The 57,671-nt window shown below is 60.3% G+C and carries 49 protein-coding genes (2 of these 49 cut by a window edge); 36 read left to right on the top strand and 13 right to left on the bottom strand.

The window, feature by feature from the left end:
- Positions 1-939: the 3' portion of an HlyD family type I secretion periplasmic adaptor subunit gene (locus RBQ93_RS07625; RefSeq protein WP_320371506.1), read on the top strand. Its footprint begins 480 nt before the window's first position; the window shows 939 of its 1,419 coding nt (coding positions 481-1,419); its start codon lies off the left edge, out of view; the stop codon is at positions 937-939.
- A 242-nt stretch (positions 940-1,181) separates the two neighbouring features.
- On the opposite strand, the gene RBQ93_RS07630 is transcribed toward RBQ93_RS07625, so the two are convergent.
- Positions 1,182-1,907 carry a metallophosphoesterase gene (locus RBQ93_RS07630; RefSeq protein WP_320371507.1) on the bottom strand — a complete coding sequence of 242 codons (726 nt, stop codon included), beginning with the start codon at positions 1,905-1,907 and terminating at the stop codon, positions 1,182-1,184.
- Between the two features lie 281 nt (positions 1,908-2,188).
- Here RBQ93_RS07630 and mraZ point away from each other — a divergent pair, with 281 nt between their 5' ends.
- The 16 genes from mraZ to ftsZ all read left to right on the top strand — a co-directional run bounded on the left by mraZ (position 2,189) and on the right by ftsZ (position 20,422).
- Entirely contained in the window at positions 2,189-2,668 is a 480-nt protein-coding gene (gene mraZ / locus RBQ93_RS07635; RefSeq protein WP_320371508.1) for a division/cell wall cluster transcriptional repressor MraZ, read from the top strand.
- Positions 2,669-3,613, top strand: coding sequence for a 16S rRNA (cytosine(1402)-N(4))-methyltransferase RsmH (rsmH, locus tag RBQ93_RS07640; RefSeq protein WP_320371509.1), 945 nt, complete (start codon positions 2,669-2,671; stop codon positions 3,611-3,613).
- A gap of 16 nt (positions 3,614-3,629) precedes the next feature.
- Positions 3,630-3,968, top strand: coding sequence for a cell division protein FtsL (gene ftsL, locus RBQ93_RS07645; RefSeq protein WP_320371510.1), 339 nt, complete (start codon positions 3,630-3,632; stop codon positions 3,966-3,968).
- 31 nt (positions 3,969-3,999) lie between these two features.
- On the top strand, positions 4,000-6,003 hold the full coding sequence (locus tag RBQ93_RS07650; RefSeq protein ID WP_320371511.1) for a penicillin-binding protein: 2,004 nt from the start codon (positions 4,000-4,002) through the stop codon (positions 6,001-6,003).
- 12 nt (positions 6,004-6,015) lie between these two features.
- Positions 6,016-7,536, top strand: coding sequence for a UDP-N-acetylmuramoyl-L-alanyl-D-glutamate--2,6-diaminopimelate ligase (locus tag RBQ93_RS07655; RefSeq protein WP_320371512.1), 1,521 nt, complete (start codon positions 6,016-6,018; stop codon positions 7,534-7,536).
- A gap of 1 nt (position 7,537) precedes the next feature.
- Positions 7,538-8,929: a UDP-N-acetylmuramoyl-tripeptide--D-alanyl-D-alanine ligase gene (locus RBQ93_RS07660; protein ID WP_320371513.1), complete on the top strand. Its 1,392-nt coding sequence runs from the start codon at positions 7,538-7,540 to the stop codon at positions 8,927-8,929.
- 143 nt (positions 8,930-9,072) lie between these two features.
- Complete coding sequence (mraY, locus tag RBQ93_RS07665) at positions 9,073-10,149, top strand: phospho-N-acetylmuramoyl-pentapeptide-transferase (RefSeq protein WP_320371514.1); 1,077 nt, start codon at positions 9,073-9,075, stop codon at positions 10,147-10,149.
- Position 10,150: 1 nt separating this feature from the next.
- Positions 10,151-11,491: a UDP-N-acetylmuramoyl-L-alanine--D-glutamate ligase gene (murD, locus tag RBQ93_RS07670; protein WP_320371515.1), complete on the top strand. Its 1,341-nt coding sequence runs from the start codon at positions 10,151-10,153 to the stop codon at positions 11,489-11,491.
- Positions 11,491-12,633, top strand: a complete 1,143-nt coding sequence (ftsW, locus tag RBQ93_RS07675; RefSeq protein WP_320371516.1) for a putative lipid II flippase FtsW — start codon at positions 11,491-11,493, stop codon at positions 12,631-12,633. The genes murD and ftsW overlap by 1 nt, the downstream gene beginning before the upstream one ends.
- On the top strand, positions 12,630-13,739 hold the full coding sequence (gene murG, locus RBQ93_RS07680; RefSeq protein WP_320371517.1) for an undecaprenyldiphospho-muramoylpentapeptide beta-N-acetylglucosaminyltransferase: 1,110 nt from the start codon (positions 12,630-12,632) through the stop codon (positions 13,737-13,739). The genes ftsW and murG overlap by 4 nt, the downstream gene beginning before the upstream one ends.
- 4 nt (positions 13,740-13,743) lie before the next feature.
- Complete coding sequence (murC, locus tag RBQ93_RS07685) at positions 13,744-15,114, top strand: UDP-N-acetylmuramate--L-alanine ligase (protein ID WP_320371518.1); 1,371 nt, start codon at positions 13,744-13,746, stop codon at positions 15,112-15,114.
- 136 nt (positions 15,115-15,250) lie between these two features.
- Complete coding sequence (gene murB / locus RBQ93_RS07690; protein WP_320371519.1) at positions 15,251-16,153, top strand: UDP-N-acetylmuramate dehydrogenase; 903 nt, start codon at positions 15,251-15,253, stop codon at positions 16,151-16,153.
- The gene (locus RBQ93_RS07695; RefSeq protein ID WP_320371520.1) at positions 16,150-17,079 is read left to right on the top strand and encodes a D-alanine--D-alanine ligase; all 930 of its coding nucleotides are present in this window, start codon (positions 16,150-16,152) and stop codon (positions 17,077-17,079) included. Before murB ends, RBQ93_RS07695 begins: the two co-directional genes overlap by 4 nt.
- Positions 17,076-17,906: a cell division protein FtsQ/DivIB gene (locus tag RBQ93_RS07700; RefSeq protein WP_320371521.1), complete on the top strand. Its 831-nt coding sequence runs from the start codon at positions 17,076-17,078 to the stop codon at positions 17,904-17,906. Before RBQ93_RS07695 ends, RBQ93_RS07700 begins: the two co-directional genes overlap by 4 nt.
- Before the next feature lie 38 nt (positions 17,907-17,944).
- Positions 17,945-19,180 carry a cell division protein FtsA gene (ftsA, locus tag RBQ93_RS07705; protein ID WP_320371522.1) on the top strand — a complete coding sequence of 412 codons (1,236 nt, stop codon included), beginning with the start codon at positions 17,945-17,947 and terminating at the stop codon, positions 19,178-19,180.
- 75 nt (positions 19,181-19,255) lie between these two features.
- On the top strand, positions 19,256-20,422 hold the full coding sequence (gene ftsZ, locus RBQ93_RS07710; RefSeq protein WP_320371523.1) for a cell division protein FtsZ: 1,167 nt from the start codon (positions 19,256-19,258) through the stop codon (positions 20,420-20,422).
- A 155-nt stretch (positions 20,423-20,577) separates the two neighbouring features.
- Here ftsZ and RBQ93_RS07715 read toward each other — a convergent pair whose 3' ends face one another.
- From RBQ93_RS07715 to RBQ93_RS07730, 4 genes are all read right to left on the bottom strand, one after another.
- Entirely contained in the window at positions 20,578-20,760 is a 183-nt protein-coding gene (locus RBQ93_RS07715) for a hypothetical protein (protein WP_320371524.1), read from the bottom strand.
- Entirely contained in the window at positions 20,757-22,388 is a 1,632-nt protein-coding gene (locus tag RBQ93_RS07720; protein ID WP_320371525.1) for a radical SAM protein, read from the bottom strand. The genes RBQ93_RS07715 and RBQ93_RS07720 overlap by 4 nt, the downstream gene beginning before the upstream one ends.
- 73 nt (positions 22,389-22,461) lie before the next feature.
- Positions 22,462-24,897 (bottom strand): molybdopterin-dependent oxidoreductase, encoded by a 2,436-nt coding sequence (locus RBQ93_RS07725; protein WP_320371526.1) that lies wholly within the window; start codon positions 24,895-24,897, stop codon positions 22,462-22,464.
- Between the two features lie 57 nt (positions 24,898-24,954).
- Entirely contained in the window at positions 24,955-26,973 is a 2,019-nt protein-coding gene (locus RBQ93_RS07730; protein ID WP_320371527.1) for an FAD-dependent oxidoreductase, read from the bottom strand.
- Between the two features lie 224 nt (positions 26,974-27,197).
- Between RBQ93_RS07730 and RBQ93_RS07735 the strand changes: the two genes are divergently transcribed.
- From RBQ93_RS07735 to RBQ93_RS07745, 3 genes are read left to right on the top strand one after another with little or no spacing between them, the layout of a single operon-like run.
- Positions 27,198-28,328, top strand: coding sequence for a peptidase (locus RBQ93_RS07735; RefSeq protein ID WP_320371528.1), 1,131 nt, complete (start codon positions 27,198-27,200; stop codon positions 28,326-28,328).
- On the top strand, positions 28,325-29,158 hold the full coding sequence (locus tag RBQ93_RS07740; protein ID WP_320371529.1) for a 1,4-dihydroxy-6-naphthoate synthase: 834 nt from the start codon (positions 28,325-28,327) through the stop codon (positions 29,156-29,158). Before RBQ93_RS07735 ends, RBQ93_RS07740 begins: the two co-directional genes overlap by 4 nt.
- A gap of 26 nt (positions 29,159-29,184) precedes the next feature.
- Complete coding sequence (locus RBQ93_RS07745; RefSeq protein WP_320371530.1) at positions 29,185-29,946, top strand: TerC family protein; 762 nt, start codon at positions 29,185-29,187, stop codon at positions 29,944-29,946.
- 70 nt (positions 29,947-30,016) lie between these two features.
- On the opposite strand, the gene queF is transcribed toward RBQ93_RS07745, so the two are convergent.
- Positions 30,017-30,451, bottom strand: coding sequence for a preQ(1) synthase (gene queF, locus RBQ93_RS07750; RefSeq protein WP_320371531.1), 435 nt, complete (start codon positions 30,449-30,451; stop codon positions 30,017-30,019).
- 90 nt (positions 30,452-30,541) lie between these two features.
- On the opposite strand from queF, the gene RBQ93_RS07755 reads away from it, so the two are divergent.
- The 4 genes from RBQ93_RS07755 (at position 30,542) to RBQ93_RS07770 (ending at position 34,700) form a co-directional block, all read left to right on the top strand.
- Complete coding sequence (locus RBQ93_RS07755) at positions 30,542-31,018, top strand: MaoC family dehydratase (protein ID WP_320371532.1); 477 nt, start codon at positions 30,542-30,544, stop codon at positions 31,016-31,018.
- 90 nt (positions 31,019-31,108) lie between these two features.
- Entirely contained in the window at positions 31,109-32,272 is a 1,164-nt protein-coding gene (locus tag RBQ93_RS07760) for an aminotransferase (protein WP_320371533.1), read from the top strand.
- 12 nt (positions 32,273-32,284) lie between these two features.
- Positions 32,285-34,129, top strand: coding sequence for a FlgO family outer membrane protein (locus RBQ93_RS07765; RefSeq protein WP_320371534.1), 1,845 nt, complete (start codon positions 32,285-32,287; stop codon positions 34,127-34,129).
- A 127-nt stretch (positions 34,130-34,256) separates the two neighbouring features.
- Positions 34,257-34,700, top strand: coding sequence for a hypothetical protein (locus RBQ93_RS07770; protein ID WP_320371535.1), 444 nt, complete (start codon positions 34,257-34,259; stop codon positions 34,698-34,700).
- 85 nt (positions 34,701-34,785) lie between these two features.
- Here RBQ93_RS07770 and hemB read toward each other — a convergent pair whose 3' ends face one another.
- Positions 34,786-35,760 carry a porphobilinogen synthase gene (gene hemB / locus RBQ93_RS07775; protein ID WP_320371536.1) on the bottom strand — a complete coding sequence of 325 codons (975 nt, stop codon included), beginning with the start codon at positions 35,758-35,760 and terminating at the stop codon, positions 34,786-34,788.
- 173 nt (positions 35,761-35,933) lie between these two features.
- Between hemB and RBQ93_RS07780 the strand changes: the two genes are divergently transcribed.
- Positions 35,934-37,241: an outer membrane beta-barrel domain-containing protein gene (locus RBQ93_RS07780; protein WP_320371537.1), complete on the top strand. Its 1,308-nt coding sequence runs from the start codon at positions 35,934-35,936 to the stop codon at positions 37,239-37,241.
- Between the two features lie 87 nt (positions 37,242-37,328).
- On the opposite strand, the gene RBQ93_RS07785 is transcribed toward RBQ93_RS07780, so the two are convergent.
- Together RBQ93_RS07785 and RBQ93_RS07790 are read right to left on the bottom strand one after the other, a co-directional pair.
- Positions 37,329-37,577: a YtxH domain-containing protein gene (locus RBQ93_RS07785; RefSeq protein WP_320371538.1), complete on the bottom strand. Its 249-nt coding sequence runs from the start codon at positions 37,575-37,577 to the stop codon at positions 37,329-37,331.
- A gap of 79 nt (positions 37,578-37,656) precedes the next feature.
- Entirely contained in the window at positions 37,657-40,635 is a 2,979-nt protein-coding gene (locus RBQ93_RS07790; RefSeq protein WP_320371539.1) for an NAD-glutamate dehydrogenase domain-containing protein, read from the bottom strand.
- A 148-nt stretch (positions 40,636-40,783) separates the two neighbouring features.
- Between RBQ93_RS07790 and RBQ93_RS07795 the strand changes: the two genes are divergently transcribed.
- The 8 genes from RBQ93_RS07795 (at position 40,784) to RBQ93_RS07830 (ending at position 46,821) form a co-directional block, all read left to right on the top strand.
- Positions 40,784-41,548, top strand: a complete 765-nt coding sequence (locus tag RBQ93_RS07795; protein WP_320371540.1) for an enoyl-CoA hydratase/isomerase family protein — start codon at positions 40,784-40,786, stop codon at positions 41,546-41,548.
- 3 nt (positions 41,549-41,551) lie between these two features.
- Complete coding sequence (gene cobO, locus RBQ93_RS07800) at positions 41,552-42,079, top strand: cob(I)yrinic acid a,c-diamide adenosyltransferase (protein WP_320371541.1); 528 nt, start codon at positions 41,552-41,554, stop codon at positions 42,077-42,079.
- Positions 42,080-42,110: 31 nt separating this feature from the next.
- Positions 42,111-42,851 (top strand): enoyl-CoA hydratase/isomerase family protein, encoded by a 741-nt coding sequence (locus RBQ93_RS07805; protein WP_320371542.1) that lies wholly within the window; start codon positions 42,111-42,113, stop codon positions 42,849-42,851.
- A 106-nt stretch (positions 42,852-42,957) separates the two neighbouring features.
- Positions 42,958-43,356, top strand: a complete 399-nt coding sequence (locus RBQ93_RS07810; RefSeq protein ID WP_320371543.1) for a DUF948 domain-containing protein — start codon at positions 42,958-42,960, stop codon at positions 43,354-43,356.
- A gap of 3 nt (positions 43,357-43,359) precedes the next feature.
- Positions 43,360-43,671: a YtxH domain-containing protein gene (locus RBQ93_RS07815; protein WP_320371544.1), complete on the top strand. Its 312-nt coding sequence runs from the start codon at positions 43,360-43,362 to the stop codon at positions 43,669-43,671.
- 374 nt (positions 43,672-44,045) lie between these two features.
- Entirely contained in the window at positions 44,046-45,308 is a 1,263-nt protein-coding gene (locus tag RBQ93_RS07820) for a transglycosylase SLT domain-containing protein (protein ID WP_320371545.1), read from the top strand.
- A gap of 35 nt (positions 45,309-45,343) precedes the next feature.
- Positions 45,344-46,081, top strand: a complete 738-nt coding sequence (locus RBQ93_RS07825) for a hypothetical protein (protein WP_320371546.1) — start codon at positions 45,344-45,346, stop codon at positions 46,079-46,081.
- On the top strand, positions 46,078-46,821 hold the full coding sequence (locus RBQ93_RS07830) for a response regulator (protein WP_320371547.1): 744 nt from the start codon (positions 46,078-46,080) through the stop codon (positions 46,819-46,821). The genes RBQ93_RS07825 and RBQ93_RS07830 overlap by 4 nt, the downstream gene beginning before the upstream one ends.
- Before the next feature lie 99 nt (positions 46,822-46,920).
- On the opposite strand, the gene RBQ93_RS07835 is transcribed toward RBQ93_RS07830, so the two are convergent.
- The 4 genes from RBQ93_RS07835 to RBQ93_RS07850 all read right to left on the bottom strand — a co-directional run bounded on the left by RBQ93_RS07835 (position 46,921) and on the right by RBQ93_RS07850 (position 53,121).
- On the bottom strand, positions 46,921-47,991 hold the full coding sequence (locus RBQ93_RS07835) for a peptidylprolyl isomerase (RefSeq protein ID WP_320371548.1): 1,071 nt from the start codon (positions 47,989-47,991) through the stop codon (positions 46,921-46,923).
- A gap of 20 nt (positions 47,992-48,011) precedes the next feature.
- Positions 48,012-48,923 carry a peptidylprolyl isomerase gene (locus RBQ93_RS07840; RefSeq protein WP_320371549.1) on the bottom strand — a complete coding sequence of 304 codons (912 nt, stop codon included), beginning with the start codon at positions 48,921-48,923 and terminating at the stop codon, positions 48,012-48,014.
- 116 nt (positions 48,924-49,039) lie between these two features.
- A complete protein-coding gene (mfd, locus tag RBQ93_RS07845) occupies positions 49,040-52,537 on the bottom strand; it encodes a transcription-repair coupling factor (protein ID WP_320371550.1) in 3,498 nt (1,165 codons plus the stop codon).
- A 14-nt stretch (positions 52,538-52,551) separates the two neighbouring features.
- Positions 52,552-53,121: an MXAN_5187 C-terminal domain-containing protein gene (locus tag RBQ93_RS07850; RefSeq protein ID WP_320371551.1), complete on the bottom strand. Its 570-nt coding sequence runs from the start codon at positions 53,119-53,121 to the stop codon at positions 52,552-52,554.
- A 147-nt stretch (positions 53,122-53,268) separates the two neighbouring features.
- Here RBQ93_RS07850 and glmU point away from each other — a divergent pair, with 147 nt between their 5' ends.
- The 3 genes in view from glmU to RBQ93_RS07865 are tightly spaced (at most 38 nt apart) and all read left to right on the top strand, a layout consistent with a single transcriptional unit that may run on beyond the window.
- Positions 53,269-54,642: a bifunctional UDP-N-acetylglucosamine diphosphorylase/glucosamine-1-phosphate N-acetyltransferase GlmU gene (glmU, locus tag RBQ93_RS07855; protein WP_320371552.1), complete on the top strand. Its 1,374-nt coding sequence runs from the start codon at positions 53,269-53,271 to the stop codon at positions 54,640-54,642.
- A 38-nt stretch (positions 54,643-54,680) separates the two neighbouring features.
- On the top strand, positions 54,681-57,491 hold the full coding sequence (gene uvrA / locus RBQ93_RS07860) for an excinuclease ABC subunit UvrA (RefSeq protein ID WP_320371553.1): 2,811 nt from the start codon (positions 54,681-54,683) through the stop codon (positions 57,489-57,491).
- Positions 57,488-57,671: the start of an NAD(P)/FAD-dependent oxidoreductase gene (locus tag RBQ93_RS07865; RefSeq protein ID WP_320371554.1), read on the top strand. 1,121 nt of this gene lie beyond the right edge of the window; 184 of the gene's 1,305 nt are visible here — the first part of the coding sequence; it begins with the start codon at positions 57,488-57,490; the stop codon falls past the right edge of the window. Before uvrA ends, RBQ93_RS07865 begins: the two co-directional genes overlap by 4 nt.

The raw sequence follows: 57,671 nt of genomic DNA on the forward strand, positions 1-57,671 counted from the left end.
CAGTTTGCCCAGGTTTTTGTCCAGTATCAGACCAATCGTCGTGCCTATGAAAGCGCCTTGGCAGAGCAGCAGAGCGTGCTGGAAAAGGCAACGCAGGAGATGGCATCAGCCCGCGAGGTAAAAAATAAGCTCGAGCAAACCTTGCCCCATTATCGGGAACAGGAGAAGGCTTATGACGACCTTTACAGGGACGGCATGGTGGCCAAACTCCAGGCTGCCGAAAAACAGCGTGAGCGGATTGAAAAGGAACATGATCTGCGTTCCCAGGAGTTCAACATCAAGAGCGCTCAGGCCACCATTAACCAGGCCCAGAAAAAGGCGGCCCAGATCACGGCTGACAATCGTCGTCAACTTCAGATTGAGCGGGTTGAGGCCATGGGGCAGTTTGAAAAGATCAGGCAAGAGCTGGCCAAACAGCAGCACCGCCATGACCTGCTGGAGTTGAAGGCTCCCCAAGATGGCGTGGTGAAGGATCTGGCTACCCATACTGCCGGTACCGTGGTGACACCGGGAACAATTCTGATGACCTTGGTGCCACGCGATGAGCCGCTTCAGGCCGAAGTGTGGGTGTCCACCATGGATATCGGCTTTGTGCGTCCACAACAGCCAGTCAAGCTGAAGCTTTCAGCCTTCACCTTTCAGAAATACGGCATGATCGATGGCATTGTCGATCAGGTCAGCGCTGACGCCAGCGAAAACATGGGCCAGGCCAAGATGGGGGAGCAGGGGATTGTGCCGACCACCAAGGCGAGCACGCAACTGCACTACCGTACCCTGGTGGCCTTGTCAAACCAGCAGCTGATTGCGGATGGCCTAAAACACAAACTTACCCCTGGAATGCAAGTAACAGCCGAAATCAAGCTGGGGACACGTTCGGTGCTGGAATACTTCTTCTCGCCAATCAGCAAGGCGTTTCAGGAGGCAGGAAGGGAGCGGTGAATACTGCCTCTGTACACGTTTAATTGCCAGCTACGTGGCTGAGCAACTGACCTCCAAAACCTCATCAGTTGACTTCAACTGGGCATACACGGCACCCAGTGCTGCCAAGACAGTACTTTATCTGTCAACAAAACCAATGCGGACTCGATCCGATGCTTAAAGATGGCCTGCAATCTGAAATAACTGAACCGCTCCCAGCTGTCCACGCGATCCATTGCTGACCCCAAAAACAACCTTATTCATTAGTTACGATTAAGCAGTACAAAGTCACTTTCCTCAGTGTCGAACACCCAGCATCCACCTTCAATGTTTATGTTGTTCCACGTGTCCCGTCGTAATGGCCCGGCCACATGAGTGTGCCCGAATAGTTGCTTTACTTGTGGATCGGGCTTGGCAAGCTCCCGCTGGTGGTCATACCAGAATATCCCACCGTACTTGTCATCTCCCCCGCGCGCATCGTTGATAGCGAACAGCGGCCCTACGCCATAGTATTGATGCTGACCCGTTTGGGGCCTGGGTAATATTCTCTGCTGCTTGAACTCATTGTTAAGCCAATCCGCGATGCGTACTGGATCGCAACTGCTCATCGGAAGAGCCGGCAAATTTTTGGCAAGCATCGTTGAGACGCCGGCGTGGGTGCAAAGCCATCCGTCTACAGCGTGTGCCACCTTGAATCGACCCATGTGCGGGATGATCATGTCAGATATGGGGTTCAAGGAATCAGGGAGTCGCGAGTACGGTGGCCAGCAGGGTTTGTCGGTATAGGCGAGGTCGTGGTTGCCCCAGAGCAGGATGGAGTTTGATCTGAGAATCAGATCCAGGCACTCGAGCTCTTTCTGGATCGTCGAGCCGAAATTGAAGGAGTCAACAAGGTCGCCGAGAATGACATGCTCGATATCAGGTCTGTATTCCAGGAAGGTCCTGGCCTTTTTTATATCGCCGTGTATGTCAGAAATCACAATTGCCATAGGCTTTGATGTGCTTCCTGGTCAGTTGGATGCACAAAAGATTACGTCACGGGGTGTGTTTGGTCAAGGAGGGCGTTTGTTGAACTTCTGGGCAGCCATTTAACCATAAGCTGTCCACGGCCTATTGAACCATAAAATGACCATTTGGCCATTTTATGGTTCAGGTCACACCCCTCAGTTCAAAAGTAATGCTTTGTTCTTGACAGTCTCTTGACGACTGGTATAGTTTGCCGCAAAGTGGAAAAAAGTGGTAATAGGTGGAAACGAGGGGAAGGGTGGCCATGTTTGGCGGTGAATGCCTGACAACCATAGATACCAAGGGGCGGACCAGTATCCCGGTGCGGTTTCGTGAGGTGCTGTCCCAAGGTTTTGGTGACGAGCGTTTTGTGATCACCAAGGCCTCCCCGGTTGATTTTGGCGACGGCAGCTACGGTCGTGGGCTCTCGGTCTATCCACTTTCAGAATGGCAGGAGCTGGAGAAGAAGATTCAGGCCAATGAAGGCGGGTTGGCGCTGGCGCAGTTGAACAGCCTGAAGCGTCTGGTGCTGGGGCCTGCCCAGGAGTGCTCGGTTGACAAGCTGGGCCGGGTGCTGATCCCGCCGGCCCTGCGGCTGCATGCGGCGCTTGAGCGCGACCTGTATTTTGTCGGCATGGGCAAGCGGTTCGATGTCTGGGGCAAGGAGACCTACAGTCGTGTCAACGCCCAGGATGAGCGCAACTTCCCCCAGGATTCGGCAGCGTTGGCAGAGCTCGGTATTTAGGTGGAATCGTTCTCCCATTACTCGGTCATGGCAGCCGAGGTGTTGCAGTATCTGGCCCCCAGGTCTGGCGGCGTTTATCTGGATGGAACCCTGGGGGCTGGTGGTCATAGCGAGTTGATCCTTGAGGCCAGCGGTCCGGATGGTCTGGTGTACGGCATCGATCGTGATCCGTCGGCCTTGGCGGCGGCAAGCCAGCGCCTGGAGCGCTTTGGCAACCGTTTTCGACCGCTGCGGGGCAGTTTTGGTGATCTGGCCGACCTGCTGGCAAGCCAGGGCGTTGGGGCAATCGATGGGTTGCTGCTGGACCTGGGGGTTTCATCGCCCCAGCTGGACCGTGCCGAGCGTGGTTTCAGCTTCAGGGCCGATGGACCGCTGGATATGCGGATGGATCCAAGCCAAGGCGATACGGCAGCTGATCTGGTGAACAGTCTGTCGGAGCGGGAGCTGGAGCGGGCCATCAAGGAGTATGGCGAGGAACGTTGGGCCCGCAAGATCGCCCAGCGGATCGTGACAGCCCGCCAGGAACGGCCGTTTGAGACCACACTGCAGCTGGCCGAGCTGGTGGAGCGCACCATTCCGCGCAGGTTTCAGGAAGACCGGATCCATCCGGCGACCCGTACCTTTCAGGGGCTGCGGATTCTGGTGAACAGCGAGCTGGAGCAGGTGGAGCAGGGCCTGCAGGCCGGTATTGAGATGGTCAGGCCGGGGGGGAGGCTGGTGGTGATCTCGTTCCACTCCCTTGAGGATCGTATCGTGAAACAGCGTCTGCGAGATGCTGCCAGCGGCTGCCGCTGTCCCCGGCAGCTGCCGCAGTGTGTCTGTGGACAGAAGCCGTTGCTGCGGGTGTTGACCAGTCGGCCGGTGATGGCTGGTGACGCGGAGTTGGCAGAAAATCCCCGTTCGCGCAGCGCCAAGTTGCGGGCAGCGGAACGGTTGGCTGGTTGATGGAAGGAGGTGGCCGATGAGTACGGCAAAATTCAGTTATGACAAGGTGGCGATCCCGGCCCAGATCGGGTTGGATGTCTCGGCTCACCGACTTGATATTGTCAGGTTCCTGATGGTCTGCATGGTGCTGTTGACGATTGTCTCCATCTTCCATGTCTGGTCACGCTTCCGGTTGGTGGAGTTGAATCTGCAGATCAACGAGGCCTCGCGACAGATGAAAGATCTGGAGCAGGAACAGAAACGTCTCAAGCTGGAGGCCGAGTCGTTGAGCACACCGGCCCGGATCGAGGCGATCGCCAAGCGGGACCTGGGGATGACGGTGCCGCTGGAGCAGCAGGTGGTAGTGGTGAAATGAGTAGCGACAGCGAAGAAGCCTGGGGACGGCCATGAAAGATCAGCGGGAAAAATGGACCAGAGTCCGGATTATCATACTCGCCGGTCTGTTTGCCTGCTGTTTTCTCGTTGTTGGTGGCCGGAGCTTCTGTCTGCAGGTGCTAAAGCACGATCAACTGGTCAAGCTGGCGGAGCGTCAGTATAACCGCACCGTGCCACTGGTGCCGGCCAGGGGCGGCATTTACGACCGCACCGGGGCACCTTTGGCGGTCTCGTTGGAGATGGACTCCCTGTATGCCGAACCACGGCAGGTCAAGGATCCCCACGGCACGGCCACGGTGCTGGCACCGCTCTTGGGCGAATCACAGCAGGCGGTGTTCAAGAAGCTAACCCTCGAGAGAGGCTTTGTCTGGCTGGAGCGGCGCATGGCGCCGGATACGGTGCGCCGGATCAAGCAGCTGAGACTGGCCGGAATCGGCTTTGTTAAAGAGAGCAAGCGTTTTTACCCCAACTTTGAGGTGGCCTCCCATGTGCTGGGTTTCACCGGCATCGATCCGGAGGGGCTGGAGGGGCTGGAGCTACGCTACGATGCCACCATTCTGGGCAATACCGGATATCTGGTGACCGAGCGCGATGCCTTGGGCCGTGACGTGGCCCCGCACGAGACGGTGGTCAAGGACGCCTCTCCCGGCAGGAGTCTGGTGCTGACGCTGGATAAGAACATCCAGTATCTGGCTGAAAAGGAACTGGCCAAGGCGGTGCAATCCAGTGGCGCCAAGGCCGGCATGGCGGTGGTGGCAGAGCCGGCCACCGGCAAGGTGCTGGCCCTGGCCAACTATCCGACCTTTAATCCCAACTCGTTTTCACGCTACACCCCGTTTCAGTTGCGTAACCGCAGCGTGGTCGACAGTTTTGAGCCCGGTTCAACCTTTAAGATATTCCTGATGGCGGCAGCCATTGAGGAAAAGCTGGTCCGGCCTCATGATCAGGTTAATTGCGAGAATGGCAGCTATGTGTTCGGCGGCAGGACCATTCGTGACGACCACCCCCAGGGCAGGATTTCGGTCAGCGACGTGTTGCGTTACTCCAGTAACATCGGCTCGGCCAAGATCGGATTCAGGCTGGGCGATGACCGTCTGCACCGCTACCTGAAGGCCTTCGGGTTTGGCGAAAGGACCGGCATTGATCTGCCAGGGGAAACCGGCGGCGGTCTGCGGCCGGTTTCGCGTTGGTACGGCAGCGATCTGGCCACCATCGCCTTCGGGCAGGGGGTTTCTGCGTCGGCGATCCAGCTGGTGAACGCGGTTTCCGCTGTGGCCAACGGCGGTATGCTGATGAAGCCGTATCTCGTGGAGCGGGTGATTGATGATGCCGGCCGTGAACTGAAGCATATACAACCCCAGCCGGTACGCCGGGTGATCTCGGCCGATACGGCAGCCACGGTGACCCGCATGATGGAGACCGTGGTGGCCCCTGGTGGCACCGGTACCAAGGCGGCTATTGAAGGGTTCCGGGTGGCCGGCAAGACCGGCACGGCCCAGAAGGTGGACCCGGTCAGCAGAGGGTATTCAGCCACCAAGCGCACCGCCTCGTTCATCGGTTTTGTGCCGGCCGAAAAGCCGCAGCTAACCATTCTGGTGGTGATCGACGAACCGAGTGCCAGCCCCTATGGCGGCGTGGTGGCGGCACCTGCCTTCCGCGAGATCGCCTTCAACACGTTGTGCTACCTGAAAGGGACCAATGGTGGCGCAACAACGCCAGCCATGCAGGTAAAGGCGGCTCCAGCGCAGCCGGCAGTGCCGCAGGCGGCAGCACTGCGTGAGCTTGAACCGGTCACGGAGGCTGGCGAAGGTGGACGGATCGACGTGGCCGGCGCCGGCACGGTAATGCCGGATTTTCGAGGTATGAGCATGCGGCGGGTGCTGCAGGTGATGGAAAAACGGCAGATCAATATCCAGCTGCGCGGCAGTGGTCGCGTGATCGAGCAGTACCCGCAACCAGGGCAGGTTATCAGGGGTGCCGATGAGATCTGGGTCCGCCTGGTGCCGGCGGCATAAAAAGGAATGACCATGCGCCTACAACAACTGTTGGAGACCATAACGCCGCTCTCGATGAGCGGTGATGTCCAGGTTGAGATCGGCCAGTTGACCTGCGACTCGCGTCACGTGCAGCCAGGAACGCTGTTCTTTGCCCTGCCGGGCGCCACGGTGGATGGCCATCAGTTTATTCAACGTGCCGTGGAGGCCGGGGCCAGCGCCGTGGTGCTAGAAGATGCGACCCAAGCGCCGTCAGCCGTGCCGTGGGTGCAGGTGGCGGATGGCCGCCTGGCCATGGCGTGTATGGCTGCCCGTTTTCATGGTGATCCTACAGCGGAACACCCCTTGGTGGGGATCACCGGCACCAACGGTAAGACCACCACCACCTACCTGATCGAGGCGATCCTGGCCGCTGCCGGGAAGCCGGTCGCTGTGCTGGGCACCATCAGCTACCGTTTCGGCGCCACGGTGATCGACGCCAGCCACACCACGCCGGAATCCACCGAACTGCAGGCCGCCTTTCGTCAACTGGCCGCTGCCGGTGCCCAGGGTTTTGTGATGGAGGTCTCCTCCCATGCCCTGGAACAGAAGCGGGTCGACGGCTGCCACTTCGACGTGGGGGTCTTCACCAACCTGACCCGCGACCACCTGGATTACCACAAGACCATGCAGGCCTATCAGGCAGCTAAACAGCGCCTGTTCAGCGAACTGCTGCGACCGGACGCCGTCAAGCCGCGCCGTCGGGCGGTGATCAATCTGGATGACCCTGTCGGTGCTGATTTCGTGCGGTCAGCCGTCTGCCCGGTCATCAGCTACGGCCTGGCCTCCGATGCCGATGTGACCGTGCGGAGGCTGCGTTCGTCGGTTGATGGTATCCAGGGTATCTTGGTAACCCCGGCCGGTGAGATCGAGTTTAGCTCCGGGCTGGTGGGACGTTACAACCTGTCCAATATCCTGGCTGCCGTTGCTGTCGGCATCGCGCTGGAACTGCCACTCACGAGCATCAGCCAGGGCATCAGCCAGCAGGCCAAGGTGCCGGGGCGGCTGGAGCGGGTGCCTAACCAGCGTGGTGTCACCTGTCTGGTGGATTATGCCCACACCGGTGATGCCCTGGAGAATGTGCTCACCACCCTGCAGGAGCTGGCCACCGGCCGGATCATTACCGTCTTTGGTTGCGGCGGCGACCGCGACCCAGGCAAGCGTCCGGTGATGGGCGAGATAGCCGTCCGGCTCTCGGATTTTGCTGTGGTGACCTCAGACAACCCGCGCACTGAGGATCCCTACACGATCCTGGGTCAGATACGGGAAGGTATCATGCCGCTGGCAGTACGTGAATATAACCTGAGCGAGCTGGAACATGCCGTTACGGGCAAGGGTTTTACCGTGCTTGAGAACCGTCGCGAGGCGATCCGGCTGGCCGCACGGTTGGCCAAGCCGGGGGATATCCTGCTGTTGGCCGGCAAGGGGCATGAGGACTATCAGATCTTGGGCACGACCAAACACCACTTCGACGACCGAGAAGAAGCGGCTGCAGCACTGGGAGAGAGGGCCTAGTATGTTCAGTGTTGCCGAACTGGCTGCCGCGACCCTCGGCCGGATAGTCGGTGACGGCAGTCTTGCGGTCAGCGGCATCAGCACCGATTCCCGCAGCGTCGTGACCGGCGAACTGTTTGTGCCGCTGCGGGGCGAGCATTTTGACGGCCATGACTATCTGGCGCAGGTGGCTGCGGCCGGAGTCAGTGTCTGTCTGGCTGAAGAGCGTTGGTTGAAACAGCACGAGCTGCCGGCCACCCTGACCTGCGTAGCGGTCAAGGACAGTCTGAGGGCCCTGGGAGACCTGGCCGCAGCGTACCGTCAGCGCTTTGAACCGCTGGTGATCGGTGTCACCGGCAGTAACGGCAAGACCACCACCAAGGAGATGCTGGCCAGTATCCTCAGGCTGACTGGTCCTGGATTGGCCACCGAAGGCAACCTGAACAATCTGATCGGCCTGCCGCGGATGGTCTTTCGGCTGCAGGCTGAGCATCGCTGGGCCGTGCTGGAGATGGGGATGAGTGAGCCGGGCGAGATCGACCGGCTGGCGGAGATTGCTCAGCCTAAGGTGGGGATCGTATTGAACGCCTTTCCGGCCCACCTGCAGAGTATGGGCAGTGTGGAAGCGGTGGCTACGGCCAAGGGTGAACTCCTGTTCAGGGTCGGTGATAATGGTCTGGCCGTGGTCAATGGCGATGACCCCCGCGTTGTCTCGTTGCCCCAGAACCCGTCTGCCCGTCGGATCAGCTTCGGTATCCGGCGTGGTGAGGTGCGGGCCGAGAATATCCGTGCCCATGGCGCCGAGGGGCAGAGTTTCACCCTGGTGAGTCCGAAGGGCGAGGCAGAGGTCCGACTGCAGGCCTGCGGCAGCCACAACGTCTATAATGCCTTGGCCGCTGCCGCAGCGCTGCTGGACGAACTGCCGCTGACGACCATTGTTGAGGGGTTGGCCCGTTTCACACCCTACAAGGGGCGCTTCCGGATCGAACAGGCCGGCCCCTTGACCCTGATTGATGACAGCTACAACGCCAATCCGGCCTCCACCGGTGCAGCCTTGGCCACCCTGGCTGAGATCAAGGGCACTGGCCGGGCTTTTGTGGCCCTGGGCGATATGTTGGAGTTGGGTGGTGACGAGGCTGAACTGCACCGGCTGGTAGGGCTGCAGGCCGCCCAGGTGGCGGATCGGTTGTATCTGGTCGGTACACTTACGGCCCACACCGCCGAAGGTGCGCGGGAGGCAGGCATGGCTGCCGATTCGGTCTGTAGCGGCTGCGATCATGCAGCCGTGGCCAATGACATTATCGAACGGGCCCATCCCGGCGACCTGATACTGGTAAAAGGTTCACGCGGCATGCGCATGGAAAAGATCGCAGAACTGATCCGGCAACACTACGCGAAGCAGACTGTTGCATAAACGTTATGAGGAAGCATGGCTACAAGGCGCACGGAGCGTAGCGACTGAGACATAACATGTAGTTAGGCGAAGGAGCGAGTACCGCGCAACGCGGTAGACAGGCTCCGCAGTATGTTTATCAACGGTCTGCCAGGAGAACGAGGATGCTTTATCACCTATTTTATCCGCTGGCCAGCAATCTGAAGATCCTTAACATCTTCAAGTATCTGACCTTCCGGAGTATCTACGCCATGATCACGGCGCTGGTGGTCTGCTTTGTGCTGGGTCCATGGATCATCCGCAAGCTGGAGGGGTTGCAGGCGCGGCAGGTGATCCGCACCGACGGACCTGAATCCCACCTGCAGAAACAGGGCACTCCCACCATGGGCGGGGTGATGATCCTGGCGGCCATCATCCTGCCAACGCTGTTGTGGGCCGACCTGTCAAACCTGTACGTCTGGACCACGCTGTTCATTATTGTCGGCTATGGCCTGATCGGTTTTGTGGATGACTACAAGAAGGTGGTGGAGAAGAACCCCAAGGGACTCTCGGCTCGCCAGAAGATGTTCTGGCAGGTGCTGCTGGCCGGTTGCGTAGCAGTCTTCCTCTATCTGAACCCGGCCTTTAACGAGATGCTGTATGTGCCGTTCTTCAAGAACTTCCACCCCGACCTGGGGCTGCTGTTTATCCCGTTTGTCGTGGTCGTGATTGTGGGGGCCAGCAACGCCGTCAACCTGACCGACGGCCTGGATGGCCTCGCCATTGGCCCGGTGGCGATCAATGCCGCCACCTACCTGTTATTTGCCTACGTGGCGGGCCATGCCACCCTGTCGGCCTACCTGCAGATCCCGCGCGTGGTTGGGGCCGGCGAACTGGCCGTGATCTGCGGCGCCATGGTGGGGGCCGGGCTGGGTTTCCTCTGGTATAACTCCTATCCGGCCGAAGTCTTTATGGGGGATGTGGGTTCACTCTCCCTGGGTGGCACCCTGGGAACCATCGCCGTGCTGACCAAACAGGAGATCTTGCTGGTGATCGTGGGCGGTATCTTCGTGATTGAGGCGCTTTCGGTGATCTTTCAGGTGGGTTCCTACAAATACCGCGGCAAACGGATCTTCCGCATGGCGCCGATCCACCATCACTTTGAGTTGAAGGGAGTGGCGGAACCGAAGATCATTGTCCGCTTCTGGATCATCACCATCATCCTGGCCCTGGTGGCCATATCAACCCTGAAGATGCGCTGAGATGGAACTGAACAATAAACATAGTACTGTCATGGGCCTCGCCAAGACCGGCGTGGCCTGTGCCCGTTTTTTGGCCAGTCGCAGCGCACGGGTGACCGCCACCGACCTGCGGGACGAGCAGGCGCTGACAGGTGTGCTACGGGAACTGGCCGGGCTCGGGATCCGTTTTGTGCTGGGACGTCATGAGGAGGCTGATTTTACCGAAGCCGACCTGGTGGTGGTATCTCCCGGCGTGCCCCAGGAACATCCGCTGTTGGCGGCTGCCAGGGCCAGAGGGGTAGCGATCATCAGCGAGGTGGAACTGGCGGCCCGCTGCATCACGGCGCCCCTGGTGGCGATCACCGGCACCAACGGCAAGACCACCACCACCACCCTGGTTGGCGAACTGTTTAAGGCCAGCGGCTTTGCCACCTACGTGGGCGGCAACATCGGTGATCCGCTGATTGATCTGCCGGCCAGTGGTGAGCGGGTGGACGTGGTGGTGGCCGAGATCAGCTCCTTCCAGCTGGAATGGATCGAACAGTTTCGACCCACGGTGGCGGCCCTGCTGAACCTGAGCGAGGACCACCTGGACCGCTATGACAGTTATCAGGCCTACATCGACGCCAAGCTGCGCATCTTTGAGAACCAGGGTCCTGAGGACTATGCCGTGGTCAACCGTGACGATGAACGGGTCTGGCAGGCTGCTCAGGGACTGACCGCGCGACTGTTTCCCTTTAGTCGCAAACAGATGCTGGATGAGGGTATCAGCTGTCTGGGCAGCGAGATCGTCTATCGTCATCAGGGGCAGGAACTGCGCTTCCCGATTGCCAGCTTCAAGCTGCAGGGGGTCCATAACCTGGAGAATATTATGGCGGCCCTGGCCTGCGGCCTGCTACTGGGCTGCGATCAGGCAAAAAGTCAGGCGCTGCTGGAACGGTTTGAGTCGCTGCACCATCGGATGGAGTTTGTGCGTGAGGTGGCTGGGGTGCGCTACTACGAGGACAGCAAGGCCACCAACGTGGGCAGCGTGGCGCCGGCCCTGGAGAGTTTCGACATCATCACCCTGATCGCCGGCGGCAAGGACAAAGGCGGTTCCTACGGGCCACTGGCCCCGCTGGTCAAAGAGCGGGTGCGGCATCTGCTGCTGATCGGCGAGGCTGCCGAGCGGATGGAGCGGGAACTGGGCAGCCTGACCGACACCCGGCGGGCAGCCACCCTGGAAGAGGCGGTGCGTCTGGCTGCACAGCTGACCCCGCCGGGCGGTGTGGTGCTGCTGTCACCGGCCTGTTCCAGCTTCGATATGTTCAGGGATTACGAGGAGCGGGCGCAGCGTTTCATTGCAGCGGTCAAGGAGCTCTGATGGCAGCCGACAAAGGCCAGTTCAGGCTGGCGGATTATGACCTGGTGTTGCTGCTGATGGTGGTGGCGCTGACCTCCTTCGGGATTGTGATGGTCTATTCCGCCTCGTCGGTGATGGCTGCCAAGAACTTCCACGACGGCGCCTATTTTCTGAAACGCCAAGGGCTGTTCGCCCTGGTGGGGTTTGGCGTGGCGGCGGTGGCCATGCGGATTGATTATCACCACTGGCGCAAGCTGGCGGTGCCGATCTTGCTGGTCAGTCTGGCGCTGCTGGTGCTGGTGTTGATTCCGGGCATCGGCGGTAAGGTAAAGGGGGCCACACGCTGGATCCGGTTACCCGGTTTCAACCTGCAGCCGTCGGAGTTCGCCAAGATTGCGCTGATCATGTACATGGCCTATTCGCTGGAAAAGAAGTCGGACAAGATCAGGTCGCTCTCCTATGGCTTTCTGCCCTACATGGTGGTGCTGGCGGCCATGTTGCTGTTGATCCTGAAACAGCCCGACCTGGGGGCGGCCCTGACCCTGGCGGGCGTCGCCATCCTGATGCTGTTCGCCGCTGGCACACGGCTGGTGTTCATTCTGGGGACGATGCTGATGGCGGCGCCGATTGTGGCCTTTCTGGTCTTTCATTCGGCCTACCGCCTGCGCCGGATCAAGGCCTTTATGAACCCGGAACAGGACCCGACCGGTATCGGCTGGCAGATCATCCAGTCCAAGTACGCCTTTGGCGCCGGTGGCCTGTTCGGTCAGGGGTTGGGGGAAGGCAAGCAGAAGTTGTTCTATCTGCCCGAGGCTCACACTGACTTCATCTTGTCGGTGGTGGGGGAAGAGTTGGGCTTTCTTGGTGTGGTGGTGATTATCGGCATGTTCTTTATCCTGGTGCAGCGGGCCATGCGGATCGCCATGGCGGCCCGCGACCCCTTCGGGCGTTTTCTGGCCTTGGGGATCGCGGTCCTGTTTGCCATCGAGGCCAGTGTCAACATGGGGGTGGTCACCGGTCTGTTGCCCACCAAGGGGCTGGCGCTGCCGTTTCTCAGTTACGGTGGCAGTTCGCTGCTGATCAGCCTGCTGGCGGTGGGCATTCTGTTGAACATCTCGTCCGGCCTGAAGTTAACGCCGTTGACGGAAGGAGCTGCATCATGAGGCTGATCATTGCCGGTGGCGGTACCGGCGGCCATCTCTTTCCCGGCATCGCCGTGGCCGAAGAGTTCCTCAGCCGTGATCCGGCCAACCAGGTGCTGTTTGTCGGCAGCAGCCAGGGGATCGAGGCCCGTACCATCCCACGTCTTGGCTATCAACTGGAATTGATCTCGGCGGCCGGCATCAAGGGCAAGGGCAGCCTGGCCAAGCTGAAAGGGGCCGCCATGCTGCTCTACGGCTATGCTCAGTCACGTAGAATTCTGCGCGATTACCGGCCTGATCTGGTGATGGGGGTTGGCGGCTATGCCTCGCTGCCGATGGTGCTGGCGGCCCGTGGTCTGCAGGTGCCGCGCTTCGTGCATGAGCAGAACGCCCTGCCCGGCATGTCCAATAAGCTGCTGGCCAAGGTGGCCGACCGCGTCTTCATCTCGCTGGACGAGGCAGCCAAGTACTTTCCGGCCGACAAGACGGTGCTGACCGGCAATCCGCTGCGGCGGCAGATACTGGAACAGCTGGCGGGGAACCAGGTGGGCCGCACAGAGCCTATGGAAGGTCAAGGTCAATCCTTTCACTTGTTCGTCTTTGGCGGCAGCCAGGGGGCCCATGCCCTGAATGTGGCACTGCCTCAGGCGCTGGCCACACTGGATGCTGCCTACAAAAGTGGTCTGAGGGTGACCCATCAGACCGGTGAAAAGGACTATGAACAGGTCTGTGCCGCCTACCGCGAGGCCGGCATAGCCGCCGATGTGCGGCCGTTTATCGATGACATGGCCAGCCAGTACCGCTTGGCCGATCTGATCGTCTGCCGGGCCGGGGCCACCACCATCGCCGAGGTAACCGCCCTGGGCAAGGCCTGTCTGTTCATACCGTTTCCCTATGCCACCGACGATCATCAGCGCAAGAACGCCGAAGCGTTGCTGAAAAAGGGGGCCTGCGAGCTGCTGCTGGAACAGGAGATGGGCGGCAATGGTCTGGCAACGGCCATCACGCGTCTGATGGACAATCCGAAAGAGTTGCAGCGGCTCGGCGACAACGCCGCTGGTCTGGCCCGTAAGGATGCTGCCAGGGTGATCGTTGACGAGATGTTGAATGCGCTAGGAGCGAGGTAGCCCCATGTACGGAAAGATCGAAAAGATTCACTTCGTCGGTATTGGCGGTATCGGCATGAGCGGCATCGCCGAGGTGTTGTTGAACCTGGGTTACAAGGTGTCCGGCTCTGACCTGCGAAGTTCCGATATAACCGAACGGCTGGCTGGCTTCGGGGCCGAGATCGGCATCGGTCACCAGGCCGAGAACCTGCAAAACGTCGATGTGGTGGTGATCTCATCGGCGGTGCATGACGACAACCCGGAGGTGGTCGAGGCGCGGCGGCTGCATGTGCCGGTCATCCCGCGGGCCGAGATGCTGGCCGAACTGATGCGGATGAAGTTCGGCATCGCTATTGCCGGTACCCACGGCAAGACCACCACCACCTCCATGGCAGCCTCGATTCTGGGTCATGCCGGCATCGATCCCACCATCGTGATCGGCGGCAAGCTGAACGCCATCGGCAGCAACGCACAACTGGGCCAGGGCAAGTTCCTGGTGGCCGAGGCCGATGAGTCGGACGGCTCGTTCCTGGTGCTGTCGCCGACCATCGCGGTGGTCACCAACATCGACGCTGACCATCTGGATCACTACTCCGGCATTGAAGAGATCAAGGACACCTTTGTGGAGTTTATCAATAAGGTGCCGTTCTACGGGCTGGCGGTGCTTTGTCTGGATGACCAGAACATCCGCGAGATCCTGCCACGGGTCAAGAAGCGCTATATGACCTATGGTCTTTCAGCCCAGGCCGACATCCGCGCCACCCATGTCAGGCATGACGGTTTCAATACCTCCTTTGTGGCCCACTACAAGGGCTATCGGCTGGGCGAAGTGACCTTTCCGATGCCCGGCCCCCACAATGTGCTCAACGCCATGGCCTGCATCGCAGTGGCCATGGAGCTGGATGTGCCCTTTGCAGCCATTCAGGAAGGCTTTGCCAAATTTGGTGGTGTGGGCCGACGCTTCACCGTTAAGGGACAACCCCGGGGGATCATGGTGGTAGACGACTACGGTCATCACCCGGCCGAGATCAAGGCCACGCTGGCGGCGGCCCGACAGGGATGGCCGGAGCGGCGTATTGTGGCGGCCTTCCAGCCCCACCGTTACAGCCGTACCCATGAACTGTTCGACGAGTTCGTGACCGCCTTTTACGATGCCGACGTGCTGGTGCTGACCGATGTCTACGCCGCCGGCGAGCAGCCGATAGAAGGGGCCACGGCCGAGCGGCTGGCCGATGAGGTGAGTCGTCACGGCCAGAAGGATGTGACCTGGATTGGTGACCGGGAGCTGATCCCCCAGCACCTGGCCGGCATCGTCAAGGAAGACGACATTGTCATCACCCTCGGCGCGGGAAACATCTGGCAGCAGGGTGAGGCGCTGGTCAAGCTGCTCTCGTAAACGGCCCTTTTCCGCCCTGGCTTCGTCAGCCTGCGGAATGTCTTGTGCGGCGTACGGCTTGTGTACGCCTCCGCGCCATTCTTTGGCTGCCAAACCCAGAACGAAAAATTGCTCGTTTACCTGATTAGGAAACACTATGGCAGAACAGGCACAGCACATAGGCGAAGGTTTTCGCGGGGAGTTGCGCTACGACGAGCCGATGAGCCGCCATACCTCACTCAAGGTGGGCGGTCCGGCCGACCTGTACGCCGTACCCGAAGACGTTGACGATCTGCAGGCCTTGGTGCGGCAGCTTGCAGAGCAGCAGATACCGTGGCTGGTCATCGGCAGGGGCTACAACCTGCTGGTGCGGGACGGCGGCATCCGTAGTGCGGTGATCTCGCTGGAGCGGTTCAGCCGGATTGAGGCAGTAGGCGATGGACGGATACGGGCCGAGGCCGGTGCCGAAAACCTGGCAGTGGTCCGCTTTGGCCAGCAGCTGGGTCTGGGGGGCATCGGGTTCATCTCCGGCATCCCCGGCACCATCGGCGGCGCCATACGGATGAACGCTGGCGCCTATGGCGAGGGACTCTTGCAGCGTACCGCCTGTATTACGTTGCTGCGTGACGGTGCGGTTTGCGAGTTCTGCATTGACGAACTGGACTACGGCTACCGTCGGCTGGACCTGCAACCAGGCGATCTGGTGCTGGCTGCCACCCTGCAGCTGGTGCCCCGCGACCCGGCTGAGACTGAAGACGAGGTGCGCAAGGATCTTGAACTGCGGCGCAGCAAGCACAACGTCGGTCACCCCAGCGCCGGTTCGTTCTTCAAGAATCCAGCCGGTCAGGCCGCCTGGCGGCTGATCGACGCTGCCGGACTACGCGGTGCCTCAGAAGGTGGCGCACTGGTGTCGCCGGTACACAGCAACTTTCTGGTCAACAGCGGCAACGCCACGGCAGCTGATTTTCTGGGGCTGTCGGAGCGGGTCAAGGCAGCAGTGCTTGAGCAGAGCGGCGTGGTGTTGGAGGAAGAGGTCAGGATCGTGGGGGAAGAACCATGAAGACGAAACGGATCGGCGTGTTGATGGGCGGCCTGTCGGCCGAGCGGGAGGTGTCGCTCAAGAGCGGCATGGCCGTGCACCAGGCACTGCTCAAGCTGGGCTACGACAGCGTTGCCATCGACGTGGGACGTGATCTGGCCGAGGCACTGCGCAAGGAGCGCATCGAGCTGGCCTTCATCGCCCTGCATGGTCGCTACGGCGAAGATGGCTGTGTGCAGGGCTTGCTGGAGCTGATGCAGATTCCGTACACCGGCTCAGGTGTCCTGGCCAGTGCCCTGGCGATGCACAAACTCTATAGCAAGCAGGCCTTTGCTGCGGCTGGTCTGACGATTACACCCTATGTCGCAGTGCGGCGGGGCGAGACCGTGACGGTTGAACAGCTGCCCTTCGGGCTGCCGGTGGTGGTCAAGCCGGTGCAGGAGGGCTCGTCAGTAGGGGTGGCCATCGTCAAGCAGTCGGCCGATCTGCAGGCTGCCCTGGATGACGCCTTCCGCTACGACGACCAGGTGCTGGTGGAGGCCTACGTCAAGGGTCAGGAGGTGCAGGTCGGCATCCTGAACGACCAGCCGATCGGTGCCATCGAGATCATCCCCAAACGTGAATTCTATGACTACGAGGCCAAGTACACCGACGGACTGGCCGAGCATGTCTTCCCGGCCCGATTGAGTCCTGCATTGTACGCCAACGTACAACAGCTGGGGTTAAAGGCCCATCAGGCTCTGGGCTGCTCCGGCTACAGCCGGGTGGATTTTCTGGTGACTGAGGCCGGTGACTGCTACCTGTTGGAGGTCAACACCCTGCCGGGCATGACTGCCCTGTCGCTGCTGCCGGAGATTGCCCAAAAGGGTGCCGGGCTTGATTTTGAGACCCTGGTGGAGCGGATCATCGGCTCAGCCGCCTTGAAAACGGGCCATAACGCACCATGATGACCGACCTGCGGCATATCGGCTCCAAGCCGAACCGCAAGGTGGCGCCTAACCGGACCAAGGTCCGCAAGGAGCCGATCGATCTGCGTAAGTACCTGCTGCCGGCTATCCGGTATGGCAGCAGCGCCGGTCTGATCATCCTGGTGGGGGGGCTGCTGGCAGCAGCCGTCAGGGGGTTGCTGCAGGCGACACCCTTCCCGGTACAGAAGGTTGAGGTGCGCGGTGCGCAACGCTTGAACCGCGAGGAGATTGTGGCCTTGACCGGCGTGGTGCCGGGACAGAACCTGCTGAAGCTGCGGCTGAAGACCGTCGGACAGCAGGTGGGGCGCAACCCCTGGGTGGCCACGGTACGGGTGCAGCGTTTCTTCCCCGGTACGGTGGCGGTCAGCATCACCGAGCGCAAGCCGGTGGCGGTGGTCAATCTGGGGTTGCTCTACTACCTGGACACGACGGGTGAGCCGTTCAAGCCGCTCAGTTTTGGTGATGCCCTTGATCTGCCGGTGGTGACCGGGCTCAGCGAAGAGGGTTTGGCGGCCGATCCGGCCGGCACTCGCGGGGCCCTCAAGTCGGCCTGCGAGCTGCTGGCAGCCCTGCAGCAGCAGGGATCATTTATCCTTGCGGATGTGTCGGAGATTCATTACGATAGGGCCCACGGATTCACCCTGTTTACTACCTCCGGCGCAGTACCGATCAGAATCGGCACTGACGACTTCCCCGGCAAGCTGGCCCGTTTCGCCCGGATTTATCAGACCCTGATGACGCAACAGCCTGGGCTGCACTACATCGATCTGGATTATAGCGACCGGATCGTGGTCAAGAAGAGCTGACGGGCAACCGTCCGGCAAACTCCCAAGGGAGGACTGCAATGTCCGCAAAGAGAGACAACCTGATCGTCGGCCTCGACATCGGCACGACCAAGATCTGTGCCATTGTCGGCAATGTGACCGAGGACGGCATCGAGATCGTCGGTATCGGTTCCAGCCCATCCACCGGCCTGCGCAAGGGTGTGGTGATCAATATCGAGAGTACGGTGGCCTCCATCAAGAAGTCGATAGAAGAGGCGGAGCTGATGGCCGGCTGCGAGATCAAGTCGGTCTACGCCGGCATCGCCGGCGGTCACATCAAGGGGATCAATTCCGATGGGGTGATCGCCATCAAGAACCGTGAGGTCAACCAGGACGACGTGCGGCGAGTGATCGACGCCGCCAAGGCGATCAATATCCCGATGGATCGCGAGGTGATCCATATCCTGCCCCAGGAGTTCATCATCGATGAGCAGGATGGCATCCGTGAACCGCTGGGAATGAGCGGTGTGCGTCTGGAGGCCAAGGTGCATATCGTCACCGGTGCGGTCACCAGCGCCCAGAACATCGTCAAGTCCTGCAACCGGGCCGGACTGGATGTGGCCGACATCGTGCTGGAGCAGCTGGCCTCTGCCGAGGCCGTGCTGTCACCGGACGAGAAGGAACTGGGGGTCTGCCTGGTGGATATCGGCGGCGGCACCACCGACATCGCGCTCTTCGTTGATGGGGCCATCAAGTACACCTCGGTGATCTCACTGGGGGGCAACCATCTGACCAATGACATCGCCGTGGGACTGCGTACCCCGATGGCCGAGGCGGAGAAGATCAAGCGCAACCACGGCTGCTGTCTGGCGGCCCTGGTGGGCAAAGATGAGAAGATTGAGGTGCCCAGCGTGGGGGGACGCAAGCCCCGCGAGCTTTCACGCAGTGTGCTGTGCGAAATTCTGGGGCCACGGGTGGAGGAATTGTTCACTCTCGTCAACCGAGAAATCGTCAAGTCGGGACTTGAAGATGCCATAGCTTCTGGGGTTGTAATTACCGGCGGATCCAGTATACTGGAGGGCATGCCGGAGCTGGCAGAACAGATCTTCAATCTGCCGGTGCGGCGTGGCTTCCCCCAGAAGATCGGGGGCTTGATCGATGTGGTCAACTCACCAGCCTACTCCACGGGGGTCGGTTTGATCATCTACGGCAGTCGCAACATCGGACCACGTGAGTTTCCCGCCACCAAATCGGAAGACAGCATCTTCAGCACCACCACACGGCGCATGAAGAACTGGTTCCGGGAGTTCTTCTAGAATTCTCCGGCGGTTGGCTTGCGTGTAGGCAATCTGTGCATGTAATGACATTCAAATACAGCAAAGGGGGAGCGGATGTTCGAATTTGACGAAACCATCGAGCAAAGCGCAGTCATCAAAGTAGTTGGCGTGGGCGGCGGCGGTGGTAATGCCGTCAACACCATGGTGGCCAGCGGCATCAACAAGGTGGATTTCATTGTTGCCAATACCGATGCCCAGGCCCTGCGCTCTTCCCTGGCGCCGGTCAAGGTGCAACTGGGTGGCCAGCTGACCAAAGGACTGGGAGCAGGCGCCAATCCCAACGTGGGGCGCGATGCGGCCCTGGAAGATCGTGAAAAGCTGGCTGAGCTGCTCAAGGGCGCTGATATGATCTTCATCGCCGCCGGCATGGGTGGCGGCACCGGCACCGGCGCTGCGCCGGTCATCGCCGAGGTGGCCCGTGAAGTGGGCGCGCTGACGGTGGGCATCGTCACCAAGCCGTTTTCCCGTGAAGGCAAGCTGCGCCAGCACAAGGCCGACGAAGGCGTACGGGCACTGAAGGAGCATGTCGATTCGCTGATCATAATCCCCAATGATCGGTTGATCAGCATTGCTCCCCGTTCGCTGGGTATCCTGGACGCCTTCAAGCCTTCCGACGATGTGCTGCGTCAGGCGGTGCAGGGCATCTCCGATTTGATCACCACCTCCGGCTTCATCAACGTCGACTTTGCCGATGTCAAATCAATCATGAGCGAGCGCGGTATGGCCATGATGGGTATCGGCATCTCCAATGGCGAGAACCGTGCCGTCGATGCAGCCACCAAGGCGATCTCCTCGCCGCTGCTGGAAGATATCGATGTCTCCGGCGCCCGTGGCGTACTGGTCAACATCACCGGCTCTTCAAGCATGACCATGGACGACTTTGACGCCGTCAACAAGACCATCCACGAGAAGGTCCACGAGGATGCCAATATCATCGTCGGTGTGGTGATTGACGAGTCACTGGGGGATACGATCAAGGTGACCGCCATTGTGACCGGCTTCGGTGACCGCTTTGAAATGGCCGAGCGCAACCGTGGTTTTGCGCCGCTCGGCGTGGCTGTGGCCAAGCAGCCCAACGTGATCAATATCGAGACCCCGACCTTTATCCGTGATCGCCAGAAGCCGGACAGCCCACGCCCGACACGGCACGTCGGATCGGTCTCCTTTGACGACGAGGACCAGTACGACATCCCCACCTTCCTGCGTAAGTCGGTGGACTAACCTCTATAAACGCTTAAGGAGCGGTGTCTGACGATGTCGCTTCTTCCTGCCCGGCTTCCTCCCCCCCTCCTTGGATGCCGGGCCTTTTTTTATTCCGCTTCTCCGCTTCCAAGGTCACGGCGCTAGCTGCGTTGGCTTTGTCAACGTTCCGCGGGTCAGGTGTTACAGTCGTGGGCGTACATCATCGCCAGGCGGGCCCGGTTCTCCAGACACTGTGGGCAGATCTCGCCGCTATCCTTCCATATCTCTTCCGCCAGCCAGGCCCCGGCCTCAAGAAAGACCGAATCAGCCGGCTGCGTCTCGTCAAACTCCTTGCCGCAGATCGTGCAGTGCTTCACGGCTCCACTCCAATCACCCGCATAGCGGCCCGGTATTCATCTGCCAGTCTAGTGCGGTCCGTGACCTGAAGCACCTCCCAGGGAAGTGTTGCCTCCAGTGATAGTGTGTCAGTTACCGTCTGTTCAGGATCGATATGGCATGCCTTGGCCGCCTTCCGGAGGTTCAGGCCGGCTGCCATCTGCAGGATCAGCGGCATCAGTTCTCGACCGCCACGGGACAGCAGTGCCTGCAGTACACAGCCCTGCAGCTCCTCCACCTTCAGGCGCACATTGGGGATCGGTCGCAGACCTTTTTCCAGCAGGGCCACCTTGCGTTTCAATTCGGCCAGTGGACACATGCCGGCCCACTGCAGTGGGGTAGACGGCTTGGGGATGAACGGATTGACCGACAGCGTGATTTCGCCCAGCCGTTTGTGGGCCCGGGCCTGTTCAACGACGGTCCGCTGGATCGCGGTGGTCAGATCGATCAGCTCCTGCAGGTCCTGGTCAGTTTCGCCGGGTAGACCGATGATGAAGTAGAGCTTCAGGTTGAGGATCCCGGCCTGGGCCACCTGATCGGCGGCAGCTAAGATCTGCTCGGCGGTCAGGTTCTTGCGGATCATGTCCCGCATCCGTTGTGAACCGCCCTCCGGGGCCATGCTGATGGTCCTGTGGCCGCTCTTGACCAGCAGATCCAGCAGGCCGGGGGTCAGTCGGTCAAGGCGTAGCGACGAGAGCGAGGGGGAGCCGCCTTGCTCGACGATGAAGCGGCACAGTTCTTCGATCTGGCGATGGTCTGAGACGGCGGCACCTACCAGGCCGATGGTTGAGCGGTGCTTGAGGCCTTTCAGGCAGGCAGCCTTGAGCGCATCCAGGGGTTGTTGGCGAAACGGCTGCCAGACGAAGCCTGCGGCGCAGAAGCGGCAGCCTCGCGGGCAGCCACGACTCACCTCAATCAGGTACATGTTTCCAAACTCGGTTTCCTCGGTCAGGATCACCGACTGCGAAGGTGGTGAATCGTCAGGAGCACAGATCCGTTCGACCGGTTGCGGTGGCGTTAATGCCGGCACATAAATCCCGGGCAGGGTTGCTGCGTGCCGCAGTAACTCCGCCCGTGGCAGCGCCGTGTGATCAAGCAGGAAGGCGGACAGATCGGGGATCAAGGTCTCACCCTCGCCGACAGCGATCAGGTCGAACAGCTCGGCTGCCGGTTCGGGGTTCATGAAGCAGGCCGCGCCGCCGGCAATGACCAGGGAGTGACGGGCGTCCCGCTCTGCAGCCAGCGCCGGTATGCGGCCCAACTCGAGGATGCGGGGAATGTTGATGAAGTCAGGCTCAAAGGAGATTGAAAAGGCGATCACGTCAAAGTCGGACAGGGGGCGTTCGCCTTCCAGCGAGACCAGGGTGTCACCAGATTTTACATAGGCGGTCAGCTCGTCACGGTCCGGCAGAAAGGCCCGTTCGCAGACGATCTCGGGCTGGTCATTGAACAGTTGATAGACCGCCTGAAACCCCAGGCTGCTCATGGCCGTCTCGTAGCGGTTGGGGTAGACCAGACAGACCGAGAGTGCGCCACCACGCCCTGGCGGGATGGCTCCGGTTTCTGCAGCGCGTCTGCGCCGTAGTATCTGCTGAATCTGCCAGTTCATAAATGTCGTGGAATAGAAAAGGGCGCCGCACATCTGCGGCGCCCTGAAGGTAGCATGGAGTCAGTTCGTCTGGCTAGCCTTTGCTGATGGTCACCGTCAGGCTGGCGGCTGGTTTGGCCTGCAGCGCGTTCAGGCCAGCAGCGGGGAAGTGGCTGGGTGCTATGGCCAGGCCAGCCGGAACGGTTGCCTGAATCTGCACGGTCAGGCTGGCCGAGGCGCCGTTGGCGCTGACCGTTACTTGGTCGCCGTCAGCTACAGCCAGCTTGGCGGCATCAGCAGTGGACAGGCGCAGGGTGGCTGCCGGGGCTACCTGCAGGTTGTTGGCTGACCAGCTGGTGTAGCTGCCATTGTGGCGCAGGAACGGTGCGATCAGCAGGGTCATGGAACCGGTGGCCGGTGCCTGCGGGGTAACCACGGCAAAGGCAGGGCGCTCCAGGCGCTTCTTGGCTGCTACGCTGATCTCTTGCTGCAGGGCAGCCAGGCTGGGGATGGCGCCGACGGTCAGGCGGGCGTACAGGTCGCCCAGGATGACATAATCGGGACGGGCATCGCCGGCTGGTGCGGCTGCGGCACTGAAACGCTGGGTGCGGTTATCGACGGTGGTGAATGAACCGGCCTTTTCGGCCACGCTGGCAGCCGGCAACACCACATTGGCCAATTGTGCGGTGGCGGTGGGGAACAGGTCTAGCACCACCAGACACTCCAGCTTCTTGAGAGCAGCTTCAACCCGGGCACGGTTGGGCAGCAGCTGCAGCAGGTCGCTGCCCATGACGTACAGGGCGCGAATCTCGCCGGCTTCAATGGCGTCGATGATCTGCAGCAGGTCTTTGCCCCCATCTGCCGGGGCAACGCCCATGTCCAGCATCCCCTGGGTGTTGTTTTTCTCATCGATCGGGAACAGTTCGGCGCCGGTCAGCAGGGCCAGGTTGATGGCGCCGGTCACGGCGGCTACGCTATCGGCGCTGCGCATGAATTCATGGCCATAGACCACGGCCACTGAACCGTTGATAAAGGAAACGGCGTCGTTCAGCTCAGCCTCGGACAGGCCGGTGGCGGCCTGGATCTGGTCGTAGCTGGCAGCGGTCAGTGTTTGCTTAAAACCGTCCAGCCCTTCAACGGCACCGGCGTTGAGTTTGTTCTGGCTGAGGGCCGCCTTGGCCAGGCCCAGGGCCACAAATCCTTCGGAACCGGCCTTGTAGCGCAGGCTGCTGTTTGCAAAGCCGTCCAGCGAGGTGGGGCGGGCCGAGGCGATCACCAGTTTGGCATCATGCTTGGTGGCAGCCTTGATCACCCGGTAGCCGAAACCAGCCGACTCGGCCTTCAGGTCGGAACCCAACACGATGATGCAGCCGGCCTGCTCCAGGGTGTCCATCGGCTTGGTGGCGCCGGTCATGCCGATCATGCGGGCCTGGATGGCCTGGGCCGGGGCGTAGCCCAGCCGAGCCTCGGAGTCCAGGTTGGGGGAGCCGATGGCCTGGGTGATCAGTTTGGCGAACAGGAAGTTCTCTTCGTTGGTGGCGCGGGGCGAGCCGATGCCAGCCACGGCCTTAGGGCCGTACTTGCTGACGATCTCTTTGGTGGCGGAGGTGGCAGTTGCCAAGGCGGCATCCCAAGTAGTGGCTTTCAGGTTGCCGGTCACATCTTTGATCAGTGGTGACGACAGACGCTCGGCAGCATTGAAGGCACTATAGCCGAAGCGACCGTTGATGCAGAGGTTGCCGTTGTTGTAGGTGCTGTCGTCGCTGGTGACCCGGGCCACCTTGCCGTCTTTGACGTGGTACTCGGTCTGGCAACCGGAGGAGCAGAAACCGCAGATGCCGCTCTTGACCTCAAAGGCCCAGGGGCGGCCACTGAATTTGAATGGTTTGCTGATCAGGGTGCCGGTGGGGCAGGCGGCGATGCAGTTGCCGCAGAAGTCGCAATCCAGCGGTTGGCCGGATACGGTCTCAACCACGGAGCGGTCGCCGCAGGACTGGGTCTCGATGGCGCCCACGCCGGTGATCTCACGGCAGACCTTGACGCACTTTTCACAGAGGATACAGCGGTTAGGGTCGCTCTCCAACAGTTGCCAGTCATAGCGGATCGGCAGCCGCTCCAGGTCGGCGCTGTACTCCTGCTTGGCCACGCTTAAACCGTAGCAGGTGTCCTGCAGGTCGCACTCGCCTGCGGCGTCGCAGACCGGGCAGTCCAGCGGGTGGTTGACCAGCATCAGCTCCATGGTCTTCTTGCGAATCTGCTCCAGTTCCGGTGACTGGGTGGTAACCTTGATCCCTTCCTTAACCGGGGTGTTGCAGGCGGTCATCGGGCGGGCCACGCCTTCCACATGCACGGCGCAGACCCGGCAGGCGCCGGTGGTGGAGATCTTCTCCAGCCAGCAAAGGGTCGGGATGGTGATCCCCAGGGTGCGGGCCGCCTCCAGGATGGTGGTGCCGGCCGGCACCTGGACATCGGTGCCGTCGATGGTCAGGGTGATGGTCTTGTTGGTGTCACAGGATTCGCAGTGTGCCATTGATATATCCCTATTTACGCTCTTAAATTTTCTATCTACAGAAACAAACCGCGCTAATTACAGCGCCACCATGGCCATGCGGTAGCAGCGCAGACAACGGTCGGCCTCGGCTTGGGCAGTGGAGTCACTGAAGCCCAGCTCAACCTCGCTATAGTTGCCTTTGCAGGCCCGCTCTTTGCCGTGGACCTCTTTCTGGTTGGCGCGGTCTGCCGAATCCAGCCAGGAGACCTGTTCATTCTTGTCATACACGCCCAGGTAGGTCAGCAGGTCTTCGAAGATCTCCTGCTCGGTCAGATAGGCCGTGCCTTCCTCAAGGTAGCGTACGATAACGTTGGCGGCGCGGTGGGCGTTGCCGATGCAGGCCACCACCGTCAACGGGCCGATCTCGGCGTCACCGCCGGCGAACACGCCGTCACAGTCGGTGATCAGGGTGCGGGAGAGCGGGTTGCCCATGCTGTCGTTCAACGCCTTGCCGGCAGCATCCTTGAGCGGCAGATGTTTGGTGACCACGGTGTTCCACTTGGTGATGTCGATCCCCATATCGGGTGGGATGAAGCCCAGGTCCGGGTCCTGGCCGATGGCCGGGATCACGGTGTCACACTCAACCACAAACTCGCTGCCCGGTACCGGCTCGGGACGACGACGGCCGGAGGCATCCGGCTCGCCCAAGGCCATCCGCACACATTCTACGCCGGTCACCTGGTTGTTGTTGTCCACCAGAATCTTGGTGGGTAGTACCTGGAACTCGAACTTGACACCTTCTTCGTCAGCACCGTCCACTTCCCAGACATCGGCCGGCATCTCTTTGCGGGAGCGGCGGTAGAGCAGGGTCGATTCTTCGGCACCTTCACGCAGGGCCACCCGTACGCAGTCGATGGCGGTGTTACCGCCGCCCACCACGCAGACCTTCTTGCCCATGCCGGTGGGGCGGCCCATGTAGGCCTCACGCAGGAAATCGATGCCACCTGGCAGGAAGCCTTTGTACCCTTTGTCCTCGCCCTCAACCCCCATCGGTTTGGAACGGTGGGCGCCCGGTGCCAGGAACACGGCGTCATGCTTTGCTTTAAGCTCAGACAGGGAGATGTCCTGGCCGACGCGGCAGTTGTAGACGATCTCAACACCCATCGACTGGATGATGTCGATATCGCGCTGCAACAGGTGACGCGGCATCCGGTAGGCCGGAATGCCGACGGCAACCATGCCGCCGCCGTAGCCTTCCGGCAGCGCCTCATAGATGGTGCTGCGGTAGCCTTGCAGGGCCAGGTAGTAGGCGGCAGCCAGGCCGGCCGGGCCAGCGCCGACGATACCGATGGTCTTGTTCTTCATCGCGGCGGTATTGGCCGGGTGCTGCAGCTTATGCAGCCACTCGTAATCGGAGGCGGAGCGCTTCAGCACCATGATGTTGATGGCATCGTCCACATTTTTGCGGCGGCAGGCGGTCTCGCAGGGGTGCGGGCAGACCCGGCCGCAGACTGCGGGCAGCGGCATGTTTTCGCGGATGGTGGCCAGTGCGTCGCTGTACTGATAGTTTTTGATCTCTTCGACATACTTGGGAATATCAATGTGGGCAGGGCATTTGTCCATGCAGGGGGCGGTGATCTTGTGCAGGTACTTCTCGCCCTTTGGCGTACGACCACCGTTGCAGTAGGCTGCGAAATCGTCCCGGTAGTGCTGCACCGCATCCAGTATCGGCTGGGTCGAGCTGGGACAGAGGGTGCACTTGCAGTTCTGCAGCAGGGCGTTTAGGTCAGCTACCTGCTCCAGGTCGGTTTCCGTGGCCTGACCGCTGACCACCTTTTTGAGCAGGTCGGCCAGTACCTTGGTCCCTTTTTTGCCGGGGGTGCACTTGCCGCAGCAGTAGAGCGTCTGTACACGCTGCATATACTCGGCTGCCATGGCCGGCACGTCGACGTCCTTGTCAAATACGATCAGTCCGTCCCAGCCCATAAAGGCCCGCAGCGGCTGTTGGCCGTCAAAGGCCACCGGCAGCCGAAAACTGGCTGCTGCCGGCTCGCCGGTTGCGGTTCGGTTGTCAACGACGTTTCTGCCCCACGTGGAAAATACGACCTGTGCCACAGCTACCTCCGCAACACAAAAGCTAAATTATTTTGGTAGCTTAAGTGTTGATAATGACAGACGAAAAGTGTCCGTAGAATTGTATACAGTATGCCTGCTTACCATAACCATTCCGTTGAAATCAAGGGAAAAATATTTGGAATTTCACGATCGTCAGCACCACGGGCGGCTCGTTTTGTGCTATAAAAGCTACCCTGAAATCAGCTGAAGGGGAGCATCTCGCCATGGAACAGTATCAACAGGCATTTGAATCGCTGTTTGCGACAAATATGGGCTATCGACCCGGTGAGCGGATCCTGGTGTTCAGTGACCTGATCCGCAGCGATGAGGCGCTAACTGAGGCCGACCGTAACCGACGCAGCCGGTTGCACGCCACGGCCCGCGAGCTGGCCGATTTCAGTCGTATCCGTTTCGGCAGCGGCGAGTTTTCCGATTTTCCTGCAACCCCGGCCTCGGGGGCCGAACCGCCCTTGACGCTCTGGCAGGCTGTGTTCAGTGAGGCGATCATCGAGCAGTTGGAGATTACCGGCCTGATGGGGCCGCTCTTGGCCAAGTCCATCGATGCCGCAGGGCTGGAGCGGGCACGGGGTATTGTGGCTGCCGGCAAGGCCGCCGTGGCCAACATCATCATTGCCCTTGCCAACAACTCCACCAGCCACACCAACTTTCGCAAGCTGGCCTGCCATGCCGGGGCCCGTTTCGCCTCGCTGCCGCACTTTGATCCGGAGATGTTCGCCACTTCCATGACCGTGGATTGGCACGCCCTGGCCGACCGTACCGCCAAGCTGGTAGAGGCCGTCAATCGCGCCGAGTGGGTCTATGTGGAGTGCCCCAACGGCACCGTGATGCATATCTGTAAAAAAGGGCGCAAGGCCGAGGGTGATGACGGCCTGCTGACCGCCGATGGCGCCTTCGGCAACCTGCCGGCCGGCGAGGCCTACCTGGCCCCGCTGGAGGGGGAGAGCCACGGCACCATGGTGATCGAGTGGGGGCCCACAGCCAAGCTTGCCAGTCCGCTCACGTTGACGGTGGCCGATGGTCGGGTGGTGCGGATTGACGGTGATGACCCCCTCAGGCAGCGTCTTGAGGCCAAGTTTGCCGAGAACTCCAACTGCCGCAACCTGGCCGAACTGGGGATCGGCACCAATGACAAGGCCAGCCGACCGGACAACGTGCTGGAGGCTGAGAAGATCCTGGGCACCATCCATCTGGCCCTGGGGGATAACACCGGCTTTGGCGGCATGGTGGCCGCGCCGTTCCACGAGGATTATGTCTTTTACCAGCCCACCGTGACCTTGGTGATGCCGGATGGCAGTCAGGAGATCATCATTGACAACGGGAGGCTGCAGCTATGAAACAACCACTGACGCTCGGTTTTTCCCCCTGTCCCAACGATACCTTCATGTTCTATCCGTTGGTGCATGGCCTGGTGGATACCGCCGGCCAGCGCTTCAACGAGCGGTTGGAGGATGTGGAGACCCTCAATCGGCTGGCGGTGAAGGGGGTGCTGGACGTGACCAAGGTCTCCTACGCCGCCCTGGGGCATATCCGTGAGGAGTACGCCCTGCTGAAGGCCGGCAGCGCCCTGGGGCGCGGCTGTGGGCCGCTCTTGGTGGCCAGGGAACCGTTTGGCCCGGCCGACCTGGCGGGCAAGACCATCGCCATTCCGGGGCGCTATACCACCGCCCACCTGCTGATGCGGCTCTACAACCCGGGCCTGGAGACCTTCCTGGAGATGCCGTTTCACGAGATCATGGATGCGGTGATGACCGGCCGGGCCGATGCCGGGGTGATTATCCACGAATCGCGCTTTACCTATCAGGGCTTTGGTCTGCACCAGCTGGTGGACCTCGGCGCATGGTGGGAAGGCGAGACCGGCCTGCCGATCCCGTTGGGGGGTATTGTGGCCCGCCGTAGCCTGGGTGCGGAGACGATCCGCAACATTGAGGCTGCCCTGGCTGCCGGGGTGGAGTATGCCCGCGCCAATCCGGACGAGGCGGCCCACTACATCCGTGAACATGCCCAGGAGATGAGCGAGCAGGTCTGCGCCGCCCATATCGGTTTATATGTAAATGATTTTTCCCAGAGCCTGGGTGACGAGGGGGAACGGGCCGTGATTGAGCTGTTGCGTCGGGCCGAGTCGGCAGGTATTATCCCGGCCTCGCAGGCCCCGTTGTTTATCTGATTTTCGTCTGAAAGGAAGCGATAGTTATGGAATGGCTGTTTGACCCGCAGGCCTGGTTGGCCCTGCTGACCCTGACCGCACTGGAGATTGTGCTGGGGATCGACAACATCATCTTCATCAGTATCCTGACCGGCAAACTGCCGGAGCATCAACGGGCCAAGGCCCAAAAAATCGGCCTTTCGCTGGCCATGATCAGCCGTATTCTGCTGTTGTTCTCGCTGGCCTGGATCATGAAGCTGACCGCGCCGTTTTTCTTCGTGTTCGGCCATGGTGTTTCCGGCCGTGACCTGATTCTGTTGGTCGGTGGCCTGTTCCTGCTGGCCAAGAGCACCATGGAGATCCACGACAAGCTGGAAGGTGAGGAGCATCACGCCGGTGAAGGGGCCGCAACGGTTTCTTTCAGGAATATCCTGATCCAGATTATGTTCCTGGATATCGTCTTCTCACTGGATTCGGTGATTACGGCAGTCGGTATGGCCCGTCAGCTATGGGTGATGGTGGCGGCGGTGGTGATCTCGGTGGGGATCATGCTGTTCTTTGCCGGCCGGGTCAGCCGTTTTGTGGAACGGCACCCTACGGTCAAGGTGTTGGCGTTGTCGTTCCTGTTGATGATCGGCGTGGCCCTGATCGCCGACGGCCTCGCCTTCCATATCCCCAAGGGCTATATCTACTTCGCCATGGCCTTCTCGGTGTTTGTGGAGATGATCAATATCAAGGTGCGCGGCAGTGCCGAGAAGCCGGTTCGGTTGCGGCAGCAGCTGGTGGAGAACGGTGTAGAAACGCACTAGCCGGATCAGCACCAACACAAAGGGCGTCCATCGAGGACGCCCTTTGTGTTGGTGCTGCCAGTAGTCGTTGTTATGGGCGACGGTACTCTGCCGTGGGCCAGAAGGGGATGCCGCCACGGGGGGTGAACTCGCCTTTGACGGTCAGCCAGACCGGATCAAGCAAGGTCACCAGGTCGTTGCAGATCCGGTTGACGCCGGCCTCGTGGAACTCGCCGTGCATCCGGAACGAGCCCAGGTACAGCTTGAGGCTCTTGCTCTCGACGCAGCGCTGGTCAGGCTGGTAGTCGATGATGATGGTGGCGAAGTCCGGCTGGCCGGTCATCGGACAGAGGCAGGTGAATTCGGGGCATTCGATATGCAAGGTGCCGGTGCAACCGCTGGGGTTGGCTGTCCGGTTGGCAAAGGGCGAGGGGAACCATTCCAGTAGGCCGGCATCCGGTCCGTCGTAGCGATAGCTGGTGGCCGTACCCTCGCCGAGAGTTTTCAATCCTTCATGCAGATTCATGCTGCACCTCATGCTTGCAAAGTGGTACGCATCACGTACACTCACCTCTATAGCATTTCTTTGTTGCACTAGGAAAGGGGAAGCGAAGCCATGGCCGCTGCAGAAGAACTGCTGACACACTATCGCCAGCTTGCGGGAAGGGAGGTGGCTGTGGGCGACTGGCTGCAGATGGACCAACAGCGTATCGACGCCTTTGCCCAGGCCACCGGTGACCTGCAGTGGATCCATATCGACCCGCAGCGGGCAGCAGCCGAATCACCCTACGGCAGTACCATCGCCCACGGTTTTCTGACCCTGTCGTTGTTGCCGCTCTTGACCCAGGCCAACGCAGTCGGGCAGTTTGAAAAAAACTACCCCGGCATGCGGTTGCGGGTCAACTACGGCCTGAACAAGGTCCGTTTTCCCGCTCCGGTCAGGCCGAGCGATCGACTTCGCGCCCGTACTACCGTACTGTCGGCCGAACCGGCCGGTGCCGGTGTCGAGATCATCTATCTGCTGACGGTGGAGGTTGAGGGCAGCGAAAAGCCGGCCTGCGTGGCCGAGCAGGTGATTCGGGTCTATCCGTGATGGCTGCCCTGTCTGGCGTGTTGGCGGCCTGTGCAGAGCTGTGCTATAGAGAACAACCCGTGATCAATCATCCGAACAAGTGAAGATGCAATGCGTTTTAGTCTGAACGAACATGTGCGAGGCGTGCATGCCCCGCCGATCGGTGAGGTGCGCAGCTGGGCCGCCCAGCGTTCGGCCGACGCCCCGGCCCTGATCGACCTCTGTCAGGCGGTGCCGGATTATGGTCCGCCGGCAGATCTTTTGGCCCACCTGCGTACACAGATCGACGATCCCGCAACCTGCCGCTATACCCCGGATGAGGGGTTGCCGGAGGTGCGCGAGGCGGTCTGTGGTCGTTACCGGCGGCGCTACAACGCCAAGGTGGCCCCTGACCAGTTCTGTCTCACCGTGGGGGCCAGCGCCGCCTTTTGGCTGGCCATGCTGGTGTTATGCCAGGCCGGCGACGAAGTGATCCTGCAGCTGCCCTGCTACTTCGACCACCCGATGGCCCTGGGCGGTCTGGGGATTCGTCCGGTGTATGCTCCCTTTGTGGAGAAGGAGCGCGGCCTGCCCAATCCGGCCGCCATCGCCAAGCTGATCACCCCCCGCACCCGGGCGATCCTGCTGGTTTCCCCCAGTAACCCGGCCGGTACGGTGATCCCGCCCGACCTGTTGCGGGAGCTTTATTTTCTGGCCCGCCAACACCGGATCGCCCTGGTGCTGGATGAGACCTACAGCGATTTTGTGGAGGGCATGCCCCACGACCTGTTCACCCTTGAGGAGTGGCACAGCAGTCTGGTGCAGGTGATGTCCTTTGGCAAAAGCTACGCCTTGACCGGTTATCGGGCCGGCCTGTTGGCAGCGGCGCCCGCCTTTATCGAGCAGGCCCTCAAGCTGCAGGACACCATGACGGTCTGCCAGCCGCGGATCACGCAGTTGGCCCTGCAGTACGGCCTGGAGCGGCTGGATGACTGGGTAGCGGCCAACCGTCTGATGATGTCGTTGCGCCACAACCTGTTCGTGAACGAATTTACCCTGCCGGGAAATCGCTTCCGGTTGGTGGCCAGCGGCAGTTTTTTTGCCTGGGTCAGGCATCCCTTCGTCGGCCGCAGTGGTCGTGAGGTTGCCCGGCGGCTGGCAATGGAGGCTGGCTTGCTGACCCTGCCGGGCGAGGTGTTCGGCCCCGGCCTAGAGGGGTATCTGCGGCTGGCCTTCGGCAATATTCGCGACAAGGCGATTCCTGAAGCGGTCTATCGTTTCAGGCAGTCTGCTTAGGGGAGAATGAACATGACAATCATCGTTCGCGTACTGTTGTTGAGCATGTTGCTGGCCACCTGGTCTGTGCCTTGCGGTGCAGCCGACTACCACAAGACCAAGGTGGCGGTGCTGGATTTTCAACAACAGGGCTCGTTCAGCAACCAGGACGTGGGCAAGATCGTGGCGGAATGGTTCACCACCAGCCTGGTGGAGGCCGGCCGTTTTGAGGTGATCGAACGTCGTCTGATGCAGCAGATCCTGCAGGAGCAGAAGATGGGTAGCTCCGGCCTGTTGGATCCGGCCAGTGCTTCCCGGCTGGGTAAGCTGCTGGGGGTCAAGACGGTGGTGACCGGCACGGTGCAGAATTACGAGCGGACCTATGAGCTGAACGTGCGGCTGATCAACGTTGAGACCGGCGCCATCATCACGGCCGACCGGGTGCGGGCCGGTTCCACCACCAGCCTGAACGATCTGGTTGCCAAGATTTCGGCCCGCATCATCCGGCATTTTCCTCTGGATGGCTATGTGGTCAAGCGGGATACCGATCGGGTGATGATCGACCTGGGACGTCAGGCCGGTGTGCGGCCCGGCATGCAGTTCAGCGTCTACGTCGAGGGGGAGCCGGTGCGTCATCCCAAGACCGGTGAGGTGCTTTCGATTGAGCGGGTTCCCAAGGGATTGCTGAAGATCGATTCGGTCTGGGACAAGACCGCTCTGGCCAGTGTACTTAAAGAAAATCCGGCTGATCCAATTCTGGCTGGCTATCAGGTGCGCAGCAGTCAGTCGGAGGAGGTGCTGAATCCGCTCGAGGCAGCCAAGCTGCGGGAAGAGGAGCGCAAGCGCGAGGAGGCTGAGCGCAAGGCGCAGGCAAAACGTGATAAAGAGGCCCGCGAGTATCAGGAAAAGCTGGAAAAAGAGGCGCGGGAGCGGGAGGAAGAACGGCTTGAGGCCCTTGAAGAACAACGCAAGCGCGAGGCGGAACGGCTGGCCGAGGCAGCTATCAGTGGTCTGACACCGTCTACGGTCTTTCCTGCACTGCGTGAGGATCTGTTCAGTCTGGCGGTGTCACCCACCAATAACCAGATCGCCACCGGCGATGATGATGGTCAGATCGTGATTTGGGATCTGGCAACGGGGGGGCAGGTGATGACCCTGCCTGGTCACCTGAAGGGGGCCGTGGTGGCCCTGGAGTTCAGCCCTGACGGTCGTCAGCTGATTTCGGCCGGCAAGGATAAACGGGTGGTGCTGTGGGATCTGGCTCGCCGGCAGCAACAGGCCTCCATCGAGCTCAAGGATGTCGCCAGTGACCTGCATCTGGCCCAGTCAGGAAGACTGGTGGCAATCGGCTCGAAGGGGAAAGAATCCTGGCTGTGGGATCTCAAAACCAATCGTCTGCGGGCGGTTAAGAACCCTGACGATGTGCTGGCGGTGGCCATCAGTCCAGACGGTCGGGTGCTGGCAACTGCCGGCCAGGCCAAACAGATTGTGCTGTGGGATGCTGCCAGTGGCCGCCAGCTGAAGGGGTTGTCCGGTCACAGCGGCGACGTCAGGGCGCTGGCCTTTGTCGGCAGCAGCAGGTATCTGGTATCAGCCGGCGAGGATAAGCTGGTGTTGATCTGGGATCTGCAGCGGGCTACCCAGCATCAGATCCTGCGTGGGCATGCAGATGAGGTGATCCATCTGGCGGTCAGCGCCAACGGTAAGCGGCTGGTGAGTGGCGCCGAAAAAATGCTGATCGCCTGGGATGGTCTACAGGGACGGGAGTTGCGCCGCTACCGACTGGAAAAGGGGGCTGATCTGTTGGCAATGACCTCGGACGGCCGGACATTGGTGGTGGGGCGCGGTAAGCAGTTGAGCGCCTATCGGCTGGAGTAACAGAGGGACTGTTCGCTACAGCGTACTCCCGTAACAGGGAGATGAGATATGTGATAACGGCTTGCCGTTTTGGCTCACTGAGGGTAGCATGCTGCCCGTTAACGTTAACCACGCAGGGAGGTTCGGCATGAAGAAGCTAGGTTTGGCGCTTGTGCTGGTGGTCTGTTGGGTGGCGACCGCCTCGGCCGCACGGGTTTATCTCAAGGATGGCAGCTGGATCAATGCCAAGAAGGTCTGGCGTCACAAGGGCAAGGTGGTGGTACTGGTTAACCGCGATTCCATTACCAGTTTTACCAATGAGGAGCTGAACCTGAAGAAGACCTTTCCACCCCGCAAAAAGCGGATAAAGAAGACACCACCGGTTGTCCCCGCGAGCGTAGCCTCGACTCCGGTAGCGGCGCCAGCCGCAGCTCCGGCGCTGGTGGTGACGCCACCGCCAAAAGAAGGCAAGCAGCTCACGGTTCCCAACCTGCGGATGAAGCTGCCGGAGCGCGAGCCACCCAAGCTGGGGGGCGGCGAAGGCAGCATTCGTAAGCAGAAGCAGGAGATGGAAAAACGTCTGAACGAATAGCGGTAAAGGCTTACAGATTGCTGAATGTACAACGAGGCGGCCCTCCGAAGGGGCCGCCTCGTTGTTTTTAAGGGTTGGCTGACGGCTACTTTTGAAGCCAGCGGGCCACATCCTTGGCGTGGTAGGTGATGATCAGATCGGCGCCGGCCCGTTTGAAGCCCAGCATGGTTTCCATCACCACCCGCTCTTCATCGATCCAGTCGTTGGCAGCCGCTGCCTTGATCATGCTGTACTCGCCGGATACGTTGTAGACCGCCAGCGGCAGGGCATATTCATTGCGCAGGTCGCGCAGGATATCCAGGTAGGGCAGGCCCGGTTTGACCATGATGATGTCGGCCCCCTCCTCGATGTCGGCCTGGGCCTCCCGCAATGCCTCCAGCCGGTTGGCCGGATCCATCTGGTAGGAACGGCGGTCGCCGAACTGGGGTGTCGATTCGGCCGCCTCGCGGAACGGTCCGTAGTAGCCGGAGGCATATTTAACGGCATAGCTCATCACCGGGATATGGCTGAAACCGTTGTCATCCAGTATCTGGCGGATGGCACCTACCCGGCCGTCCATCATGTCGGACGGCGCCACCATGTCGGCCCCGGCTTCAGCGTGCGACAATGCCTCTCGCGCCAGCAGTTCCACCGTGGCATCGTTGTCCACATCGCCGTCCCTGATGATGCCGCAGTGGCCGTGGTCGGTATATTCGCACAGGCAGACATCGGTGATCACCGCAAGTCCCGGCACCTCTTGTTTTATGGCCCGGATGGTCTCCTGGATGATGCCGTGCTCGGCATAGGCATCGCTGCCCACCGCGTCTTTGGCCTCCGGGATGCCGAACAGGATCACGGCCGGGATACCCAGGCTGTGTACCTCTTTGGCCTCGGCCACGATATGCTCGATAGACTGTTGATAGATGCCCGGCATAGAGGAGACTTCCTTGCGAATGCCCTTGCCGAAGGCTGAAAACATCGGATAGATCAGGTCGTTGACCGAAAGTGCGGTCTCCCGCACCATGCGACGGAAGATCTCTTTGCCGCGAATCCGGCGGCCGCGGTGAGCGATGAAAAACATGATCTGTTCTCCTGACGTTAAATTGATGGTGGAGGCCCCATAGTACCTGCGCCACACCAGCTTTGCAAGGTTCTGACGGTTGACAGATGGAAAATGCGTGCTACAACGTAAGCGTTGAACACTGTCCTGGAGAAGGTCAGTTCCGGGACATATTTGAAAGGAGGATACAACCTATGATGAAAAAAATGGCAGGGATTGCCGTCTGCGCCGTGGTGCTGCAGGCTGGCGTGGCATTGGCCGAAAACCGGGCAGAGACTTTTACGTTTTCCCCCTACGCCGGTGGGGTGACCTTTGATGGCGATCTGGACATGAAGAACGTCTCCCCCACCTTTGGTCTGCGTCTGGGCTACAATCTGACCGACAACTGGGCCCTGGAAGGGGTGGCCGGTTATATCAAGGGCCGTCAGGATGGCGGTGGATCCACGGATATGGTGCGCTACGGCGGTGACCTGCTCTATAACTTCATGCCCAAGAGCGATTTCGTGCCGTATCTGGCAGCTGGCTTCGGCGGCTTGGATGGCGAGGAAGGTAAAGCCAAAGGGCTGTGGAACTACGGCGCTGGCGCCAAGTGGTTCTTCACCGAGAACGCCGCCCTGCGCGGCGATGTGCGTGCCTTGCACTACACCGCTGACAGCAGCATCAAGAACAACGTAGAGTACACCCTGGGTCTGCTTTTTGCCGTGGGTGCACCCAAACCGGCTCCCAAGCCGGTTGAGGTCGCTCCGATTGTGGCGGCACCGCTCGACAGCGATGGCGATGGCGTGATTGACGATCGTGACAACTGCCCCGGCACCCCTAAAGGCGTGAAGGTGAATGCCGACGGCTGTCCGCTGGATAGCGACAAGGACGGCGTCTACGACTATCAGGATAACTGCCCCGGTACTCCGGTTGGTGTGAAGGTCGATGCCAAGGGTTGTCCGCTGGATAGCGACAAGGACGGCGTGTATGACTATCTGGACAGCTGCCCCGGCACCCCGCTGGGCGTCAAGGTTGATGCCAAGGGCTGCCCGCTGGATTCCGACGGTGATGGCGTGTATGACTACCTGGACAAGTGCCCCGGCACCCCCAAAGGCGTGAAGGTTGATCAGGACGGCTGCGCTCCCAAGGTCGTGGAGTCAACGGCCCAGAAGGCCGCTCCTGTTGCTACCCGAGTCGCCCTGAAGGTGCAGTTCGATACCGGCAAGTCGCTGATCAAGCGGCAGTACTACGATGAGCTGAAGGCAGTTGGCGATGCCCTCAATCAGGACAAGACCCTGAAAGGGACCATCGAAGGGTATACCGACAGCGTGGGCAACGACCGGCTCAACCAGCAACTGTCTCAGCGTCGTGCCAATGCGGTGCGTGATTACATCATCAAGAATTTCAAGGTTGATGCCAATCGTCTGAGCGCCAAAGGTTTTGGTGAGGCCAATCCGGTGGCCGATAATACCACCGCTGCCGGACGTGCCCTGAACCGCCGTATTGAGGCCGTGTTCGAGTAACAGCCACAATGGTTGTTGAAAATAAAAGGCCCCGACTCCAGCAGGAGTCGGGGCCTTTGTCGTTCAGGCCGCAGACCGGATCAATGACTAAATCCAGGCGTCGCCGCCATCGTACTGCAGGTCTTCAGCCTTGCCCTTGGGGCCCATCTTGAAGCGGGCCTCCTTGGCATACTGCTTGAGCCGTCCGGTGGCGTCTTCCTGAATACCGGCCAGCTTGCGACGGGTTTCGTTTCCGGGGGCTGGTGCCAGCAGCAGGGCGGCAACAGCACCCAGCAGGGCGCCGGAGGCAAAAGCCAGGATGGCGGTGGTGGCGGCATTATCGTTGGAGCGGGACATGATGGACCTCCTCTTCACAGGCAATTTCTGTATTCTCTCTAGCACAGGTCGGCGTGTCAGCAAAAGCAAAAACTACGTGTCAGACCGAGTCAATCCGTTGCAGGTGGCGGCGCACCATCTGTTCAAAGTCGGCATCGCGGTTGCCGGTGTAGACCAGCGACGCGCCGATCTCGGCCGCCAGGATGGCTGCCTGGTACTTGCGTGGCAGCCGGTTGATCCTGCGGCGAAAGGCCGGCTCTTCCCGTAACAGGGTCGGCAGGTGCCGCAATAGTGCCCCGCGGAAAGGTCGCTGCAGACAGAGCTGGGGGCGCTGGCTGAAGAACTGGAACAGACGGCTGTAGTAACTGTTGATGTTCTGGCTGATATGGCTTGAAACTTCAGTGTACGGCAGGTTGCCTCCCGACTCCTGCCGACGTTGCAGGATCAGGCGTGCCTCGTCTCGGGATCGTTTTTCCAGAATAGCCAGCACATCGGCCACATAGCGCTCCTTGAAGGTCTGGAACTCCTGTTCCGTCAGCAGCAGGTTGGCGATGATCTCGTAGGAGGAGGAGATGACGCCGCACTTGTTGGCTGAGGCGTCCCGCATGATCACACAACCGGCCTTTTGTAGTTCGAGACGGGCCTGGGGGGTGATGAAGGAGTTGGCTCCCTCTACGATGACTGGCGCCGAAGGCCTGCCGTCCGCTAGCAGAAAGTCGCTCCAGTTCCGGTCGTCGATAGTCTCCGGCCGGCCACCGGCCGGAATGAACAGGTCTGTCGCCACGTGGAATAGCAGCTTGTCGTATTCACGATGAAAGTCATCCGATGGAATCCAGCGCTCCTGCAGGCTGCCATCAGGCAAACATTCCATGCGCCGGTGCACCTGTTTTAGGCCCTCTTTGCGCTGCCCGCTGCGGAAGAGCATCAGGCCGCCGGGGCCGAGGCGGCGCGGGTCAAAGTGATCCAGGTCCTGTCGCAGAGTAATCCGTTGCAGTTCGTCACGATCGAGTCCTGCCGGGTCGTAGGCGGCGGCTGTACCGTCAAGGATCATGGTCAGCCGTGCCTGTGGGCAGCGTTCCAGGATCAGTCGCAGGCAGTTGCCGGCCACATCGCCGCCCGGCCCTCCGGTTAGCTTGACACTGAACGGATCATGACGGATGTCGATCCCGTGGGCCGCCATCACCACTTCGGCAAAGGTCATCACACCGGTGGAGGTCACGCCGTACTGTTTGTGGTTGATGCCGAAGCGCTTGCTGGAGATGATTCCTGCCCCCAGCAGGTAGCCGCGGCGCCTGGACAGGTCAGCCAGGGCCTCGATCATGCTGTCGTGCATGTTCTCATCGGGGCCCAGTTCGATCGGTTCGTCATCGCCGTAGTAGTCCACCACCCGCTGGTCGCGGGCCCGGCCGTCGCTGGTGATGAAGATATCCAGAAAGGCGTTGGCGATGCTGTACTGCAGCTTATACAGGCGGCAGGTCTCCGCATCGCGGACTGCGGGGTCGAGGTCGCTGGCGTCCAGCACCAGCGCCAACTTTGAGCCGCCTTCGTAGATGTCCTTGTTCTTGAGGTGCTGGGTGTGGGCCAGCACATAGACCTCCCGCAGCAGGGTGCTGGCTGCGGTAATCACGTCATCCTGGCTGCGGGCGATGATGGTACGCCAACCACCGCGGGCGATATCGGAAAAACCGATGTGGTAGCCATGGCCGTAGCGGCTGAAGAAGAAGGTCACCCGGAACGGCGGTGTATCCGGCAGATCGGCAATAGTTGCGCTGCCCAGCTCCTGCAGGTAGGCCGGATCAAGACGAAAGGCCAGGGCCTGCTTTTCCACGACGAAGAAGTTGGTCTTGAGGGTGTGGCTGATCAGCAGCAGGCAGCAGCGGTAGATGGTGCGACGAATCTCATCCAGCCAGCGGTGGCCGGTATTGTAATCCTGTACCGTGCGGGTCGCTTCCGCTAATGCCTGCTGGTACTGCTGACGGTCGGGCAGCTCCGGGTCAAAGCGCAGCCTGAACAGGCTGGTCAGCAGCAGCGCCATCTCCGGGTGGTTGTGGAAGGCGCTCTGCACATCTTCCAGGCCAAAGCGATCGGGATTGCTGTGGGCCAGATTGGTATGGCAGAAGGCCACAAAGGCATTGATCAAGGCAGCATCGTCTCCCGGCAAAACACCTTTGGTTACCCATTCCCGGTAACTGTAACCGGTATTGGCCAGGATCTGGGTGTTGCACAATTCCTGCTGCATGCGACCTGCCAGTGGTGAGCCGGTGGTAAGCGGCTGGCCGCTGCGGTGCTGCAGATAGAATGTCCCCAAGAAGTACGGGTGGGTACCGTTGGATATGGTTTGGCAGTAGGCCCTGCGGATGCCGATGTCCAACCGGTTGAAGACCTCCACCACCTGGAGCAGAAATTCCTCCTGGGGTGGATTACCTACGGCGAACAGCAGCCGGGTTTCCTGCTGTCCCTCTCGCTCCACCTCTCTCAGGTCCAGGTACAGGCCGCCGCTGGCGTTACTCTGGCTGAACAGCCAGACGAGCCAGGCGGTGCGGCTGGGGGGCGACAAGGTAACGCTGGCCGGGTTGTTCTGCCAGAGCAGGCTCAACAGGCGTAGGCAACGCTGCCGATCGAGGGATGGTGCGATGGTTCGCAGTTCGCGCAGGATTGACCGTTGCAGCTTGGGATCAAGTTCAGGTTCACGCTGCGGATCGATCGTTCCGTGGGGCCGTCGGTCGAATTCGAAGCGTTGTACCTCCAGCTCTTCGGTCATGCCAGGCATGGCACCATTGGAGTGGGAGAACATGGCGTAGGAGATATGCTCAACCGGAATACGACGCAGGGTTTCGTACAGGGATCCGGGTTGGTCTACGCAGGCCAGGATCAAGGTCCGCTCCCGGTCGCTGAGCATCAGGTGGCGGTTGTGCTGCAGTGTGCCGAGTTCCCTGGCCAGGGTTGTCAGCGCCTCTGATTCATCGGCCATGGCCTGAAAGAAGTAGGGCGACATGTGCGACTCAAGCCAGTCTGCATTGGCCAGTGCCGTGGCAGCGTGTGTACTGCGACTGCGTTGGATGGAACGGGTGAGTTGCATGGTGTCCCCCGGAGTGTGTGGTGCCTGTGCATTGGGAGTATAGCGAGAAAGCGACCGCTGGCAAGGTTTGACACAGTAGCCTTGACCCTGCCGACCGTGGATGTGTATACTTCTGGCCGCAGAAAACCTTGAAGGGATCTTTTTGTCCATGCCAGAAAAAGCCTGTCGAATAGAGCTTGACGGAACGGTTGCGCGGCTGCGGATAGCCGGTGGCGAACAGTTGTCACGTCGTGACCTGTTAGGCCAGCTGCGCAAACAGTTCGAGCAACTGGCCGTTAAAGAAGGTGTGCGCGGGGTGCTGGTCTGCGGTCAGGGTGCACAGTTTTGCCAGGTTGCTGCTGACGCTTCACTGACGCCATCTGATGCCGCCCGATTGTCCGCTTTTGGCCAGGAGGCGTTGTTTGCCCTGGAGGGATTAGGCAAGCCGGTGGTGGCAGCCCTGTCCGGCGAGGTTACCGGTCTGGGGCTTGAGCTGGCCCTGGCCTGCTCCTTCATCGTTGCCGATCATTCGTCCCGCTTCGGGTTCCCGGAGATCAGTCAGGGGCGTCTGCCCGCCTTTGGTGGCACCCAACGCCTTGCTCGGCTGGTCGGCCGTTCAGTGGCCAAGCAGCTCCTGTTTAGTGGCGAGCTGATCGACGCCGAAGAGGCGTTGCGGGTGCGGCTGGTAAACCGGCTCTATGGGGCGGCTGAGCTCGAACAAGCGGCTATGGCCCTGCTGCAGCGTGTCTGTACCCGTTCTCCCCTGGCCTTGCGGGTGGGGGGCGAGGTGGTGGACGCCGGGTATGATATCGATCTCAAGACCGCCTGTCTGCTGGAGCGGGATGCCTTCGCGCTCTGCTTTGCCTCCCGTGATCAGAAGGAGGGGATGGGCTCCTTTCTGGAAAAACGGGAACCGCAGTTTACGGGAGAGTGACCGATGCCGCTCAAGCAAGGCTGTGTACAGATTTATACCGGTAACGGCAAGGGCAAGACCACAGCCGCTTTGGGGTTGTGCCTGCGTGCCGTGGGTCGCGGTCTGAAGGTCTGCTTTTTCCAGTTCATCAAGGGTGGTGGACCCTATGGCGAGCAGTTGGTGGCGGAAAAGCTGGCGCCGCTGTTCACCATTATCCAGACCGGCCAGCCCGGCTGGGTCAACACCAGCGATACCAGCGCCGACCGGGCTGCAGCCCAGGAGGCTTTGCAGCAGGCACGGGAGATCATTACCTCCGGCCGTTATGATCTGGTGGTGTTGGATGAACTGAACGGTGCACTGGGGTTTGGTCTGGTGGATCTTGATCAGGTGCTGGAACTGATCGCCTTGCGGCCTGCCGGGATGGAGCTGGTGATTACCGGACGCAATGCCCACCCCCAGCTGGTGGAGGCAGCCGATCTGGTGACCGAAATGCGCGATATCAAACATTACTACCAGGCTGGGGTCCCTGCGCGGACCGGCATCGAGATGTAGGCAGGTCAATGAACAAGGAGCTCGGAAGCTGATGCCGTACAAGAAGTTGCGTATTGAGGTTCGCAACCGGGTCGGGTACCTGACCCTGGATAGTGGAGCCCGCTTCAACAAGCTGTCCGTAACCACCATCCGCGAGCTGAAACGGGCTCTGGCCGAGCTTGAGAATGACGAGTATGTGGGCTGCATCCTGCTGTCGGGCTGGCCCGGCGAATCCTTTGCGGTGGGGGCCGATATCGGTCAGATGCGTCCCTTCACCCCCCTGGACGGGCTGCAGTTCGCCGATCTCGGGCAGTCGCTGTTTGACCAGATGGAACGCATTACCAAGCCGATTATCGGCGCAGTGAATGGCATCGCCATGGGTGGCGGTTGCGATCTGGCTCTGGCCTGCGATATGCGTATCGCCAGTGACAGGACGCTGATCGCCCATCCCGGCGCACGGCTGGGGATCATTACCGGTTTTTGCGGCACCCAGAAGCTGCCGCGACTGGTGGGCAAGAACCGGGCCCGGGAGATATTTGTGACCTGCGACAGTTACAACGCTGCCGAGGCGCTGCAGATGGGGCTGGTGGACCGGGTGGTCAACGGTGACCGGTACTGGGATGAGGTGGTCGCCGTGGCTGAGCGGATTGCGAGCATGCCGCCCAGCAGCCTGGCCTGGGCCAAGCAGTTGGTGAATCTGGCCGAGGAGACCACGCTGCGCAGCGGCTGTCTGGTGGAGCAGGGTGCCGCCTCGCTCTGCTCGCTAGCGATGGCTCCTGATAGTTGTGTCTAGCAGATGCACGGCTTTACGATGTTGTCCGATGATTTACTTGCACAACCGCCAGCATCAGCTATACTAAAAGTCCGACTGCCGTATATGCAATGAAAGGAGCGTCGTAATGACCCTCGGAGCACTCGCAGCACTGATTGCCGCTCTTGCCTTGGCGGTGTTGGTCCTGTTTTTGATACCGACCATCCTGTCGGTAAGGCGTACCGCCGAATCGGTGACCGGCTTGGCCGATCTTCTGACCAGCGAGCTTAAACCCACGATCAAAGAGCTGAACGAGGTGCTGGCAGAGTTAAAAACGGTGAGCAAAGGCATGGCTGAACACACGGCTGATGTTCAGCGGTTCATGACCGCCTTGGGCGAAACAGGCGATCAGATGACCACCATCAATCGGTCCATGTGTCTGGTTACCGGCATGTTCGGTCAGGCCAGCGCCTGGGCAACTGGAGCGAAGGTGGCCGGTAAATTTCTTTTGGACCGTTATCTCAATCGTAAGATGAAAGGAGCTTGACCAATGGCCCACAATGACAATGGTGTTTCGACTGGTACGGTGATAGTTTCGTTTTTGGCCGGCGCGGCCCTGGGTTCTGCTCTGGCGCTGCTGTACGCCCCCAAGAGCGGGCGTGAGACCAGAGAGCAGATCGCTGACCTGGCGGACGATGCCGTGGAAAAGATCAAGGAATATACCAAGGAGGCGCAGACCAAGCTCGTGAGCGCCTTTGAGGAAGGTCAGGAGGCGATTCGCGAGAAGAAGTCGATCCTGGCTTCTGCCATCGAGGCCGGCCGTGAGGCGATTCAGAAAGAAAAGAGCAAACTCGCCTCCTGATCAGCCATCTGTCCCTGCTGTACAGACGAGCCCATCGCCCAACGATGGGCTCGTTTTTTGTTTTGTTAAGCAAAAACAGCCCGTTGGCTGATTTGACATTCGGAGGCCAAGCGACTATAATGCCGCATCTTTTGCAATGGAATGGTTGAGGGTACTGCTTCGTGATACAACACTGTCTGCTTGTCGTTTGTGGCCTGATGCTGGTGTGTGTACTACCCGCCCATGGTGCCGCAGATCCTGCACAAAAATTGCTGCACGAACTGATGCAGCCCCACAGCACCGGGGGCAGTTCAGTTTCGTCCGTTCGCGCAGAGTCCCCTGTTGCCGCTGCAGATCTGGAAAAACTGGCAGCGGGACAGCCCGCCCCAGGTGGTTTGACATCCCTTTTTACCCTTGACGAGCTGCAGGATACAGAGGTTGACCTGCTGTCCGAGTTACGCCTGCCCGATGACCTCCCGGCCTCAGACCTTCCACTAACACTCAACAGCCAGGTTGAATATTTTATCAAGCAGTTTCAAGGACGTTCAAAGGCCTCGTTTGCACGCTGGCTCAGCCGTTCAACCCGTTATCTGCCGATGATGAAAGAGGTACTGCGCAAGGAAGGCCTGCCTGAGGATCTGGTCTATGTGGCCATGATCGAGAGCGGCTTTGTGTTGCACGCCCGCTCCGTGGCCAGCGCCGTCGGTCCCTGGCAGTTCATGCCCGCCACCGGCCGACGCTATTCGTTGCGGATCGACCAGTGGATCGACGAACGCAGGGACCCGGTCAAGGCCACCATGGCGGCCGCCATGTATCTGAAAGACCTGTCCGCCATGTTCAATGGTGACTGGTACCTGGCCACCGCCGGTTATAATGCCGGCGAAAACAAGATATTCCGGGCCATTGACAAGTATAACACCAGCGATTTCTGGGAGCTGACCAAAGGATCGTACCTCAAGCGCGAGACCAAGGACTATGTTCCCAAGTTGCTGGCCGCCGCCATCGTTGCCAAAGATCCGGCACGTTACGGCTTTGAAGATGTTGTGTCGATCCCACAGATCGAACACGATACGGTGACGCTGCCTGGACGGACCGATCTTGAGTTGGTGGCCCGTCTGACCGGTACCACCTACCAGAGCATTCGTCAGTTGAATCCTGCCCTGCGCCACTGGACAACCCCGCCCAATTACCCGAATTTTGAGCTGCGCATCCCCAAGGGGACCAAGGCCCGTTTCGAGGTGGCCTATGCCGAGATTCCCGAGCAGGAGCGGTATAGTGAAAAAAACCTCTATACCCGCTATACCGCCAGCCGCAAGGATAATCTGCGGAGCGTGGCACGTCGCTTCAATATAAGCACCGGAGAACTGTCCGAACTGAATGGCTTGGGGCGCAGGGAGCGGGTGGCTGGCAAGACGCTGATCGTTCCGGTCCGGCAGTCGGTGGATTTTGCTAGCGAGGGTAAACAGGCACAGAAGCGGGCCGAGATCCGTTATTACACGGTACGTAAAGGGGACACGCTGACCACCCTGGCACGTCGCTTCAAGGTTTCAACCAAGCTTCTGGCTTCCTGGAACAACCTGAAGGGCAAGATGGTGCTGGCCCCAGGTAAAAAGCTGATTGTTGCCAGAGCAAAGAGCGAAAGCAGTACCAGGGCCTAAGACGCCACCACTCTCATCCGAAGGGATTGTATTCCATGTATTCGATTCTTCTGTCTGCCGCCGCTGCTGTGGCGGTTTTGTTGGTGCTGCTGCTGGGTTTCCAGCTGAGTTGGTGGCTGTCGTTGATGGCTGGCATGGTGGTCTTTACCGCCGTTTTCGTGATCGCCTCCCGGATCATCATGAAAAAGGTGATGGCCGCCCTGGAGCTGGCCGGCAAAGACTTGCAGGCCCAGCGTTTCGAGAAGGCTATCCGCGGCATGAAGGATGCCCTGCGCTACGGTCCCTGGCAGCTGTACGTCAGTCAGCAGATCAATTCACAGATCGGCATGGCCTACTACATCAAACGTGATTTTTCGAACGCCTTTCCCCACCTTGAGCAGGCCTTCTTCAAAAATTGGATCGCCATGGGGATGCTGGCCATTAGCTATCTGAAACGCCAGAAGCGTGACAAGATGGAGAAGACCTTTGAGAAGGCGGTGCAGTGGAACGGTAAGGAATCGCTGCTCTGGAATCTCTACGCCTACTGTCTGGCAGAAGAGTGTAACGATGCGGCCAAGGCCAAGGATGTGTTGCGGCGCGGCCTCAAAAAACTGCCTGCCGATCCGCATATCATCGAAAACTTGGATCACCTTGAGAACGGTCGCAAGATGAAGATGCGCAGCTTCGGTGATCCCTGGTACCAGTTCCATCTGGAGAGCCTGGGACAGTTGCAAAAGCATCAGATGGCGGCCATGGGAGGGCGGATGCAAAAGCGGATGACGGTGCGGCGATGAGTGGGGCCGTTGCGGCAGAGCGGCCGGAACTCTGGATTCTGGGTGTCCAACCCGGCGAAGGGCGCGAAGCCATTCTCAGCGGCTATCTGGAAGCTGCCGGATATCAGCCCCGGTTGGAGCAGCTCGAGCGCCTGGCTGAGCGTCGACCGTTGGGGGTGGTGCTGGATATCTCGCCCCACTCTGCCGATGGCTGGGGTATTCTGCTGCAGATCAAGTCCAATCCGGCCACCCGCAACATTCCGGTACTGCCGGTCTTTTTGAGCGAAAAGGGTAAGGTGGGCGGTGTTTTCCCGGTGGCCGGTTTTTTTGTATCGCCGGTGGATGAGCAGTACCTGCTGGACCGTTTGGCGGTCTATGGCCTGACCGATGAGGTGGAGACCTGGGACCTGCAGGCCCTGATGGTCTCGCGCTCCGGTGAGGAAAAGCTGTCCAAGGCAGTGGAAGGTATCGGTTTTGAAGTGGTGAAGGCCTATACCGGCAAAGAGGCGCTTGCTCTTACCTCGCTGCACCCCAAATACCTGGCCTTCAGTAATGTGATGCTGCCCGATATGTCGGCCTTTGAACTGCTGGACAAGTTCCGCCTGTTCCCCTACAGCCAGAACATGCCGTTCTTTGTGCTGTTGAAGGGAGAACTCAAGGAGGGAGAAAAGCTGGCCATGAGCCGTGAGATATCCCACCTGGTCAGCAAGAAGCAACTGACCCAGGAGGAGTTCCTCAAATATCTGCGCACCCGGGCCTGACCTTGCGCGCTTGACGCATCAAGCTTAACAATCTAAAAGCCCCTGCCGGTCACTGCCGTCAGGGGCTTTTATGTGCTGCCTGATAAATCTGGCTGCTGGTTAGATCAGGCCGTTACTATCCTTGATCTCGATGCTTGCCTTGGCGCGGAGCTCTTTGAGCCACTGGCTGAAACGCTCGTCCTGACGGGTGCGGTAGAGCTGGTCTTCTATCTCGGTCTTCACCTTTTCAAACGGTTTGACCTTGCCGCTGTCGCGTTCTTCCAGTTTGACGATATGCAGGCCGGAGGGGGTCTTGACCAGCTCACCCACCTCACCAGGCTTCAGCGGCAGCAAGGCTTGCTCCAGATCGGCCAGCATCTCGCCCCGCTTGAAGCTGCCCAGGTCGCCGCCGTCTTTCTTGGCGGCCGGATCATCGGAATGCTGGCGGGCCAGCTCGGCAAAATCCTTGCCGCTGCGGGCCTCATACAGGATGTTCAAGGCCCTGGTCATGGCCTGCTGCAACTCTTCGGCCGGCCCTGTTTCATCAACCTTGATGAAGATATGCCGCGCTTTGAACTGCTCATCCTCGGCATACTTGGCCAGATTGGCGGCGTAGTACTCTTCGACTTCCTTTGGGCTGACATAGACCTTGGAGCGAACCTCCATGCTCACCAGGCGCAGCCGTTCCAGCTGTTCGCGGATCTGGGCCTCATACTGCTCCAGGGTGTACCCCTGTTTTTTGAGCGCATCCGCCAGCTGCTGCTGGTTCATGTTATTGTTCTGACGCTTGACATCGTCGATGGCCTGACGGATCTCATCGTCACCGATCTTAATGCCCAGTTCTTTCACCTTCTGGTCAGTCAGTTTCTTCTCAATCAGCCGCTCCAGCACCATCTTGCGCAGGTCGCTGCGGGCCTTGTCATCCACCAGTCCTTTTTTCTGACTCTCGGCGATCAGTGGCTGTGTCTCGCGGACGACTTCCCGGAAGGTAATCACCTCGTCATTGACGATGGCGGCGATGCCATTGACCCGCACCGCACCGCTCGGCAGTGGTGGTAGAGCTGGTTGGGGCAGTACGGTGACCGCCGGTTTGAGTGGCTCGGCCACCGGCTCGGGCGTTGAGGCGCACCCGGCCAGTAGCAGGGTCGACAGCAGGAGCGACGGCAGTAGGCGACAATAGATGGACGGCATGATCATGCAGATGGCCTCGGTTATTTCTTCTCAGGGCTCGCCGGGGCAGCCGGTGTCTGTTGGGCGTCGGCCGGAGCGGCTTCCTTCAGCTCGATCTTGGCGCCTTTTTTCAGGTCCTCTTTCAGTTGCATGAAGATCTGCTGTTGCTTGGACGGCATCAGGGCTGCCGTGATCTGCTCCTTGACTTCGTCAAAGCTGCGGGTGCCGGCGGCCCGCTTGCCGGTCAGCTTGATGATATGGAAGCCGAACTCGCTCTTGATGATGCCGGACAGTTGCCCTTCCTTGAGGGCGAAGGCGGCTTTTTCGAAGGCCGGCACCATGTTGCCCTTGCCGAACCAGCCCAGATCACCGCCCTTGCTGGCCGAGGTGTCCACCGATTTGGCCTTGGCCAGTTCCTCAAAAGCTGTGCCGCCCTTCAGCTGGGCCAGGATATCCTTGGCCTCCTGCTCGCTTTTGACCAGGATATGGCTGGCCTTGACCTGCTCGCCGGATTTGAACTTGTCGAGGTTCTGCTCGTAAAACTTTTTCAGTTCTTCATCGCTGATCTTGGCATCGGTCTCGACCTTTTTCTTGAGGTAGGTGTCAACCACGATCCGCTTTTTCAGTTCAGCCAGTTTCTCATCGATCTCCTTGCCCTTGTCCAGCCCTTCTTTAGCTGCCTGTTGCAGGATCAGTTCCCGCATCACCAGGGTATCGATCAGCTCTTTTTTTCCCTGCGGTGTGTCGGCCATGCCGCGGATATACTCCGGCAGAGCCTTGACTTCACGGTCGAAGTCGGCGCTGGTGATGGTGCTGCCGTTGACGGTTGCCAGTACGGTGGCTTGCTTTTTGTCGGCGGTGCTGTCCGATGAGGTCGTTTTGTTCTGGCAGGCCACCAGGGCGGTCAGGCCGAGGGCGGTAATCATCAGTTTGACGATGGTGCGAGTGTTCACGGCTGCTCCTTTGAGATGCGTGTTAATTGGGTGATGAAACTTTGAAAAAATACCATAGCCGACATGACGGTTGCAAGGTGCAATCGGTATCGGCGGCGGTGGTCAAGCTGCGCAGGCTACGCAGTCAGCTTGAGCAGTGCTTCCTGGGCGGTAGTCAGGGTTTCGGCAGTGCTGGCATTAACCGGCAACGCAACCAGCAGGCGGTGATCGGGGGTAAACTGGTAGCGCTGCGGCTCCTGGCGGATCAGGCCGATCAGCAGCTCCGGGTTGACCGGCGTAGCGGGATGGAAGCTGAAGACCAGCCGTTTGCCGTCAGATTCGATCTTGTTGACCTTGAGTCGTTTCAGGCTGATGCGGAGTTGCATGATCTGTCCCAGGGTGATGATCGGCTGGGGGGGACGGCCGTAGCGGTCGGCCATCTCGCTCAAGGTCTCGGCCACCTCGTCGTCGGACTCGGCCTGCACCAGCCGTTTGTACAGCACCAGCCGCTGGTTGGTGTCAGGCACGTAGCTCTCAGGGATGAAGGCCGGTAGTGCCAGATTGATCTCCGGCTCGCAGCGTTCTTCGAGTGCCTCACCTTTCAGTTGGGCAATGGCCTCTTCCAGCAGCTGGTTGTAGTATTCAAAACCGATATCGGCCACCGCCCCGGACTGGCGTGGTCCCAGCAGATCGCCGGCACCGCGCAGTTCCAGGTCGTGGGTGGCGATCCTGAAGCCGGCTCCCAACTCGGTGATCTCCTGGATGATCTTGAGCCGCTCGCGGGCATCCTGGCTGATGGCCGCCTGACCGGGGATCAGCAGGTAGGCCTCGCCACGCACCGTGGAACGGCCGATGCGGCCCCGCAGTTGGTAGAGCTGCGACAGGCCGTAGGTGTCGGCCCGGTCGACAATCATGGTGTTGGCCCGGGGGATATCCAGGCCGGATTCGATGATGGTGGTGCAGAGCAGCAGGTCGGTCTGGCCGTGCATGAAGCTCAGCATCACCTTTTCCAGCTCCTTCTCATCCATCTGGCCGTGCGCCACCGCGATGCGCGCCTCCGGTACCAGCCGCCGCAGACGTTCGGCAACCAGGCCGATACTCTGTACCCGGTTGTGGACGAAGAACACCTGGCCATCCCGTTGCAGCTCGCGCAGGATCGCCTCTCGGACCAGCTCATCGGTATCACGCGCCACCACGGTGCGGATCGCCTGACGGTCAACCGGCGGGGTGTCGATGATCGACAGGTCGCGGATGCCCATCATCGACATATGCAGGGTGCGGGGGATCGGTGTGGCGGTCAGGGTCATGATGTCCACGCTGGCCCGGTACTGCTTGAGCCGGTCCTTATCCTTGACCCCGAAACGTTGCTCCTCGTCAACGATCAACAGGCCCAGATCCTTGAAGGCTACGTCTTTCTGCAGCAGGCGGTGGGTGCCGATGATGATGTCGATCTCCCCTTTCTTGACCCGCTCCAGAATTGCCTTTTGTTCAGCTGTGGTGCGAAAGCGGGAGAGCATCTCCACTGTCACCGGATGGTCCTTGAGGCGGTTGCTGAAGGTCTCGAAATGCTGCTGGGCCAGGATGGTGGTGGGCACCAGCACCGCCACCTGCTTGCCGTCCAGCACCGCCTTAAAGGCCCCGCGCAGGGCAACTTCCGTCTTGCCATAGCCCACGTCGCCGCAGACCAGGCGGTCCATGGGGCGGGAGTGCTGCATGTCGGCCAGTACGTCCATGATGGCCGAGAGCTGGTCGGGGGTCTCCTCCCAGGGGAAGGTGGCCTCGAACTCGCGGAACAGGTCATCCGGCGGCGAAAAGGCGAAGCCCTGGGAGGCCTGGCGCTTGGCATAGATCTCCAGCAGTTCGGCGGCCAGCTCCTCCACTGCCTTCCTGGCCTTGCTGCGGGTCTTTTCCCAGCCAGTGCCGCCCAGTTTGGCGGCATGGGGCTGGGCCCCTTCACCGCCTGCATAGCGTTGCACCAGCCCCAGCCGGTCGATCGGCAGGTAGAGCTTGTCATTGCCGGCGTATTCCAAAAGCAGGAAATCGCCCTCTACAGCGCCCATCTTGAGGTGCTGCAGGCCACGGTAGATGCCGATGCCGTGGTCGATATGCACCATGGCGTCGCCTGGTTTCAGCTCCGCCAGCGAGGCCATGATCTGCTTGCTGCGCAGGGCACTGACCCCGCTCTTGCGGCGGACCCGTTTGCCGAACAGCTCTTCCTCGGCGATCAGAACCAGTTTTGCCTCGGGTAGTCGACAGCCGCGGGAGAGGTCGCCCAGGGCCAGGCTGATGCCTCCGGCTGCTGCCAGCTGCCAGGCGGCCTCCAGGCCCTCGGCAATGGTGGTTGGTGGCTGGATACCATAGGGTTCCAGCAGGCTGCGCAGGCGTTCGGCCTGGGACGGCTGGTGACAGGTGATGATGCATTGCCAGCCTGATTGCTGCCAGTCTTTGATCCGTGCTGACACACCCTGCAGGGCGTGGTCGTGGTCGCGGCCCACGTTGAGGCGGAGATCGCTGTTGTTCTCGCAGCTGATCGGTAGCAACTGGCCCACTGGGGTGTCGTTGCTGACCGCCAGTAGCGGCAGTTCTATCCGTTTTTGCTGTTCTAGCAGCCCGGTCAGCTCGTCCGGTGTCAGGTAGAGTTCAGCGGGCAGCGGGTACAGTCGACCGTCGCTGTGGGCCTTTTCGGCGCCTAGCAGCAGATCACTGACCAGTTGCTGGCTGGATTGCTCCAGCGCCGCCGGATCGACCAGCACCACCAGCGGGGCGTCCAGATAGTCGAAAAGGGTCTCCAGCCCAGGATGAAACAAAGGTTGCAGGTACTCTACGCCGTCAGGGAAGATGCTGCCTTGCAGCTCTTCCGCCAGCAGCCGTCGACGATCGGCCGGCAGGTCCAGTTCGTCGGCCCGCGCCTTGAGGCGGGGCAGGAAGGCGGCCAGCATTTCAGGGGTCAGCACCAGTTCCCGCGAGGGCAGCAGGGTCAGGCGCTCCAACGGCTCCAGGGAACGTTGGCTCAAAGGGTCAAAGCTGCGCAGGGTCTCGATGGTGTCACCAAACAGCTCTATCCGCACCGGGCGTGGTTGTGAGGGGGGGAACAGATCAAGGATGCCGCCTCGCACGGCACAGCTGCCCCGCTCCTCGACCAGTGGCGCCGGGGTGTAGCCCAGACGAACCAGCTGCGCCATGAACTGGTCACGGTCCAGCTCGTCGCCGGGGGCCAGGCTGCAGGCAACGTTGCCGAGTACCGAGCGGGGTATGATCCGCTGCATCAGCGCCGGCAATGGGGCAATGACAACCGCTGGAGCATTTTGCAGCAACCGCAAAAGCGTTTCGAGACGGGCTCCGCTGATGTCGGCAACGGGCGAGGTTGTGCTAAACGGCAGCCCTTCCCAGGCCGGGAAGGTGGTCAGTTGCTGTGTTTCACAGAAGACAAGCTCACGGGTCAGTTCATCTGCCGTTGCCTGATTGGCCGTCACCACCAGCAGTTGTCGTTTGCTGTGGAGGGCAAGCTCCGCAATAACCAGGGCTGGAGCGCTGCCGCAGAGACCGCTCAGTACCAAGGGGGATGAGCCGCTGGTGAGGAGGTGGTGAAAATGGTGGTCTGTGTTGAACAGGGTGGGGCGTGATGGCAACGGCATAGGCAGGTCTGGAGTTACTCGTTGTTTTGTTTGTGCTTCAGGCCGGCCTTGATCTTGGGCTTGCCGTCTTCCACCACCACCCGGAACTGGATGTCGCTGGTTCCCAGTTTCTGGGCCAGCACCGGGCGCTGTTTTTCGAGGGTGGCGGCCAGTTGTTCCCGGCTCATGGCTGCAGTCAGGTGGCAGCGGCGGGAGGCCTCCTGCAGCTCGCTGTAGATCCGTTCGATCTCTTGTTCCTGGGGTGAACGTTGTGGTTTTGATGCTGTGGCCGACGGATTGGTGCGTTCAGTTTCATGCAGCTTGGCCCGGAAACGGTCACGGGAGTACCGGCCCTCTTCAATCTCCCGCAAAATCCGGTTCCAATGCTGACGGTAGCTGCTCAGGCGGGCCACCAGGTTGTTGTAACGATGCTTGTACATCGTGTTGGTGATAGGTCCGGTGGCATAGCGGCGCGCCAGTTTTTCCACCTCTTCCAGCTGTTTGAGGGGCTCGCGTTTCTCGAGGCCGATGAAGTATTGCTCGTAGCTGGTGATCAGCTCCTTCAGGCGGGCTTCGAATATGAGCAGGTCTTCGGCGATTCCCATGATCTCTCAGAAAACACTAATGATTTTAGCTGGTGACTATAGGGTGAAAAAAGGCGTCTGTAAAGTGTTTCCGCCAACATGTCTGCTTGACGCTAGGTGTGCGTATCATTACAATTACACGTTACTACTGATTTTTAGGAGTGTTCCATGTCGAAGATAGCTGCCCTGATCCTTGCCGCCGGTAAAGGGACCCGCATGAAGTCAGACCTGATCAAGGTACTGCATGAGGTGGCCGGACAGCCGATGGTCTGCTGGCCCCTGGCCGCCGCACGGGAGGCTGGCGCCGAGGAGATGGTGGTGGTGGTGGGCCACCAGGCAGAGCAGGTTCAGCGGGTGTTGAGCGGCGAGGCCGGGTTGCGCATCGCTCTGCAGGAAGAACAACTGGGTACCGGCCACGCCGTGGCCTGTGGCTTGCCGGCGCTTTCGGGAAACAGCACAACGGTGCTGATCCTGTGCGGCGATACCCCGCTCCTGACCGGCGCCACCTTGCAGCGTCTGGCAATGACACATCATTCGTCCAAGGCAGCGGTGACGGTGCTGACCGCCAAGCTGGCAGACCCGTCCGGCTATGGACGTATCGTGCGGGACAGCGCAGGCCGGGTGCAGCGGATCGTTGAACATAAGGACGCCACGCCTGACGAAGCTGCCATCAATGAGGTGAACAGCGGCATTTACTGTATGGAGCTGGATTTTTTGCAGGCACACATCGGCAGCCTGGGCAGCAATAATGCCCAGAATGAGTATTACCTGACCGACCTGGTGGCGGTTGCCGTGGCTGAACAGCGTGGTTGTGCTGCCGTGGTAGCGGATGACACCCAGGAGATCATGGGGGTCAATGACCGGGCGCAGTTGGCCCAGGCAGCCCGGTTGCTGCGGGAGCGTATCAATACACGGCTGATGCAGGACGGCGTTACCCTGATCGATCCTGATTGCACCTATATTGATGCCGGCGTGGTAATCGGTGCCGACACCGAGATCTGGCCCGGTTGCGTAGTGCGTGGCAAAACAGTTATTGGAAAAGGCTGTCTGCTGGAGAGCAACGTGCAGGTCTGTGATTGCACCCTGGGAAACAAGGTTCATCTGAAAAGTGGCAGTGTGCTTGCCGAAGCGGTGCTGCATAGCGACGTTGCGGTAGGGCCGATGGCTCACCTGAGGCCAGGCACCGTGCTGCACGATCAGGTCAAGATCGGCAACTTTGTTGAAACCAAGAAGGCGGTGCTGGGCGAAGGCAGCAAGGCCTCACACCTGACCTATCTGGGTGACGCCGAGATCGGACGGGAGGTGAATGTGGGCTGCGGCACCATCACCTGTAACTACGACGGCGTTAACAAGCACAGGACCGTGATCGGTGATAACGTCTTTGTGGGTAGCGACGTGCAGCTGGTGGCCCCGGTGACCGTCGGCAGGGGCGCCCTGATCGCAGCCGGCACCACCGTTACCCGGGATGTCCCCCCCGATTCGCTGGCCATTGCCCGTACCCCCCAGGTCAACAAAGAGGGCTGGTGCCTGAAGCAGAAGTGATCCTTTAGTACGGCAGTTGAAAGGTGTGCTGACACAGTATGTCACATGAATGTATCACCATAAAGGGTGCTTGCGAACATAACCTGAAGTGCATCGATGTGGCCATCCCCCGCGACAAGTTGGTGGTGATCACCGGCCTGTCCGGCTCAGGCAAGTCGACGCTGGCCTTTGACACCATCTACGCTGAAGGTCAGCGCCGCTACGTTGAATCCCTCTCGGCCTACGCCCGCCAATTTCTGGAGCAGATGGAAAAGCCGGATGTGGAGTCGATCGAAGGGTTGTCGCCGGCCATCTCCATTGAACAGAAGACTACTTCGCGCAACCCGCGCTCCACGGTTGGTACGGTAACCGAGATCTACGATTACCTGCGCCTGCTGTTTGCGCGGATCGGTCAGCCCCACTGTCATGAGTGCGGTAAGCCGATTACCGCCCAGACGGTATCCCAGATGGTGGATCGGATTATGGCCTTGCCGACAGGGACCAAGCTGCAGCTGCTGGCCCCGATGATCCGCGGCCGCAAGGGCGAGTACAAGAAGGAGTTGCAGCAGCTGCGCAAGGAGGGCTTTACCCGGGTGCTGGTGGATGGCGTCGCGTTGGAGCTGTCCGACGACATCGAGATGGACAAGAAGAAGAAGCACGACATCGAGATTGTGGTTGACCGGGTGGTGGTCAAGGAGGGGATTGAGCGTCGTCTGGCCGACTCGCTGGAGACTGCCCTGGGCCATGCCGACGGTCTGGTGGTGGTCCAGATCGTGGATGGTGAACGACTGACCTTTTCTGAAAAATTCGCCTGCACCGACTGCGGCATCTCCTATCCGGAGATCGCGCCGCGTATGTTCTCCTTCAACAACCCATACGGCGCCTGCCCGGACTGCACCGGTCTCGGTACCCGCATGTATTTTGATGCCGAGTTGGTGGTGCCCAATCCCGACCTCTCGATCCGCGAGGGGGCCATCGCTCCCTGGGAAAAGCGGCTTTCGGGATGGTATCATCTTACCCTCGAGGCGCTGGCCAAGGCCTTCAAATTCGATATCACCACCCCCTTCAAGGAACTGCCCCCCAAGGCCCAGGAAGTGATCCTGCACGGCTCCCGTGGTGAACAGGTGGAATTCTGGTGGGAGGAACATGGCCGTCGCCATACCTACCACAAGGAGTTCGAGGGGGTGCTCAACAATCTGGAGCGCCGCTACCGCGAGACCGATTCCGACGCAACCCGGGAAGAGCTGGAAAAGTACATGAATGTAATGCCCTGCCCCACCTGCCACGGGGCGCGGCTCAAAAAAGAGGCGTTGCATATCCTGGTGGGAGGGCAGAATATTCAACAGGTAACCGCCCTGCCGATCCGGGATTGTCTGACGTTTTTTGACGCACTTGTCCTGACTGAGAAGGAGCAGGAGATCGCCCGCCGTATCCTGAAAGAGATCCGCGAGCGTCTCGGTTTTCTGGTGAATGTCGGTCTGGACTACCTCTCGCTGGACCGCACCTCCGGCACCCTGTCCGGTGGCGAGGGGCAGCGGATCAGGCTGGCCACCCAGATCGGATCAAGCCTGGTGGGGGTGCTGTATATCCTTGATGAGCCGTCCATCGGCCTTCATCAGCGGGATAACGAGCGACTGCTGGGTACGCTGCGGCATTTGCGGGATATCGGTAATACCGTGCTGGTGGTGGAACATGACGAGGACACCATCCTGGCCGCCGATCATGTCCTGGACATGGGGCCGGGGGCCGGCGTCCACGGCGGCGAGGTGGTGGCCCAGGGTACGCCCCAGGAGATCATGGCCGATCCGGCCTCGCTGACTGGTCGCTACCTGTCCGGCGAGCTGTCGATCGCGGTACCGAAGAAACGGCGCAAGCCGGAGCGGCATATTGGCGTGATCGGCGCTACCGAGAATAACCTGAAGGGGATCGATGTGGAGATTCCGCTGGGGGTGATGACCTGTGTGACCGGCGTTTCTGGCTCAGGCAAATCAACCCTGGTGATCGATACCCTGCACAAGGTGCTGTCACAGCGTCTGTACCGTAGTCGTGAAAAGGCCGGCGCAGTGCAAGAGATACGCGGGCTGGAACACCTTGACAAGGTGATCAATATCGACCAGTCGCCCATCGGTCGCACCCCGCGCAGTAACCCGGCCACCTACACCGGGGTGTTCGGCGACATCCGCGACCTGTTTGCCAATCTGCCGGAGTCGAAGCTGCGGGGCTACAAGCCGGGGCGCTATTCGTTCAATGTCAAAGGTGGGCGCTGCGAGGCCTGTTCCGGTGACGGCATCCTCAAGATCGAGATGCACTTCCTGCCGGATGTCTTTGTGACCTGCGACGTCTGTCATGGCGCCCGCTACAACCGCGAGACCCTGGAAGTGCACTACAAGGGCAAGTCAATCGCGGATGTCCTCGGTATGACGGTGGAGCAGGCTTTGGAGTTCCTGGGGGCGATCCCCCGCATCAAAAACAAGCTCAAGACTCTGGTTGAGGTGGGGTTGGGCTATATCACCCTGGGGCAATCGGCCACCACCCTTTCCGGCGGCGAGGCGCAACGGGTCAAGCTGGCCAAGGAGCTGTCCCGCCGCGCCACCGGGCGCACCATCTACATCCTTGACGAGCCGACCACCGGACTGCACTTTGCCGATATCGCCAAGTTGCTGGATGTGCTGCACCGGCTGGTGGATGCCGGCAATACCATCGTGATCATCGAGCACAACCTGGACGTGATCAAGACGGCTGACTGGATCATCGATCTGGGGCCCGAAGGTGGCGACCGGGGCGGACAGATTGTGGCAGCCGGTACCCCGGAGCAGGTGGCCAAGGTGACCAAATCCTACACCGGAAAATTCCTCAGGAAGCTCCTGTGAGCGCGGCACAACGCACGGCACGCAAGCGGGTGGTGATCGTCGGCATGGGCTTCGGCGGCATGCATGCCGCACGGGAACTGGCTGGCAGCCAGTGTGAGGTGCTGCTGCTGGATCGCACCAATTACCATCTGTTTCAGCCCTTGTTGTATCAGGTGGCCACGGCCGGGCTGGAGCAGGAAT

It is taken from the genome of Trichlorobacter sp. (assembly GCF_034008105.1).
Taxonomy (GTDB): Bacteria; Desulfobacterota; Desulfuromonadia; order Geobacterales; family Pseudopelobacteraceae; genus Trichlorobacter.

Coding starts and splice junctions, on each gene's coding strand:
- RBQ93_RS07630 (WP_320371507.1), bottom strand. CDS start 1,907: ATGGCAATTGTGATTTCTGACATACACGGCGATATAAAAAAGGCCAGG.
- mraZ (WP_320371508.1), top strand. CDS start 2,189: ATGTTTGGCGGTGAATGCCTGACAACCATAGATACCAAGGGGCGGACC.
- ftsL (WP_320371510.1), top strand. CDS start 3,630: ATGAGTACGGCAAAATTCAGTTATGACAAGGTGGCGATCCCGGCCCAG.
- RBQ93_RS07650 (WP_320371511.1), top strand. CDS start 4,000: ATGAAAGATCAGCGGGAAAAATGGACCAGAGTCCGGATTATCATACTC.
- RBQ93_RS07655 (WP_320371512.1), top strand. CDS start 6,016: ATGCGCCTACAACAACTGTTGGAGACCATAACGCCGCTCTCGATGAGC.
- RBQ93_RS07660 (WP_320371513.1), top strand. CDS start 7,538: ATGTTCAGTGTTGCCGAACTGGCTGCCGCGACCCTCGGCCGGATAGTC.
- mraY (WP_320371514.1), top strand. CDS start 9,073: ATGCTTTATCACCTATTTTATCCGCTGGCCAGCAATCTGAAGATCCTT.
- murD (WP_320371515.1), top strand. CDS start 10,151: ATGGAACTGAACAATAAACATAGTACTGTCATGGGCCTCGCCAAGACC.
- ftsW (WP_320371516.1), top strand. CDS start 11,491: ATGGCAGCCGACAAAGGCCAGTTCAGGCTGGCGGATTATGACCTGGTG.
- murG (WP_320371517.1), top strand. CDS start 12,630: ATGAGGCTGATCATTGCCGGTGGCGGTACCGGCGGCCATCTCTTTCCC.
- murC (WP_320371518.1), top strand. CDS start 13,744: ATGTACGGAAAGATCGAAAAGATTCACTTCGTCGGTATTGGCGGTATC.
- murB (WP_320371519.1), top strand. CDS start 15,251: ATGGCAGAACAGGCACAGCACATAGGCGAAGGTTTTCGCGGGGAGTTG.
- RBQ93_RS07695 (WP_320371520.1), top strand. CDS start 16,150: ATGAAGACGAAACGGATCGGCGTGTTGATGGGCGGCCTGTCGGCCGAG.
- RBQ93_RS07700 (WP_320371521.1), top strand. CDS start 17,076: ATGATGACCGACCTGCGGCATATCGGCTCCAAGCCGAACCGCAAGGTG.
- ftsA (WP_320371522.1), top strand. CDS start 17,945: ATGTCCGCAAAGAGAGACAACCTGATCGTCGGCCTCGACATCGGCACG.
- ftsZ (WP_320371523.1), top strand. CDS start 19,256: ATGTTCGAATTTGACGAAACCATCGAGCAAAGCGCAGTCATCAAAGTA.
- RBQ93_RS07720 (WP_320371525.1), bottom strand. CDS start 22,388: ATGAACTGGCAGATTCAGCAGATACTACGGCGCAGACGCGCTGCAGAA.
- RBQ93_RS07725 (WP_320371526.1), bottom strand. CDS start 24,897: ATGGCACACTGCGAATCCTGTGACACCAACAAGACCATCACCCTGACC.
- RBQ93_RS07735 (WP_320371528.1), top strand. CDS start 27,198: ATGGAACAGTATCAACAGGCATTTGAATCGCTGTTTGCGACAAATATG.
- RBQ93_RS07740 (WP_320371529.1), top strand. CDS start 28,325: ATGAAACAACCACTGACGCTCGGTTTTTCCCCCTGTCCCAACGATACC.
- RBQ93_RS07745 (WP_320371530.1), top strand. CDS start 29,185: ATGGAATGGCTGTTTGACCCGCAGGCCTGGTTGGCCCTGCTGACCCTG.
- queF (WP_320371531.1), bottom strand. CDS start 30,451: ATGAATCTGCATGAAGGATTGAAAACTCTCGGCGAGGGTACGGCCACC.
- RBQ93_RS07755 (WP_320371532.1), top strand. CDS start 30,542: ATGGCCGCTGCAGAAGAACTGCTGACACACTATCGCCAGCTTGCGGGA.
- RBQ93_RS07760 (WP_320371533.1), top strand. CDS start 31,109: ATGCGTTTTAGTCTGAACGAACATGTGCGAGGCGTGCATGCCCCGCCG.
- RBQ93_RS07765 (WP_320371534.1), top strand. CDS start 32,285: ATGACAATCATCGTTCGCGTACTGTTGTTGAGCATGTTGCTGGCCACC.
- RBQ93_RS07770 (WP_320371535.1), top strand. CDS start 34,257: ATGAAGAAGCTAGGTTTGGCGCTTGTGCTGGTGGTCTGTTGGGTGGCG.
- hemB (WP_320371536.1), bottom strand. CDS start 35,760: ATGTTTTTCATCGCTCACCGCGGCCGCCGGATTCGCGGCAAAGAGATC.
- RBQ93_RS07780 (WP_320371537.1), top strand. CDS start 35,934: ATGATGAAAAAAATGGCAGGGATTGCCGTCTGCGCCGTGGTGCTGCAG.
- RBQ93_RS07785 (WP_320371538.1), bottom strand. CDS start 37,577: ATGTCCCGCTCCAACGATAATGCCGCCACCACCGCCATCCTGGCTTTT.
- RBQ93_RS07790 (WP_320371539.1), bottom strand. CDS start 40,635: ATGCAACTCACCCGTTCCATCCAACGCAGTCGCAGTACACACGCTGCC.
- RBQ93_RS07795 (WP_320371540.1), top strand. CDS start 40,784: ATGCCAGAAAAAGCCTGTCGAATAGAGCTTGACGGAACGGTTGCGCGG.
- cobO (WP_320371541.1), top strand. CDS start 41,552: ATGCCGCTCAAGCAAGGCTGTGTACAGATTTATACCGGTAACGGCAAG.
- RBQ93_RS07805 (WP_320371542.1), top strand. CDS start 42,111: ATGCCGTACAAGAAGTTGCGTATTGAGGTTCGCAACCGGGTCGGGTAC.
- RBQ93_RS07810 (WP_320371543.1), top strand. CDS start 42,958: ATGACCCTCGGAGCACTCGCAGCACTGATTGCCGCTCTTGCCTTGGCG.
- RBQ93_RS07815 (WP_320371544.1), top strand. CDS start 43,360: ATGGCCCACAATGACAATGGTGTTTCGACTGGTACGGTGATAGTTTCG.
- RBQ93_RS07825 (WP_320371546.1), top strand. CDS start 45,344: ATGTATTCGATTCTTCTGTCTGCCGCCGCTGCTGTGGCGGTTTTGTTG.
- RBQ93_RS07830 (WP_320371547.1), top strand. CDS start 46,078: ATGAGTGGGGCCGTTGCGGCAGAGCGGCCGGAACTCTGGATTCTGGGT.
- RBQ93_RS07835 (WP_320371548.1), bottom strand. CDS start 47,991: ATGCCGTCCATCTATTGTCGCCTACTGCCGTCGCTCCTGCTGTCGACC.
- mfd (WP_320371550.1), bottom strand. CDS start 52,537: ATGCCGTTGCCATCACGCCCCACCCTGTTCAACACAGACCACCATTTT.
- RBQ93_RS07850 (WP_320371551.1), bottom strand. CDS start 53,121: ATGGGAATCGCCGAAGACCTGCTCATATTCGAAGCCCGCCTGAAGGAG.
- glmU (WP_320371552.1), top strand. CDS start 53,269: ATGTCGAAGATAGCTGCCCTGATCCTTGCCGCCGGTAAAGGGACCCGC.
- uvrA (WP_320371553.1), top strand. CDS start 54,681: ATGTCACATGAATGTATCACCATAAAGGGTGCTTGCGAACATAACCTG.